Here is a 57,671-nt window from a genome sequence, read left to right on the forward strand (position 1 = left end):
GTAGGCCGAGGTGAGGCCGCCGGAGCCGTCGCCGGTGACGGTGGCCTGCTGCAGCCGGTTGCGGTTGTAGTCGAACCTGGTGGTCACCCCGTCGACGCTCTGCTCGACGACGTTGGCGTTCGCATCATGGACGTAGGTTTCGCTGCCGGCACCCAGACCGGTCTTGCCGAGTGTGGTGATGCGGTCNGCGGGGTCGTAGGTGTAGGTGCTGGTGGTGTCCGCCAGCGCGCCGGTGTCGGCGTTCATGCGGCTGAAGACGTCCTCGGCTTTGTTGCCGTTGGGGTCCCAGTCGTAGGTGTGGGAGGCGACCAGGGTGGTGTCGTTGGTTTCCCGGCTGGTCTTCAGGGCGCCGTTGGCGTAGTAGTCGTGGTCGAGCTGGTTGCCGTTGGCTTTGGTCTCGACGTCGACCATGCCGCGGGGGGTGTAGGTGTAACGGCCCTGTCTCACTTTCGGTGGTGACGGAGAGTGATGCTAACCGAGGAGGATGCGGTGGCGGAGGAGGGTGAAGCCTGCTCGGCCGTGCATCTGGCGTGCGATCCGTTTGGTCTTGGTGTTGACGCCCTCGGTGGGGCCGTTGCTGTAGGGGAGTGTGAGCGCGGCGATCACGGCGCCACGGTCCCGCTCCAGGCCCCGGGTGAAGGCGTGCAGATGGGGCAGATCGACTGCGCGGACGTGGACGATCCAGCGCGCAAGCCCGTCGATATTTGCTGCGCAAGGCGTCAGGAGTTGGGCGAAGTCCCTGATGCAGGCGGTCAGGTGGGTCATTTCGGGGCATGCGGCGGTGAGCCGGTCCAGAAGATCGCGATGCTCGGGCTTGAGGTTGTCGGGCCTGGTGAGGAGCATCCGAGCGAGCCTGCGCGGGGAGATGTGGCTGCGGTCGGCGTCCGCGCGGCCTTGGTTGATGTATTTGTGCAGGAGGTTCAGGCAGCCCGTGAAGCCGAGGGCCTTGATCTCCTCGAAGAGGTGCTTCACGGGGACGGAGGGGTCCTCGGCCCGGCGTTTACGCAGGTGTTCACGGTAGGGGTCGACGAGGCTGGCGCGGTACTTCGGGACGCGGAGCATGCGCTCGGGCCGATCGGCGCGGGCGTAGCGTTTGACCGTGTTCAAGGCCAGTTGCAGGCGGCGGGCGCATTCGAGGAGGCCGACACCCTGGTCGAGGAGGCCGTGGACCTGGTGCCAGCGTTCCAGGGTGGTCTGGGCGCGAGGTCCGTCGTAGATCGGCGCGTCCAGCACGGTGGCCCAGCAGGCGCTGTGCGCCTTGACCTCGCTCAGCGCGGCTTCGCACAGGTTGTGCCACAAATGCCACCGGTCCGCGACCTGCACCGCGTCGGGCAAGGCGCGCCGGATCGCCTCGGCGTAGGTCGCCGAGCCGTCACGGCACACGACCTCGATGCCCGGATGTTCGCGCAGCCACACTTCCAGAGTGTCGGCGGTGCGGTCGGGCAGCACGTCGATCCGCTCGTGGGTCTCGGCGTCGGTGATCACGGTGGCATAGCGGTGGCGCCGGCGCAGAGCGAAGTCGTCGACGCCGATCACCCGGGGTACCCGGCCGGTGGGCAGCGGGATCCGCAACAGGGTGCGCAGTGCCGTGTGACGAGACAGGCTCACCGCGAGTATCGCCAGCAACCGTGTCCCCGCCCGGCCCGCTAACTCCTTGACCACGGCCTTGACTTGCCTGGTCAGACGGACGGTTCGCCGCTGATATCGGTCCAGCACTCCGGGCACCTGCTCGCGAAAGGTGTGGCGGCAGCCGCGCGTGGGACACACCATGCGCCGCACCCGCACACAGACCACCACCCGTCGTTCATCGACCGGCACGTCGGCCACCGTCCGCCAGTGATAGCCGTGCACGCGTTCCGACGAGGCCCCGCACACCGGGCAGACCGCAGTGTCCCGCGGAGTTCGTGCCCGCACCGTGATCCGCTCGCCTTCGTCGACCACATCCTCGATGACCAGCGGGGACAGGCCCGAGAACACCGTCTGCGCGAACTCGTTGACATCCTTCACTCGGGAGTCAACGACGCTCACGACGCTCCGTCACCACCGAAAGTGAGACAGGGCCGGATTCGTGATACTCCCGATGAATTCACCCGGAGGAAGCGAGGAAATGTACAGCGTCTCCGGGCTGCTTCGTGGAACTCTCTTGATTACCGTTCACAGCACGTCGACATTGGCGCCGGTGAGCCGGTTCCGGCAGTCGAGCACGTACGGCGCGTGGGCAAGGATCGTTTCGTAGTCGAAGGCCGTGTGGTCTGTCAGCAGCACGACGGCGTCGGATGCGGTGAGCTCCGCCGCGGTTGCTGTGATCCGGATGAGGCGGTTGTCGGGGCAGGTTTCCGCTCCGACGTGGGGGGCTGCTCCGCGTACTTCAGCGCCGAGGTCGAGCAGCAGTTCGGCGACGCGGGCGGAGGGTGACTCGCGGGCGTCGGAGGTGTTGGCCTTGTATGCCAGGCCGAGCAGCAGGATGCGGGATCCGCTGACCGTGATGCGGCGCGTGTTGAAAGCCTCGATGAGCCGTCGGACCACGTAGTCGGGCATGTGGGCGTTGATGTCGTTGGCGAGGTCCACGAACCGGAAGGGGACGCCGGCTGTGCGCTCCACTTTCCAGGAGAGGAATGAGGGGTCGATCGGCAGGCAGTGGCCGCCGACGCCGGGGCCGGGGGTGAACCGCATGAAGCCGAACGGCTTGGAGGCGGCGGCGTCGATCGCCTCCCAGGTGCTCACGCCGAGCGGCCTGGCGAGCATCGCCATCTCGTTGACCAGCGCGATGTTGACGTGCCGGAAGGTGTTCTCGATCAGCTTGGCGAGTTCCGCCACTTTGGTTCCCGAGACGGGGACCGTCGTCTTCACCAGGGTGTTGTAGAAGTCCCTGATCACGTCAAGCGAGGGGGTGTCGATGCCGGAGACCACCTTGGGTGTCTTCTCGAAGGGCCATGCCGTGTTTCCCGGGTCGATGCGCTCGGGGCTGAAGCCGGCGTGGAAGTCGGTGCCGGCGGTCAGCCCGGATGTCTTCTCCAACAGGGGCAGGACGACTTCCTCGGTGGTGCCGGGGTAGGTCGTGGACTCCAGGACCACGGTCGCGCCGGGGCGCAGGTGCTCGCCGAGTGTGCGGGTACAGGATTCGACGCATGCCAGGTCGGGTACCCCGGCCCGCAGCGGGGTGGGCACGGTGATGACTGCGATGTCGTACGGGGGCAGGGCGGCGGCATCGGTGGTCGCGGAGTAGGCCGCGCAGTCCAGCACCGCGCGCAGTCGCGCGGAGGGGACGTCTTCCACGTAGGAGCTGCCGGTGGCGAGCTGTCGGACGCGGTGCGGGTTCACGTCGTAGCCGACTACGCGGTGGCCGGTCTCTGCGGCGCGTACGGCCAGAGGCAGCCCCACGTAGCCCTGGCCGGCAACGACAACGTGCATGTCTGCCCCTCCTCGATCGTGGTGCTTGAATGGACCGTCGTTCTGGCTGAGCAAGGAGTAGCGCTGTGCCCCTGGTGTCCGTCGTGATGCCCGTGTACAACTCGGCAGCCACTCTCGGCGCGGCCGTCCGGTCGGTGCTCACGCAGACGCACAGCGACCTGGAGCTGCTGGTCACCGACGACAAGTCCTCTGATGGCTCCATGGACCTGCTCATGGAGTTCGCCCGGCAGGACGAGCGTGTCCTGCCCGAGTCGGCACCCGAACGGGGCGGTGCCGGCCGGGCACGCAACCTGGCCATCGAGCGGGCCCGGGGCGACTACGTCGCCTTCCTCGACAGCGACGATATGTGGCTGCCGGAGAAGACCGAGCGGCAGATCGCATTCGCCGCGGCCGGTCCGGCGCCCCTGACGTTCACCTCGTACTTCAAGATGGACGCCGACTACGACGGCGAGAGCACCGACTTCGTCCCCAACGGGCGCGTGGTCCGCGCGCGGGAGCACGTGGACTACCGCGCGATGCTGGTGAAGGACCACATCGGTGCCCTGACTGCGATGTACGACCGCACCGTTCTGGGCACCAGGCTGATGCCCGAGATGCGCAAGAGGCAGGACTACGCCCTGTGGCTGTCGATCATGCGGGACGGTGCTGACGCCCGGGGCCTTCCCGAGCCCCTTGCCGTGTACCGGGCCCACCAGGCGGGATCGCTGTCCTCCAACAAGCTGTCGCTCGTCCCGTACAACTGGGAGCTGTACCGCGAGCACGAGGGACTGTCGGTGCCGCGGGCGACGCGGGCGCTGGCCGGCGCGGTGTGGCAGTCCCTGCGCAACTCGCGGATCTAGCACCCGCCGACGGCCCCGGCCAGACACCCGCACGCACAACCTACGAGACAGCCGGAGCCATAGCGCCCGCACCGCGCAGGAACAACTGGAGCAGCAGGCGGCGGTTCCCGGGGCTGACACGGTGCTGGCCGTCACCGAGCGGTTCGCGGCCGTGGACCCAGCGGTGCTGGTCGATGATCAGGATGTCGCCGCGCCGGAGCGTGTAGGAGAGCTGGCCGGCCACCATCTGGTCCGCGAGGTCCCTTGCCGCCCGGGCGTGCTCCTGGTCGAGACTGGACTCGACGAGCATCTTGGCGGTGAACCGTACGAACCCCCGGTCCTCGGGGTCCCGGTCCAGGACGGGGAACGGGGCGTACTCCTCACCGACATCGGCCAGGTCGAAGAAGCCTCCGTACCGGTATGCCACGTCGGCCAGCAGGGCGCGGCTTTCGGGCGTCAAGCGCGATACGGCCTCACGTGCGTCGGACAGGATGCTCGCGCCGGCCCCGAGCGGGTCGGGTTGCACGCACACCAGCGTGGTGTAGTCCGGCGGTAAGGTCGCGTTGACCAGGTCCATGTGGAACGCGTTGTAGCCCGTGCCGGTGGACAGACCGGGCTTGGCGCTGAGATTGGTCCCGATCTCCTTCCACAGCGGCCATCGCCGGAAAGGCTGAAAGGGGACCGCCACCTCGGCAAGGATCGCCGTGGCCAAACGGCGGAACACTTCCCCGACACCCAATACCTGGGCGATGTGCCCCAGCCGGACCACGGCGTACCCGCCCTTCTCTCCGAAGAGCACGGAGAGAAGATGGTCCCGGAATTCGTTGAACCGCGGAGCGGAGTCCAGGGCGGTCCGGTACTGCTCGATGGTGGGGCCCGCCAGGAAGGAGCCGTCCACGCCCCAGGCGGGAAGAGTCCTTCCCACCGTGGCCAGAGCGTCTTGGAGTTCGTGCGTCGGGTCGATGACGTTGTGCCTGCCAGCGTTCACGGTGTCGTGCATGGGATATCCCTTCTGCGGATCACTCTGGTCGGGGCTGGGAGCCCTGCCTCGCCTTTGCGCACGTCGGCAACGGCAAGAAAGCGGGGGTGGTGCGGTGGGTGCACGTGGGCCTGGTCCCGGGCCGGGCTACGGGAGTTGGCGCCGGCCCGGGCCCGATCGCCCTCGCCCCGCGGCGCACCCGGACGGAACGAGGGGAGACTGCTCAGTCGCCTGAGGCGATCCCGACGGTGAGGAGGACGAGGGCGCCGACGAGGATGGCGATGTAGACCAGCTCGGAGATGCGGCCGTTCATGAGTCTCCTGCGGGAACGTCGAGGTCGGCCCAGATCCGCTTGCCCCAGGGCAGCATGTCGACGCCCCATGCCGTGGAGACCGCGGCGACCGCGGCCAGGCCCCGCCCCGACTCGTCGTCCACACCAGCGTTGATGAGCGTCGGCGGGGTTCGGGAGAAGTCGACGACCGCCACCCGGACCCGGCGGGGGGCGGTCCGGGAGACCCGGACGATCACCGCTGCCAGGCGCGCGTGCCGCACCGCGTTCGTCACCAACTCACTGGTCACCAGGCACCCTGTGGCCTCGCCGGCTTCCAGCGACCACACGCGCAGCGAGGCGGAGACCAGGCGCCGGGCCTGGGCCACCGACGCCTCCGTGCGCGGCAGAGTCTCGCGGTAAGCCGGCAGAGCCGTGGCGGACGCCTTCGTCATCGTGCTCGCACCGTCTCTCCGCCAATGCCTGCGGCTCCACATCCACGGGCCGCGGGGGCGGACGGGCACGGCACTGCCCCGTGAGCGCGCCGGTGCGAGCTTCAGTGCTGATCCGTCGGGCGTGGGCCGGTCACGTGGCTCAGCCATGGCAGGAGCCCTTCTCCCAAGGCACGCGCGGTGGGGCGACGGCAACGAGCGATTCGTACGAGGCCGGAGAGTCAAGGACACTGGGCCGGGGCGTCGGCGCCACCCGCCGCGTGGAACCGTCATTGGACCTGCCCGCGGGCCACGGCGCCCACGAGGGGCCGCCGTCCTTCGGGCGTGTCGTGACCTGACACTCCTGGAGCGTGAGACCGTCAACAGGGTTGGACATGGGGGATGGCTCCTGTGGTCGTCAGGCGGAGGGCGGGGCGGGGTGGCTGGTCGGCGGCTGGCCCGGGCGGCGCAGTTCTTCCCAGGAGCCTGCTTTGTTGGCCAGGTGGACGAGCAACCGGGCGGTGACGAGCGCCCTGTAGGTGGTGCGTCGGGGATGGAGGCCCGGCGGCAGGTCATCGGCCAGTCCGAACGTGTCGGCGAGCGTGTCTAGGCGGAACCCCCTGTGTTCCGGGGCGAAGCGCCTGGCCAGCGGCATCGTGCTCAGCACCGCGGAAGGAATCCAGCCGGTGAGCTTGCGCTGCAGCAGGTTGCGGTCCATCAGGGCGTTGTGACCGACGAACACGCAAGCGTCCAGCGCGGTGCGGATCGCGTTCTCGACGCGGGCGAATGGCGGTGCATCGACCGTATGGCGATTGCTGATGCCGTGTATGCGCGTCGCCGTGCTGGTGATGGGCAGGTCGGGGCAGAGGAGCCAGGTCTTCGGCTCACCGATCACACCCGCAACGATGGGCACCACCGCGACCTCGACCGCATCGGGCGGGGTCTGGCCGTTGCGTGCGATGTCGACCACGGCGTAGGTGCGATCCGCCCAGTCATTCTGCGGGCGCAGATTGCTGTCGCACGTCATCGTCAGCACTCCTTGTCGGCTGGAGCGGCGGAGCATTCGCCGCGCAGGCTGCGTTCGTTCAGGCCCCGGCCGGGCGGACGCCGATTCCTCAGCGACGTCGATGACGTCGTAGCTCGTCGTCATACGGCTACCTCTCACGTACAGAGGTTCGTAGGCCGGGCGGTCATGGCCGCATAGCGCACGGGTGGAGCCCGCCGCCCTCCATGTGGCGCGCCATCGCGAGTCCTGCACGGGAACCGTCGTGCAGGCCACCGGGGTCTCTCCCGCGTCCTCCGGACGGACGGTTGGGGTCTAGCGGCCCTGGGGGCGTCTCGCCTGGCGGGTATCGCGGCCATCGTTGAGGCGCCGTGCAAGCGCCGTAGCCTCGTCGACCGGCAACCGACGCGCCGGGCGGGAGATGCCAGCAGAGCGCCGGGAGGCGATGCAGCCGGAGGCACGGTCCATCACGTAGTACCCGTCACCGTCCGGCTCGCAGCGCACCACGTAGTCCCCCTCGGACTGGGCGTAGGCGATCCAGCGCATGAGGAGGGCATCGCACGTCGTGGCCAGCGCCGACACATACTGCCATCGCAAGATGTCCGGTGCATCGAAACTGGGCGCCCCAGCCAGCAGTTTCGCCGCAGCTCGGACGATGACACATCGGCGTGCGTCGTCAGGGCCGAGGGGTTCCGCCAGGAGCAGACCGACGTGGCCACGCAGCTTGTCCACCACCTCGTCCAACGTCCTGCTTCCGGGCGGGTAAAGCCGCAGGCGTACAGACTCGATGGTGTCGGCGATGACCGCGACGTCTAGGGGATGGCCAGTCGAAACAGCCTGTGAGTCGGCTGCGGTCGCTGCTGCGTCAGGCGAGGAGGTCGGCATGAGGGCTCCGCTGGGGTACGGGCTGGGGCCTCTCACCTTCGTGGCTTGATGTCGCATGAAACAGGACAGAGCCGCCTTGGGTTGCTTCACCGCAACCGGGCACTTCTCTCCGCTGGCGGTGAACCAACCCCTACTGTGACGGGTATCACCAGCGGAAGACGATGCCCATGTCTTTACAGCCGAACGAGGCCCTGAGCCGTGCCATCAAGGATTCCGGCTATACACAGAGCGGGTTGGCCGACGCCGTCAACGACGCGCATGAGGTGCTCTACGGGAGGCATGGCGGGTGCAGCGACCGCCACATCCGACGGCTGCTCAGAGGCGAAGTCACCTGGCCACAAGACCCAACGCGGCTCTCCCTACAGGCAGTTCTCGGGCTGACTGCCACCGAACTCGGTTTCCGGCCTCCCCATGTGGCCACGCGCAGGGTTACCGTTCGAAGAGCAGACCTCCACCAGGATCAGGACTCATCCGTGTACCGCCGAAAGTTCGTCCTCAACGTCGGCACGCTCATCGCGCTCCCGGCCCTGCCCGCATCGGGCCGCATCGGCGTGGGCGACGTGGAGCGCATCCACGGTGCGGAGGCGCGTCTCGTCCAGCTCGACGGTGAGCATGGAGGCGCCAGGCTTGTCAGCATCGCCAGCCGATACGTCGGACACCTCGAACACGCCATCCGGCACTGCACTTACGGCAGTCGCGTGCAAACCGCTCTCTACCGCGCCGTCGGCGAGATCAGCGCGGAGACAGGCTGGCTCGCCTACGACTCCCAGAAGCATCAAGAAGCACGGGAACACTGGCGCACGGCGTTGCAGTACGCCCGTCTGGGCAGGGCCACGGAACTGGAGGCTCGGATCTGGTCCAACATGGCGCGGCAGGCGGTAGACCTCGGTCACGGTGCCGAGGCCGTAGCCATCGCTCGCGCCGCGCTGGATACCACCCGCGGCCGACGCGATCCGCGACTGTCCGCGCTCCTGCACTCCAGAGTCGCCCTCGGGCATGCCGCCACGGGCCAGCCCGGACGTTGCGCGCAGTCCCTGCACCGCGCGGAACAGGAGTTGGACCGCGCCTCAGACGAGCCCCCAGCGTGGCTCGCATTCTGCGGGCCAGACGAAATCGTGGCACAGACCGCCATGTGCTTTTCCAGTCTTGGTGACCACGCACGCGCGGCCCAGGCCGCGTACGACGCTGTCGCCCGCACCTCGACGAACGAGTACCGCCGCAACTCCTTCGCCACCCGCGTCAGCCTCGCACGAAGCACCTTCGCAGCAGGCGATGCCGACGAAGCACTAGCCGCCGGCCATAGTGCGCTGGACCTGCTGCCCGGGGTGCACAGCCAACGCTGGGCCCAGGAACTGGACAGGTTCCAAAGCGATGTCCGAAGGCACCGTCCCGCCGGGTCCACTGACTTCGTCGAACGTTACAGGGTGGTGGTCTCATGACGGGCGGCGCACTCACCATCCGCTCTTATGGCCACGACGACGCCGCCGAGTTGCGGACGTTACTGCTTGATGTGCACGACGACTGCTACGCCGATCAGATGGATGACCTCTTTCACACCCGGGCTCGTTTCGAGTGGTTCGTCGACCACTGGTCGTCGAACCCGGGCTGGTCCTGTGTGATCGGGTACGACGCCACTGATCCCGTTGGCTTCGCGTACGGCGCTCCACTCGCGCCGCAATCGGAGTGGTGGCGCGGTCATCTCGACCCCGAGCCCGAGCACCAAACCACGTTCGGCCTGTCCGAGCTGATGGTGCGGCCCAAGTGGCGCAAGACCGGTACCTCCGGGCATCTGCACGACGCTCTCCTGAAGGACCGCACAGAGCACCTCGTGGTGCTCAGCGTGGACCGCGAGCACAGGAAGGTGCAATCCCTCTACGAATCCTGGGGATACGAAAAGGTAGGCCAAGATAAGCCGTTCGATGATTCGCCCACCTTCGCAGTCATGCTCCGACGTTTGCGCTGGAAGGCGACGTAACTGCGCGACCCGACCCGGCCCCTGCGACTTCGGCCATTGAGACGAACACCAGAGGGGCAAAGTGGACTCGATGGTGATCTGTGCGCACGGCGACCGGGGCTCATAACCGTTCACATGTTCTGGGTCCCCTGCCGAGGGCTCATAGGGAAACGGGATAGCCGACCGGCCCCGCCCAGCGGCCCACGCGGGCGGCGACGGTGCCGTCCACACACGCCGACCCCGGGGGTGCGTTCCCCCGATTGCTCGGCCGACGCGGGCGCACACACCGTCCGCCCGCACCCCCTGCGTTGTCCCGCCGGTCCGCGCTCTCCAGCCAATATCCAGCCAGCGTGCGGAGAACGACAGATGACGACAGGTGACGAGCCGTCAGGCCATCCAGCCAAAATCCAGCCACCGTACGCGGACGGGGGCGACCCGAAACCGGGGTACACCCGGCTGACCTGGTGGTTTGCTAATTCACCCGAGTCGCGGTATCGCGGGGCTAAACATTGAAGCGGAACACCAGGCACGCAATTTTGACTTGCGGAAACACCGGAGGGCAGGACTGGATCCAGCCAGGATCCAGCCGCCGGAAATGGCGGGGCTATCCCCTGTTCACGCTGGATCCACGGACCGGGCGAAGATCCACCCTGCGCACCCGTGCCCGCCCGCGGGGATCGGCGGACATGGCCTTGGCAGATGTGTTCCTACCAGGGGCTTCACGTCTACCCAGAGCCGGGGCGCGCCCAGCCCGGTCCATGCGAGTAGGCCGCCTCGAAGGGAGTCGGATGAGGCGACGTCGTCAGCGGTGGGCACGGCACAGCAGGGCCCGCCGCGGCCGAGGATAGCTCGCAAGGGCCTTCTGCACGCGGTTCTGCTCCGCCGTGACAAGCCGGTCAGGACGAGCTGTAGGCCCCGCGGCCGATCGCCAGCAGGTTGCCGACGACCCGCCCACCGCGCCCGGCCAAGTCCCCTGCGCACTCGCCGGCCGCTGCGGAGCCGTCGCCCCAGGAAGCCGCGGTTTGCGGCGGGCCGCCGACAGCGTAAGCCGGAAGGCGTGCACCCCGGCCCTCGGGCAACTCGTCCAGGGCCTCCGGCAACAGCGCAGCAGGGGAGGTCACAGCCTGTACCCCGCCTCAGTTGGGTCGAGCATGCGCACCTGCCAGCGGCCCCAGTGCGCGCGCCGTTTCGTCTGCCTGGCCGTCTCCTTGGCTGCTTCGGTCGCGGCCTCCAAGTGGGCGGCCCAGCCCTCCGGCCCATCCGGCCGCCCGCCGTTGGCGAGCGCGGCCAGCAACGGGGGCAGCAGCAACTCCTCGTGCTCCCAGAGAGCCTTCTTTCGGCAGACCAGAGCGGGAGTCGGGCGACGCACGATGCGCGCGAGACCCGCGGCGTCCAGCAGGTTGCATGAGGCCAGCACCAGTACGCTGGCGTCGACAACGCCCGTCAGGTTCGCTGTCGGGATGTCGAGCAAGTCTGTCCACTCCCCCCACTCCCCGCGTACCTCCGAGTAGTGCGCGCTGTGCCCGATGACCACCACGATGTCGGCGCGGACCGCCAGCGCGGCCCGCGCCTCCGCGATGCTCCGGGCCGGCTTGGGGACGTCTATGCAAAGGCCCGGCACCCCCGCGGCCTGTTCCTTAACCATCATGGCGATGCTGGGGTGCTTACGGTCCTGATGATCCCCGTTGCGGCACGAGGTGACCAGCCGCGCACACAGCCCCGGCGCGTAGCCGCTGGCCATCGCCCGCTGGCGCCCCCGGGCACCGGCGGCGGCTGAGTCCCCGCGCCGACCGATGCGGTCGACCACCGAAGAGCCCTCCGGCTCCCGACCCTGCTTCCTCACAGGTACCTCCTCGTCGAGCTTCCCGGCACAGCCTCCCAGCCGTCACCGACAGGCCGTCAGCAGACGGCCACAGTGGACGACGCGCCCGCCTCGCCGAGCGGTCACGAGCGGAGGCGGGAGCCGGACGAGGGAAGTGTCCCGTTTGAGTCGACACCCTGAGTCTCAAGCTGAGCAGGGGCCGGAGTGTGGCCGAGGCTGCGGTCGTTGACCTTCGTGGAGCCTCAGGTTGGCGGAGGGGTAGGGCCCTGGTGCCGGGGAGTGGGCCGGTCGCGCTCGTACTTTTTCGCGGCTCGGACCATCAGGAAGAGGAGTACGAAGAACACGGCGAGGCAGGAGAGCACGATGATCTTGACCGTGTCGGGGACGTATCTGCCGGAGCCGGGGCCGCTGCCGCGGGCGAGCAGGTTGAGGGCATCTTGGGTGCGGGCCACGGCGGGAGTGTAGGGCCTGGGATGGTTCACGGGAGTGTGGTGGGGGCGTTCGTCAGCCGGGGTTGGTGTCGTCCAGGGCGAAGGGCGAGGGGGAGTGTGCGATGGCGTCAGGCATGAGGGTGGGGGCGATGCCTTCGAGGTCGGGGTGGGTGGCGGCGACGTTGCGGGGGAGTTTGGGGAGGGTGACGCGGTCGAGGCCGCAGCCGAGGCGGGAGAGGAGGAGAGGGCCGTGGTCGGGGGTGGAGTGGGGGCTTCGTGGGTGCATACGGGGAGGTATTCGTCCAGGGCGCCAGACGACGGGGCGGGGGAAGGGTGCGGGCTGGGTGGTGGCGGAGGCGGCGTTGTTTTTGGCTGGTAGTTGCCAGGTGGGGCCATCTTGGTTGTCGCGTGCGATGTGGTTGATCCACAGGGTGATGGATTGGCCGCCCTGCCTCCACCTACGCGCGGTCATCTTCCTCCTGACCGACGTGCTCGTGAGCAGCAGGCGGATGGTTCAGGCTTCGCGGTACCAGTCTTCGCCGTCGGCTTCCAGGGATCTGACCAGGAAGTCTTCGAGCCTTTCCGCGATCTGGGTGCGCTCGTCCGTCTCGTGGTCCCAGACGTAGATCGCTCCGCTGCCGGAGTCCGGGCGGACGGCGAACTGGTCTCCGCCGCCGTTCTCGCCGAAGAACAGGAGGTCGTCGAACGGCTGGTACAGCTCGGCGAAGGACGGGTTCTGCCGGAACTCCACGTTCGTCCGGATGATCGTGGCCGTGGGCCAGACGAGTTCGGTGCCGTACTCGTCGCTGACTCCGTTGGATTCCAGCAGGAAGCTGCGCAGGTCGGCGGGCAGGGGTTGGTTGACGGTGCGCTCGACGCCAGCGACGTCGTCTTCGCCTGCCGGCGCGTTCAGCTCCGCGTCGTCGCTTCGGGATTCGACCAACTCGCGCCACATGTCGTGCGACCCTGCCTTTCACCTGATGCGCGGCGTGAACCAGCTGCCCACCATATCGTCGACCTGGGTGGCGTGATCCAGCACCTGCTGGCGGGTGGGGTTGGGGTTCGCGTTGTAGAAGGTGTTCCAGGACTTGCGTATCTCGCTGAGGTGCACCGCGTTGTTGATGGCTCCCTTCGGGATCCCGCGCAGGTTCTCCAGGGAGTGGATCTCGTCCGCGGTGAAGAGGCCAGGGTACTTCTTCAGCGCCTGCTGCTCGATGGCGTGATGCACCACCACCTTCCCCTTCAGGTGGGGGAAGGCGTTGAAGAATGTCTTCTTGTAGCTGTGCGAGGCGGCGGTGCCGACCGAGGCGGGGCGGCGGACGGGGATGGTCGTTCCCAGGTCGGGCTGCTTGAGCCCGCAGCGGAACAGGCCGAGCGGGTCGCTCCAGGTGTGCGGGTTGTCGACGTAGGTGGCCGGGTTGGGCGCCGGGGAAAGGCCGAGTGGGTCGGGGCTGAGGTAGCGGGCCAGCTCGGGGTCGTAGTAGCGCTGGAAGTTGTAGTGGAGCCCGGTTTCCGGGTCGTAGTACTGGCCCGGGAAGCGCAGCGGGGTGTTCGCGGTGCTGGTGGCGGACCACGCGGTGCCGCCCCACAGCGTGCGGCGGGTGTGCCAGGCGATCGCGCCTTGCTCGTCGATGAGTTCGGTGGGGGTGCCTACGAGGTCGGTGACGATGGCGAAGAAGCGGGAATCGATCACCTCCTGCGAGGTGTCATCCGTGATGCGCTCCGCCTGCGTGATCGGATGCTGCCCGTCGTATTCCCAGGTGAGCGTGACGGGGTGGGTCAGGTCCTGGCTGACGGAGGTCTGCTCGATGAGGGTGGTGTCATCCCAGACGAAGCGCGTCTCCTCGACGACGCGTCCGTCTTCGGCGGCCAGGCGCTGCTTGGCGATGCGGCGCCCGAGCGGGTCGTAGCGGTAGCGCCAGCGGGTGCCGTCCGGGGTCGTGACGGCGGCGAGGCGGTCCTCGCCGTCCCACTCGTAGCGCCACACGTCGGGCTTGCGCGACAGCCTCTTCTTGATGCGCGTGGTGATCCGCCCGGCGCCGTCGTACTCGTAGCGCGTGCCGCCGGCGGAGATGTGCGTGCCGGAGTAGTGACGCGGGCCCTGGGCCTCGCGGCCCGGATGCTGCTCGGGCCATGCGGCCGCGGACTGGTTGCCGGCCGGGTCGTAGGCGTAGGTCTCCTGCCAGCCGGGGGCGCGGACTTCGGTGACGCGCTCGGCGGCGTCCAGGTGGAAGCTGGTGCGTCCGTGTGCCTGGTCGTCGACCGCGGTGAGCGCGCCGCCGGGCCGGTAGTGGTAGTCGCGTGCCCGCACGGTATGCCCGCGGGCGATGACGTGCTGGCTGGTCAGCCTGCTGACCGGGTCCCAGTCGTGCTCCACGGCCAGCGCGCCGCCGAAGGCGCGGGACAGCACCTGACCGGCCGGATCGTATGTGAGGGCGAGGTCGGGACCCGTGCCGGGGGTCAGCGCGACCAGGTTGCCGGCCGGGTCGTAGGCATAGCGGGTGACCTCGCCGGAAGGGGTGCGGCGGCTGGTCCTGCGGCCGGCCGCGTCGTGGGTATAGCTGGTGACGCGCCCGTCGGTCGCCTCCTTGACCACGCGGCCGCAGCCGTCGTATGCGCGGATGACCTCGCAGTCCGGGCCGGCGGCATACAGGAGTTCACCGGCCGGGCCGTGGGTGAAGGTGCTCGCCACGCCGTCGACGCGTTTCTCGGTCAGCCGGCCCATCGGGTCCCGGGAGAATTCGATGGTCTGGCCGAGGGCGTTCGTGCGCTGCACCATCGCTCCGGCCGCGTTGTAGCGGTAGGCGGTGCGTCGTCCGTCGAAGTCCGTCTCCTCGATCAGGCGCCCGGCCGGATCGTAGCGGTAGGACCAGCTCTGACCGAGGGCGTTGGTCACCCTCGTCGGGCGCAGTTGGTCGTCGTAGTCGAAGGTGCACTCGGCGCCGTCCGGGGTGGTCTTGGCCACCGGCACGTCGAAGGGGCCGTAGGCGAAGCGCGTGATGCCGCCGGCGGGATCGGTGTGCTGGAGGCAGTTGCCCTCCGCGTCGTAGACCCAGGTCTCCGCCGCGCCGTCCGCGCTGACCCGGCGTAGCAGGTGGCCCTCGGTGGACCACCACATCCGAATCGTTGCGCCCCGGGCGTCGGTCAGGGCGCAGACCCGGCCGAACGCGTCGTAGTGGTAGCGGCTGGTGTTGCCCAGCGGGTCTGTCAGCGCCGTCAGCCGGCCGGCGGGATCGCAGCGGGCCTGCGTGGTGACGCCTTCCGGATCGGTGACGGCCGCGAGGCAGCCGTTCGAGTCGTAGGCATACCGTGTCGCCGCGCCCATCGGGTCGAACGTGGCCCGGCAGTTGCCGCGCTCGTCGTACTCCCACGCCCAGACCTGGCCGTCGGGCAGTTCCGTACGGATGGGCAGCCCGAGCTCGTCGTAGGCGAGATGAATCTCCACACCGTCGGGCTGGACGCCCCGTACCGGCTGGCCCGCGGCGTTGTTGTCGTAGCGGGTGGTGTGGCCCAGGGCGTCGGTCTTCGCCACGAGGTGGTGATCGGTGTCGTACTCTGTGCGGGTGGTGTGGCCGAGCGGGTCGATCTCGGCGATGATCTGGCAGCTGTCGTTGACGACGAAGCGGGTGGCGGCGCCCTCGGCGGTGGTCAGGGTGGTGACGGTGCAGCCCGGCCAGTCCGGGTCGCTGCCGTCGTAGTCGATCGTCACGGCCAGGTGGCCGGCCTCGCCGCCCTCGGCGATGCACCGGTCGCGCTCGTCGTAGGTGAAGTCGTACCGGCGCTCGTTCCGGTCCGTCCAGGACGTGACGCGCAGCCGCTGGTCATAGGCGAGTCTGAAGGGCAGTCCCGAGGAGTTGACGTCCTCGACCAGGTTGCCGTCCGGGTCGTAGCCGAAGCGTTTGATCACCACGTCGGTGCCGTCGTCGGCGGCGCCGGCGAGGGCGAGGCTGGTGATGCGGTCGTCGTCGGCGGTCAGCTTCAGGTGGTAGCCGCCGGAGTGGCGGATGTCGGTGGGCATACCGGCCTCGTCGTGGGTGAAGTCGACGGCGTGGCCGTTGCGGTCGGCGATCTGCTCGATCAGGGCCAGGCCGTCGGCGTCGGGCGGCGAGAAGCGGCGGGTGTGGCCGGTGACGGGGTCGGCGACCGTGTAGCCGCCGGTCACCAGCCGGGCCAGGGGCCACCGTGGCCCCTGGTCGGGCAGGACGGAGGCGTCAGGGCCCTGGGGGTGGGGGTACGACAGCAGCCGGCCGTCCTCGGTGACGAACACCACGCCCGCTTCGTCGACCTCGAGGCGCTGGTCGACGGTAGAGGACCAGGTGGGGCCGAACCACCAGCCGCACCGGTAGGTCGAGCCCAGCCGGCGGGTGAACGCCAGCGGCAGCAGGCCAGGCAGCTCGACGTCCGTCTGGTCGAGGAACATCTGTCCGGTGGCCAGGTCGACGGGGTCCGTCAGCTTGGCGACGACGTTCTTGAACCGGTTGAGGGCGCCCTGCGCGGCGTCGTCGAGCATGCCGCGGCCGCGTTTGGCCAGGCCGAGGAGCCCGGCCTTCATGGCCTTCAGGCCCTTCATCGCCTTCAGCCCGCCCTTGAGGCCCTTGGTCAGGCCCTTCAGGGTGGTCAGGCCCTTCATGCCGGGGATGCAGTCCAGCGCGGCGAACGCCACGTCCCACAGGGACGCTTCGCCGTTCATGTATTTGACGAGGGTGTCGGCGAGGACGACGAGGGCGGCGGCCAGCACCACCCATGTCAGGGGTCCGCCGATGATGAGGACGACGATACCGAGGACCGCGACGATCACCTTGCAGACGTTGACGATGGTGTCCCAGTTGTCCTTGACCCAGTCGACCGCCTTCTCCCACCACTTCCGGTTCTGGATCCCGGCGTCGGAGGCCTCCTCCAGCATGTCCTTCGCGTCGGAGGCGGCGTCCTCACGCATCTTCTTCGCGTCGGCCGCCAGCTTCTTCGCCGCTTCGAGGCCGGACTCGGCGTTGTCGACGGCCGTCTGGGCGCTGGACTGGGCGGACTGGGCGTCGGTCGCGTTACGGGCGGCGGCCCGTACCTCCGACTCGTCGGGCTTCTCCTTGCCCTCCTTCTCGTCGTACTCCTCGGTCTTCCTCGTCGCCCGGTCGACCCAGGAGTTCGCCGACTCCAGCCGGCCCGTCGCGGACGACAACTCGTTACGGGCCTCGCGGCCCCTGGCTAACGCCCTGTCGGCCAGGGACTGCGCGCGCTCCAGCTTCGGCCAGTACGCGGCGAGCGCGTCCCCCGCGAGGTCGTACGACCGCTGCAGCTTCTTCAGGTTCTTCGGGACTTCCTCAAACTCGTCCTGGAACGCCTTCGCCGTCTTCCCCGCCCACCGCAGCAGCGCGTCCTCGCCCGCCATGCCCTTGATCTGCCGCAGCGCATCGGCCACGTCGTCGGCGAAGTCATGTAACTCCCGGGCGAGCTGCTTCACCCGGTCCGGATCACCCGGCACCGGATCCTCGTCCAAGTCCAGTACGTGCCAGTCCGTCGGACGATTCCCCAACGCTCCCCCACCCCCTGGACCCACGGAGCCCCCATCGGCGTTCGCACAACGCTACTGACAAACAGGCGTGCGGTTAAGAAGGCCGGAGGATTGGGCTGGATACAGCGGGTCCATGGCCCCTCACACTGGATCCCCAGGGCCAGCGGGGCCGCTCGGCGACCGTCACCCGCAAGGGCCGACTGACCGTCGAGATCGTCTACCTGATCACCAGCGCGGACGCCCGCACCGCGCGTCATGGCGGGCTTGCGCAACACCGCGATCACACTGCTGCGCTTGCACGGACACCGCAACATCGCCACTGCCCTACGGCATCACGCACGCGACGCCGACCGCCCCATCAACCTGCTCTTGGCAGCATGATCAACAACTTTGCCGGAGCCCTGACTGCGGAGCCGATCAGCTCCGCTCTCCGTGTGCGGCGGTGCCCAGGCGATCACGCATAGGCAAGGCCCGGGTGAACCCCGAGCGGAGGGGTTGCTGATCTTGCGTGCAGCAGTCCCTTGCCTACCGTCTCCTCTTCGTCAGGGAAGCCAGATCCCTGCTCCCCAGTCGTCCAGCCGCTGCCGCCGGGTTTCGAAAGTGGGTAGCGCCCGGCTGACGGTTTGCCAGAACTCAGGGGAGTGGTTGGCGTGGTGGAGGTGGGCGAGTTCGTGGACGAGGACGTAGTCGGCCAGGGCTGCGGGCAGCTGCATCACCGCCCAGTGGATGTTGATGGTGCCGCTGGTGGAGCACGAGCCCCACCGGTAGCCGAGCGTACGAACAGCGAGATCTGTCATGGGCGTGTTCATCCGCTCGGCCCAGGGTCTCGCACGGGCGGGCAGCCATTGCTGCCCGCGCTCCGCATACCAGGCGATCAGCTCTTCAGCGGCGCAGTGAAGCCGGTCCGCGCGCATTCGCAATCGGCCGTCCACCAGCGCTACCGGGCGAGCGGCCTGTACGACGGTCTTGAGACGGTAGCTCCGGCCGAGGTAGAAGAAGCCTTCGCCGTCGAGGAAACGCCGGTGTGGGCGTTCGGCAGCGTCGGTTCGCCGCTCGCTCACTTTACTGTGGAGCCAGGTCAGGCGGGAGCGCAGAAGCTTCTCCAAGGCGGCTCGGTCGACGTCGGGCGGCACAGCCGCCACGATGGTGGCGTCACGTTCTACGGTGACCCGGACGCTTCTTCGTCCAGGCTCCGGTACCAACTCGATGGCCAGGTCGCCGATCTGCAACGGCTCAGCTGGGGCGTCAGGCATGTCGGCGGTTCAGGTCTCGGTGATGGTGGTGCACGATGTCGCGTAGCGCGCCGGCCAGGTTGTCGGCGGCGGGGCCGGTGTGGGTGTTCAGGACGAGCAGCATCCAGATGTCTCGCTGGAAGTCGTGCTGGGCCGCGGAGTTCGTCCAAAAGGCGTGCTTGATGCTGTGGCGCTGGGCGAGCTCTACCGTCTGGTGGGCGAGGGAGACGAAGTCTGCGCGAACTTCGTCGCTGACGACCCCGTCAGTGAGGACGGTGGTCAGTTGCTGGTAGAGGGCCCGTTCCAGACGGGTGAGGCTGCGGACATCCTCCGGCAGGCCGGAGTCCGTTCCATCCCGCGGGCCCGTCATCTCCTGGGCAAGCGCATCGAAGGCCTTCAACTGCGCGTCCCAGTCTGTCGCGTACTTCTTGAGTATGCCTTCTAGCCGCTCGCGCAGCTTCTCGTAGGCGACCGGGTTCTCGCCGAAGTGCAGTTCGATGTGGTTGCGGATGGCGTGCTTCATCATCGATGCCTTGGCTCTGGCACCAGGCAGCTGTTCCACCTTCGTGCGGAAGTCGTCCGAAGTGAGGCGGGTCGGTTCAATCATCCGTTCCACGCCGAGCGCCTTGACGTGTTCGTCGATAAGCTCGACGACTTTGCTCCCGTACGCGGCGGGGTCGAAGGAGTCCGTGTCCTCGCCGAAACGCTGCTTTGCGAGCTTGGCGACGAAGAGGAACAAGCGGGCGGCGGGCTGGTAGCGGCGGGCTTCCTCGCGCGGCATGATCAGGTTGAGGGTGGCGAGGAAGTCCCTTAGCAGCCGCCTGAATTCGATGCGCCGCGAGTCGTCGTCCAGCGAGGTCACCAGTTGATGCACCGCGGCCGTGTCGTCGGGGTCGATTAGATGCTTGGTCAGGTGGAAGTGGTGGCGCAGGGCGGCGCACTGCCGCTCCAGCTTGTTCTCCTCTTCCTTGAAATCGATCCTCGGCATGCCTTCGCGCTCGTCGGCGGCATATGCGGCCATCGCCTCCAGCAGCGCTGTGGAGACACCTGCGTAGTCCACGACGTATCCGGCGGTCTTGGCCTCGGCGGTGCGGTTCACTCGGGCTACGGCCTGGAGTAGTTCGGCCTCTCGCATCCTGCGGTCCAGGTACATGACCTGCTCCAGGCGTGCGTCGAACCCGGTCAGGAGCATGGTCCGTACGACCAGGAAGGCCACCGGCCTGGACGCCGGCGTCAGATCCGCAGGCTTGGGAAACGGGCTTCGGAATGACTTGATGGCCTTCTTCTGAGCGCCCTCGTCGGTCCACTGACGCCAGGATTTGTCGTCCTCCAGGTCAGCGGAGACAACCGGCACGAAGTCGATCGCCCTCAGCAGGTTCAACTGGGCATGGGCGGCGACCAGGACCCGCTGGCGTGCGGTGCGTTCCTCCTCGGGCTTGTGCTGCCACTTCGCCAGCGCCTGCGGGGAGATCTTCTCGACCTCGGCCACCAGCTCTTTCCTGGCAGTGAGCAGCGCCTCCCGGTAGCGCACGGCGATGAGCCGGGAGTGGGCCACGACCTGTGCCTTGAAGCCTTCCTTCATCGCGCCCTCGACGTAGTGTCGCAGCATGTGCCTGGCCTTGCGCTGGATCATGTCGTCCGCACTCAGCACGGCAGCGGATGTCGCGTACTTCTGCTGCAGCTCGTCGTACTGCTCGTCGGTGAGCTCTGGGAACTCGTCCTCAAGCTTCTCGTCGAGGCTGTCACCTTCGGCCACCGCACCCTTTGCGATGTGACCTTCGTAGAAGATCGGGACGATCGCTCCGTCGTTCTCGGCGTCCTCGATGCGATACTTGTCGATGAACTCGCCGAAGGTCGTGGTGGTCAGCTTCTTGCGGTTCATGATGATCGGGGTGCCGGTGAAGCCGATCCGGGCCGAGTTGGGCAGTGACTCCATGAGGTTCTGGTGTAGACCTGAGCCGTGCGAGCGGTGGGCCTCGTCCACCAGGATGAGGATGCCTTCGTCGCTGTTGACCAGTCCCCAGCCCGGCATCCGGTCGTGGGCGAGCGAATCGGCCTTCTGCTGGCGAGCCTTGTCGGTGTCCAGCTGCTTCTGGATCATCACGAAGACGAGCCCGGCCCCCTGACGCCCGAGCACCGTTGGCACATCGGCAGCACGCGTGATCACGTCGGGCTTCTCACCTGTGAGGGCGGCCGTCTCCGCGAGCTGCTCCTGCAACTGCTTGCGGTCGGTCACCATGACCACCTTGATGTGTTCCAGGCCCGGCGTCGAGCGGAGCTTGCGCACCAGGAACACCATCGTCAGTGACTTGCCCGAACCCTGGGTGTGCCAGACGATGCCGCCGCGTTTGTCCTCCCGGCCATGCGCGGCCTTCGTCTCGCCACGCAGCAGCCGGGCGACCGCCTTGTGGACCGCACGGTACTGCTGGTACCGGGGGGCGATCTTCACTCGGGCGGTCCGCCCTTCCGCGATCTCCACGTCCTGGAAGACGACGAAATTCTTCACAATGTCGAGGAGACGAGCAGGATGCAGCACCCCGGCCGCGAGAACCTTCTGCGCGCCGAAAAGGACGTCGTCCGGGTTGTAGCTGCGACCGGCGACCTCCTTCGCCTTGAGGGGGTAGGGGTCGCGCCACAACATGTAATCCTGCAGACGCGCCGTGAACGTGCCCAGCAGCGCCCGGTCCCCCGTACTGGCCACCGTCAACTGCACGGTCCGGAAGAGCAGTTCACTCCCGCACGGTGCGCCACGGCCGCTTGTCTGATTCGCGTAACGGCGCAGCTGCTGAACAGCCCGCTTTATCTCCCCGCCGACCGCGGCGAGCTTCTTGCACTCGATTACCACCAGCGGAATACCGTTCACAAACAGCACCAAGTCGGCGACCATCACCTCGCCCTGACTACCGGGAATAGCCATACGAAATTGGGAGATCGCCAGGAAATCGTTGTTCTCCGGCGTCTCCCAGTCAATGAACCTGACAGTCTGCCGCCGGCCCCTGTCCCAGTCCGCGAACCCCGGCACGTCTACGCCGTTCAACAGCGCGTGCGTCGCGGCCTCATTGGCTGCCACCAGCCCACCACCCGCGCTCGCGGCACCCCGAGTGAGGGCGGAGATGGCCTGCGCCGCCCTCACGTCATCCACCCACGGACTCCCGTCCGGCCGCCGGTTCACCCTGCGCAACCTGCGCCGAAGGATCTCGTCCAGCACCGCGCCGTCAAAGGTACTCCTACGGACGACGGACTCCCCTCCCGGCTGCAACTCCGCGTCCGCCGTGCCCCGAACGTGCCGCCACCCCATACTGGGATGCGTAAGCTGATCGATCAGCGGCTTCTCGACGTAACGGAACTCAGGGCCGGACTCGGACATGTTGAGCTACTCCTTCGGATGCGACGACAGACGGCCCTCACCGATCACTTAGCTGCGACTACGCGGCGCTGCTCGCGTCTCCTCCCGCTCTCCCGCGCCCCTACGAAAAGATCGTTAAGGAGCGCCCGCTTCAGCGCTTCGAGCTTCACGATATCTCGTTCTGCAATATCCAGCTGCTCGCGCCACTGAGTGATTGAATTAACTACCTGCTTCTGATCGTGAAGATTAATCAACGGAATGGGGGCCTTTTTTACCTGAGTCGAGTTGATGCTCGCCAGATTCGTTGTCTGTTTCGCAACGCTCAGGAAGTAGCTCTTGCCACGTGGAGATGCGATATATGCAGATAGGAAATCCGGGAGCATGATCTCTGCGACGCAACGCACCTTGAACACGTGGTTCTGATGGAGACATTGTTCAATGCGCCCATCCCAGACGCCGCCGCGACCCAACTTGTCGAGGTCACCACCTTCGGTGAGCAACACATCGCCTTGCTTGAGCGCGTATCGTTCGACATCTGTCGCTCTGACCGAGACAGTCTTCACATCGGAAGTGTCAATGTAGCCGTCCTGTACATTGGCAACTCGCAGATAGGGCAGGTCGATCGCATCGTCCCCATTCTCGTCATTTCCCAGCGTGACGCCAGCGGAAATTGCGGCAACCTTCTCCAAGGTGACCCACGCAACGTCCCGCGACTCGGAGACTCTTCGCATCAGTGCAGCAGATTCGGCGGCAGCTACAACCGCGAGCTTCTGCTTCTGAGCAGACACGGACGAGATCTGCCCATCTACTTCGTCGAGAATCTCAGCGATCCGCTGCTGTTCCGCTAGCGGCGGGAGTTTAACCGTCAGATTGAAAAAGTCTTCCACTCCAACATTCAAGAGCCCGTGATTGCGTACACCCTCCTTAGCGATCCATTGAATGTCTTCATCGAGCGTGCCAGCATTGAAGTAGTGCTGAAGGAATGACGGTTGGATTACTGTAGCATCTGGACGAAAGCAGATGTAAAGCGGTGAGACCACGCCAGCGTCATAACGCTCGAGGCTTCGCACCACACCTACGGGCCAACCATCTGAGTAACTCTTGTTGTAGGCAAAGTCACCTTTGGCCAGCAGGTAGTACTGCGAAAGATCCGCACTGGCTACCCTGCGATTGAAGAACTCTTCCTGACTAACGAGTCCGTGTGCGGCAGAGATGGTGAGCACATTGGCATTGCCCACGATGTTTCGCATCGTGACCCTTGCTGCGACGTCACCGAGCCTAACCGAAGACCAATTGGCGCGCGGCACGTTTGCATCCATGTCACGCATACCCCAGCTCCTCCAGGTACCCCCGCAGCCGTTTGGCAGAGGCCTCCCGCTCCCGTTCGAGGTCTTCCAGCGTCACGGCATACTTTTCGCCCCAGTTCCGGAATGCGACGATGAGGCCGCGCCTGTCTGACGCGACGAAGCGATCCATGCGCGCCCGCAGGTCGGCCTTTAGGAAGCCGAGCACGATGGCCTGCGCCTGGGCGTCGGTAAGCTTGGCCGCCGCTGACTTCAACTCCACGACGAAGGCCGCCTTCAGCTCGGCCAAGCGCTTCTTTGCCTCGGTCTGCTGCTTCTTGAGCACGCGGAGTTCCTTGGGAGGCAGAACGTTCGAGAGGTCTCGTTCCTCTTCGTCGTCCTCATCGGCGCCCTTGGTCTTCTTCGGCGGAGAGCCTGCCTTGACCTTGGCGTCCAGGTCGGCGGCGAGGGCTTCGGCTGTCTCCAGTCGCTCGACGTAGGCGGGGATGAGTTCAGGTACCAGGCGGTGTTCGCGTGCCTTGCGCTGGCCCGCCCGCATGCGTGCCTTCGTCTTGGCGTCCGCGTCGGCCGGTGGCTCCGCGAAGGCGGAGTCGATGCTGGCGACCCAGCGGTCCACCACACCCTTGAAGCCGGTTAGTGCCAGGCTGCGCAGGTCGTTGCGGGTGTCGAACCACCATGCGGCAATGGTGCCGGACAGCTGATAGTGGTCCAGCAGGTTCACCGACTGGAGGCCATGGGTGAAGGTGGTGAGGAGTTCCTGGCGGGTGGACCACAGTTGCTGGTGGTCGGGGAGTTCGTCCAGACGGGCGCGGTGCTCCTGCCACCATCTGTCGAACGCATCCCGGAGATCCGCTTCTTTGCCGGCTGTCAGGTCTGGGATACGGGCAGCGGTGGCTTCGTAGCCCTCGTCGAGGAAGCTGTAATAGTCCTCCTCGCGCTCGTTGAAGAGCTGCTTGCCCGGGTCGATTCCGAAGGCGTCGAACTGCGCTTGCCGGGCGTCGACTTCTGCCTTCGGGATGCCGCCGTGGAGGTGTGCGCGCACGTCCTGCGGCTCGGGGGGCGGGGTGTTGTCGACGTAGCGGCGGATGTTGAGGTTGTAGTCGTTGTCCGCAAGCTCCTGGTAAGGGACGACGCGGGCGAAGCCGTCGATGTTTTTCCAGCCCTTGTACGCGGAGATGATCTTCTCCGCATGCTGGGCTTCCAGGAGGTTCTGGGTACGGCCAGCGGTCATCTCCCGGTCGGCGTTGATGAACAGGACACCGTCACGGCGTCCTGTGAGGGCTCCGTCGCGGCCGCGCAGGACGAGGATGCAGGCCGGGATGCCGGTGCCGTAGAAGACGTTGGGCCCGATGCCAATGACGGCTTCCAGCCGGCCTTCCTCGATCATCTGCTGGCGAATGTCCTTCTCCACACCGCCGCGGAACAACACGCCATGGGGCATGACGGAGGCCGCGATGCCGTCCGGCTCCAGCACGGCGAGGCAGTGCTGGATGAACATAAGGTCGGCCTTCTTGCCGGACTCCGGACACCAGCCGTACGTCATCCGCTCCGGGTACTCCATCCCCTCCTTGCGGTAGTTCTGCGCGAAGGGCGGGTTAGTGAGGATCCGGTCAAAGCGCTGGAGTTCGCCGTCCTGAGTGTGCAGCGGCTTGGCGAGGGTGTCGCCGTGGTGGATCACGCCGTCGGCCACGCCGTGCAGCAGCAGGTTCATGCGCGCCATGGCCCAGGCGCTGCCGTTGTCCTCCTGGCCGTAGACCGACAGATGCGCGGCGTCGCCGCCGTGTTCCTGCACGTACTCCTTGCTGAGGATCAGCATGCCGCCGGATCCGCAGCACGGGTCGTAAACGGACTGGCCTTCCTGCGGTTTGACGAGGCGGACCATCATGCGGATCACGGAGCGCGGGGTATAGAACTGGCCGCCCTTCTTGCCCCCCTCGTCGGCGAACTCGCCGATGAGGTACTCGTACGCATACCCGAGCAGATCCGGGAACTCGAAGTCGTCGTTGCTGAGCCGGTACTGGTTGAAGTGATCGATCAGCGCCTGGAGTACCGGCTTGCTGAGTTTGGTGTTGCCGCTGGCGGGACGCTTGAAGTCGATGTACTCCAAAACCCCGTCGAGGGCCTGGTGATTGTGGCTCTCCAGCTGCGCGAGGGCGACGTTCAGTGCCTCGGCCGGATCCTTGCGCGAATCCCGCATGACCGTCAACCAGCGGGCGGCATCCGGGACGAAGAACTCGCGTGACGCGTACGCGCTGGGACTCGCCGCTAGCTGCTCCGCGCGCTGTACGTCCATGCCAGCCTCGACGAACTTCTCTATGGCCTTAGTCCGTGCCACATCGAACTGGTCGGAGGCGCGCTTGAGGAACAGCAGCCCGAAGATGTAGTCCTGGTACTGGGCGGCGTCCATCTTGCCGCGCAGGATGTCCGCCGCGGCATACAGGTGCCGTTCAAGCTGCGGCAAAGTCAGCTGGGCCACTCGCGCCTCATTCCTTTTCGTGATGCACATCGCGCACGCAGTTTGTACGCCGCCGCCCCACCATAGGGGCGGGCTATGACATTCGCTTCATTCGCCGCCTTCTGCCCGGCCTGCGCCCGGCCGCGGCTTCCACCGGCCCTGGTGCACGCTGCCCCGGGGCGTCGCCGCCCAGTATCTGGCTAAGCAGAGCAGGCCTGAGCGCTTCAAGCCGGTTCAGGAGCTGGCGTTGGAGACTCATCTGCAGGTCGACTTCCCCGAGCGCCCGAGCAATGAGGTGCTGCTCCTCCGGCGCGGGGAGCGCCACCGGAAGGTCCGCGAGCACGTCCACGGTGATCGTGGCCACCGTGCCCTGGTGCGTACGGGCCAGCATCTGATCCACCACTGGTGGATGAGCGAGATAGGCCGCCAGGTAAGGTGGATACACGGCATGCGTATCGGGCCGCAGCCTCATACACGAAGAGTGGTAGATCCAACCACGCTCGCCCTCACCTGCCAGCGCGATCCTGCCCACCGCGCCCTGCCGCACTACCACCAGATCACCAGGAACCAATCGGTACCGTGCCAGCCCTGCATCCACGCGCGGCAGCGACCGCACGCCGGACACATCCACCCGCTGCTCCACCGTTATATCGGCCGGCGAGAGCACCGGCGTCCCCTCAGCACCTTCAGCAAGATCGACGAACAGATCGCTCGACGGACTGGCGGTGATCCGGCACAGGTCGCCCAGCCGGTAGTCCGCACTCATACCGCACCACCGCCGACCCGCAGACAGCGCCCGGGCATCCGCGCCAGCAGCAGGGGAGTGGCCGTATCCGCCTTCGCCACCCACTGGGCCGCGGACTGCGACACGTAACCCAGCGACGTGATCACCGAAGCCCGGTCAGCGGCCAGGTCCCGCCCGAAGACGGGCTCCTGATGCGCCACCTTGTTACGCAGCTTCCGAAGATGATCAAGCCGGAAGTGCAGCGGCTGACGCACCCCCCGGTAGCCGGGGAAACCTGCGGCCATCGGGCGCCACAGCTGAGTCTCATAATCCGCACCTCGACCCAGCAGCATGACCCAAAAGCCCAGCGTAAGCTCCCGCTGAACACCCGCCGCCGTCCACGGCACCACATCATCGCGCAGCCGCCCCTCCGCTTCCTCGATCTTCCGCAGGGTTCCGTACGTAAGCCGAATTCTGGGCGCGCGCCACCAGTCCTCGCGCCCATAGTGAACGGCAAGGCGCCCCGCCATCGTGCGGCGCAGCGCGTTCTCCAGATGCCGAAGGATCTCGTACAGCGCCTTGGACACCTGCGTCTCCCACTCGAACCAGCCCAGCGCCTGGCGGCACTCCGACGAGCACAGTGACCCCGCCGGAGCGTACCGCTCAGCGTCCAGCGCCTTGATCAGATGCACTTCGTCAGTGGTAGCGCAGGTCATTGACGGATCCCCCCATCGGGCCGGCATTGCACAACGGCAAACAGGACGTTATGGTGGCTGACGTAAGCCCCGGTGTGTGCCTCTGCTAGCAAGCGCCCCGGGGCATAGCTCTGCCCTCACGCCTGCAACAGGAGGCTCGGGCACCATTTCGCCCTCACCAGCCATGAGGACCTTATCACACTCGGCGTACATGACAGAACATAGTCGGGTATTGAAATACACGACGCTTCCCCGAGCCGCTTCACCGGGGTACTTCAGCAGCACAATCCCGTGGAGCGCCACGACGAGATCGCCCCCCGAGGCCCGCCAACTCGGCCCCGTCCACTGACCTCGCCGTTTCGGTTGCGGCGATGAGGCGTCGTTGAGGGGTAGCGGTCGGGTGGCCGACGCGATTTCGGTGTTCGGACATGGCGGAGGCCCGGCGCGGTGGTCGGGTTCTCCGGGGTCCTTCGGGTCGTGGGCGGTCAGGGTTTGCCGGTCAGTCGGCGGGACGGGGCAGTGCGGCGAGGCGGTGGAAGGCCGTGGCCAGTTCGTTTCTCCAGGGCCAGGTCGCCGGTATCCGCAAGCGCAGGCGTCGGCCGCCGCGGGTGAGGCGGGCGGCGACGTGCAGCAGCCGATAGCGGAGCTTCTTCGGCTCGGCAGTGGCCAGCTCCCCGTCCAGCAGCAGGACGCGCGTCCAGGCCAGCAGATCGATCGCCGCGAGGCTGCGTTCGAGCCAGACGGCGTTGACGGCGAAGTCGCGGGAGGGGAAGCGGCCGAAGCCTGTGGTCTTGCCGCACCGGATGTGGTCTTCGACGGTGGCATGCCCGCGGTGGCGGACCTCCAGGAACTGTGCGGATCCGCCGCCGGAGTATGGGGTGTCGGTGAGGAACACCTGGTGGCGCAGGCCCTCGTCCTGGTCGAACAGGGACAGCTGGGCTCCGGGGTGCGGCCGCTCCCGGCGCACGATGATGCGGGTGCCGTCGGGGTAGCCGCCCAGATCGACCATGCCGGTCAGCTCGGCGACCTCGGAGCCGTCACGCAGCGTCCCGTCCTGGTCCAGGGCTCGATGCCAGAGGTGGTCGGGCATGGCCCGGACAGCTCGGCGGACCGGCTCGGTGAGGGCGTATCCGACCGAGAAGAAGGTACGGATTCCTCGTTTCCGCAGGTCGCGGACGTGGGCGAGGAAGGCTTTCGCGGATCCGGCGCTGTCGGCGCGGATGAGGATGTCGGTGCCGTGCCGGTGAGCGTCGGGGATCTGCGCGAGCGCCTGGTCGAGCACCGTGATGTGATCGGCGGCAGTGTTGGCGCCGGCGTTCCCGGGCCGCAGCCGCCCCGAGAGGGCCTCGCCGGTGTTCGCGAGGAAACACAGCAGCGGGTGGAAGCCGAAGCCGCCCTTATAGGTGGGTGCGGCCTGCTCTTTCCCGGAGTGGCAGGTGACCAGCGTGGCGTCGAGGTCCAAAACAGGCCGGGAAGTTCTCGTCCGCCGGCCCGGGCAGCAGGTATGCCCTCGCCGGTCTCGGCGGCCTGCATCCAGGCGACTTCCCGGGCCGTGGCGCGGGCCGCCCGCAGCGAAGCGAGTGCAGCCTCGTCGGTGTCGGCGAGCAACCGCCAAGCCGTGGGCGTGGAGGCGACCGGGCCGAACACCCCTGCCTGGTCCCGCAGCACAGCCAGATCCGCGATCGCCTCACCGCCGTCGGCGAGCATCACCGCCAGGTCGGTGGCGACCCGGCCCGGATCATGCCCGGTCCCGCGCGGCCGAAGCGGCCTGAGAGCGGCGGAGTACGCGGCGGTCAGCCCGGTGGCATCAGCGAGATCCGCCAGCAACCGTGCCCCGGCATGCCCGACCACCCCCGAACCATCGGCACTGACATGGACCTTGGGACGCAACCCGATAGCCTGCACGTAGAAAGTGCCCTCCGCCTGGACCGACAGAACCCCTCTGCAAGGTTCATCATCCCAGGTCAGGAAGGCACTTTCGCGTTTCCTCCCCAAAGCCAGCCCGTACCCAAGTGAAACGGCGAGGCTGACACCCCGTCACACGATCCAGCACCCATCCAGCACCCATCCAGTAAGGATCCAGATGACGAGACGTCACACGATCTAGTGCCGTGACCGGGAAGGTTCGCCGGGGTGGTGTTCGAGCCGGGTACCACTCGGCCGGTTGGATGTGACGACACATCCGCTCGGACGCGTGGAGGCGTGGTGGCAGAGCCGGTCAAGGTCCGCAGACTGACCGATCAAGAGGGAAAGCGGCTGCAGCAGATCGTGCGCCGGGGCAGCACCAGCACGGTGCGGTACCGGCGCGCGATGATGATCCTGGCCTCCGCCGGCGGGAACCGTGTGCCGGTGATTGCTCAGCTTGTCCAGGCGGACGAGGACACCGTCCGCGATGTGATCCACCGGTTCAACGAGATCGGGCTGGCCTGCTTGGACCCTCAGTGGGCGGGAGGCCGTCCCCGCCTGCTCAGCCCTGACGACGAGGACTTCGTCATCCAGACGGCCACCACCCGCCCGACCAAGCTCGGCCAGCCCTTCACCCGCTGGTCCATCCGCAAACTCGCCGCCTACCTGCGCCGCGTCCACGGCCGGGTGATCCGCATCGGCCGCGAAGCCCTGCGGTGCCTGCTCGCCCGCCGCGGGATCACCTTTCAGCGCACCAAGACGTGGAAGGAGTCCCCCGACCCCGACCGCGACGCCAAGCTGGATCGGATCGAGTACGTCATCGAGTACTTCCCCGACCGCACCTTCGCCTTCGACGAGTTCGGCCCGCTGGGCATCCGCCCCGTCGGCGGGTCCTGCTGGGCCGAGCGGGGCCGTCCCGACCGGCTGCCGGCGACCTATCACCGCACTCATGGGGTCACCTACTTTCACGGCTGCTACTCGATCGGCGACGACACTCTCTGGGGCGTCAACCGTCGCCGCAAAGGCGCGGCCAACACCCTGGCGGCGCTGAAGTCGATCCGGGCCGCGCGCCCGGACGGCGCCCCGATCTACGTGGTCCTCGACAATCTCTCCGCGCACAAGGGAGCGAAGATCCGCGCCTGGGCGAAGAAGAACCGGGTCGAGCTGTGCTTCACCCCGGCCAACGCCTCCTGGGCCAACCCGATCGAGGCGCACTTCGGCCCGCTGCGGCAGTTCACCATCGCCAACTCCGAGCACCCCAACCACACCGTGCAGACCCGAGCCCTGCACCGCTACCTGCGGTGGCGCAACGTCAATGCCCGCCACCCCGACGTCCTGGCCGCTCAACGCCGCGAACGCGCCCGCATCCGCAGCGAGAAAGGCATCCGCTGGGGCGGACGCGCACTGGCTGCCGCGGCCTGACCACCGCGCCAGACGCCACGGTCACAGCTCAGCGTTCTGCCGCGGACCTTCCCATCAAGCGGGCGGAACCCCGCAGGCAGGGACCTCAAAGACAAGTTCGAGACCGTCCTCCTCATCCCACTGCTCGCCGACCTCAACGAAGCCGAAGCCCGAGATCGTGGCCAGGGATGCCACGTTGTCGGGACTGATCGTCGCCCGCACGGTCGTGACCGCGGTTTCCGCTGCTGCCCGGCGAAGCAACTCGATCAGCGTGGATCGGGCATATCCCTGGCGACGGAAGTCAGGAGCGACGCAATAGCCGATCTCGACCATGCCGGCCTCATCGGGCGGTCCGTGGAACCCGGCATGTCCGACGACGAGACCCCTGTCGCCGACGACCGCTTGCCGCACCATCCACCGCGCACGGCCGGGATCGGAGGCCATCTGGTCGAGCCGGAACTGCCACAGCCACCGTGCTTGATCGGTCACGAAGTACTCGGTCAGCGAAACCCCGGCCATCCTGCTTGCTCCCGACAGGTCTCCATCGAGCAGAGCGGACATCACCCCGCCGGACAGCTCGACAAAACGGACGCGTTTCAGGCTCCGCTTGAACGGTCTCTGGTGATCAGCATCATGTGTCACCTGCGGATGCTCGCTGACTAACCGAAGGGTGTCCAACGATTTCGGCCTGGTCCGGCAAGCGACCCGCGGCATCACCCATCACCGCAAGCCCACCCCGGTGAACGTTCCCGGTCACGGCACTAGAACGGAAACCTGCAGGGGGTACGCCAACGGGGCCGCACCGAAACGGCACGACCTCGCCTGACCTGCAGTTTTGCTAGATCCGTGAATCGATGCTAACGCAACGGTTAAATGCTGAAGCGGAGCACGCGACGCCAGTTTTGGCCTGCGGAACGCCGGAGAGGATCCTGCGGCCGGAAATGGCGGGTCCATTCCCCCTGTTCATGCTGGATCGACGGGCTCGGTGAGGGCCTGCCCTGCGCCCTTGTGTTCGGCCGTGGGGGTGCCCGGCCGGAGGGCGTTGTGCATGATCGTGCGGCAGCGGTCCCAGGAGGCGGGGATGAGGTGGCCGTAGATGTCGACGGTGGTTTTGATGGATGTGTGGCCGAGCCAGCGGGATACTTCGTGGATCGGGATGCCGTGGGCCAGGGCGGTGGAGGCGAAGAAGTGCCGCAGGCCGTGGGGGGTGTACTTCGGGGTGCCGTCCGGTTTGACGATGCCCGCTTGGGTGAGTGCCTTGCGGAAGTGGTGGCCGTAGGTGACGGCGGTGGGCATGGTGCGCTTGCCGCGCTCGCGTGGGGCGAAGAGGGTCTCGATGCCGTCTGCGGTCCTGGTGCTCCATTGCTGTAGGTGGGTGTCGATCTCGTCGGCGAGGAAGGCGGGGGTGGGGATGTCGCGGTACTCGCCCTCGGCGCGGTGCTTGAGCGGGATGAACCGGGTGACGCAGTCCTCGCGGTGGGCCTTGGAGCTGACCTGGCGGCGGATGCGGAGGAAGCCGTCGCGGTGGCAGTCCGGGGAGAACGCGAGGGTTTCGCTGATCCGCAGCCCGGCGCCGGACTGGAGGTAGATCGTGAGCCGGTACTGGGGCGAGATCTGCTTGGCGATGAGGTCCACCTCGTAGAGGGTGGGGATCTCGTCCTCGTCGACGGCGTGGGATCCGGTGCGCGGGAGCTTGATGCCGTCGGTGGGGTCGTCGGAGCGCCGTTTCTCCCTGATCGCGGTCTTGAAGATGCTGGTGACCATCTTCATGCGGTCGCAGATGGTGCTCGGGGCGAGTTTCTTGCTGATGGCGGCGACGAAGGTCTCGACGTCCTTGGCCTGGATGCTGATGAGGGTCTTGTCGCCCAGGGCGGGGAGGAGGTGGATGCGCAGGAAGCTCTCGTAGTTGCGCCAGGTGCCCTCAGCGATGACCTGGCGGGCGAGCCAGTCGGGGGCGTACTCGTGCAAGGGGATGTCGCCGCGTTTGGGGTCGAGGTAGTAGCCCTCGTACTTGTCGCGTTCCAGGCGTTGGGCGAAGGCTTCGGCCTGGGTCTTCTTCTCGAAGCTGGGCTGGCGTTCGGAGCGTGAGCCGCCCGGCTCGCGGTAGCGGACGGTCCACGGGTGCCCGCAGCGGTCTCGTGTGCAGGGGTAGTTGCTGTTGCGTTTGTCGCTCTTGCAGCGCTGGTAGACGGTGGCCACCGGTCCTGCGTCCTCCTCGCGTGGCTGGCGCGGGTTCGCGTCAGCCGTAGTGCTTGTCGAGATAGCGCGTGACGTCGCGTGCGCGGAATCGCAGGAGGCGTCCGACCTTCTGAGGCGGGATGCCCCACAGCCGGTACTTGTTCCTGACGCTGGCCTGACTGACCCTGAGCCACGCCGCGACCTCCCCCACGGTCAGCAGCCGGTCACCACTGTCCGGTGCGGAACGCCCGCGATCCGTGGTGGTGCGGGGGCGTCCGCCTCTTCCTTTCCGGGGGTTGACGGTGGGCGGGATGGGGTTCGGCGGGGTGCCGGCTGCCGGGCCCGGGGTGGACCATGGACGCTCCGCCTCGCCCACCGTGTCAAGCCCGCGGCCCTGCACCTCCTCGCCGGGTGGCTGGGGCGGGGTCATCGTCCTCGCTCCGCTCGCAGGCATCGGCGCTGAGCAGGGGCATGTGCGGGGTGCTGTGGGGTTGCGGTCCGGCCGGGGTGGTGTCGGGGGCGGGTGAAGACCAGGACGTCCTCGTGCTGGATGACGGCCAGGGGAATGCCGCGGCGGCGGGCGTCTTGGACGTTCTTCATCTGGAAGAACGAGGGGCGGGTGATCAGGCGGCTGTCGCGGATGCCGGCGAGGAGGGCGACGCAGCGCTCGGTGGGGATGAGTCCGGCGGCTTGGCCGGCGGCGAGGACTGCGGAGGGCAGGTCGATGAGTTCGCCGCGTTCGCGCCAGGGGCGGGTGGTGACGACGACGGTGCCGCCGGGGCGTAGGAGGTGGCGGCACTGGGTGAGGATGGTGGTGAAGGCTTGAAGGAGCCGGTCGGTGGAGACGTGGGCGAGGTTGGAGGGGTCGTGGCTGTAGCGGTTGTCCTTTTTGACCACGCCGCGTTCGCCGGTCTCGCGGGTGGAGCGGACTTGGCCGTGCACGGAGTGTCCGTAGGGCGGTGAGGTGACGACGAGGTCGATCTCGCCGTGGTGCTCGGCGTAGATGAGCTGGGTGAGTCGGCGGGCGTCGCCGCAGCGTACGTCGCCGGAGCCTGTGCCGCCTGTGCGGGTGGCGTGGGCGATGTTGCGGCGGGCGAGGCTGGCCCACGTGGGTTCGTACTCGACGCCGAGGGCGTGCCTGCCGAGGTGGACAGCTTCGACGAGGGTGGTGCCGATGCCGCACATCGGGTCCAGGACCAGGTTGCCGGGTCGGGTGTAGGTGGCGATCGCGTGGGCGGCGATGTGCGGGAGCATCTTGGCGGGGTGGGCGGACGAGCCGGGCACGTAGCGGTTCCTGCGCTGCTGTGGGGCGGAGGTGGGTGCGGTGTTCCACACCGAGAGAGGGAAAGGCACGAGCGTTCTCCTTGGCTGGTCTAGGTGTGGCGGATCGCGGACAGGGCGATCAGGTCGCAGTGCGCGACGCCGGGTGAGGTGTCGGCGGGCAGGGCGGGTGCCAGGTGGTCGCCGGCGGGGTGGGCGTAGGCGATCACGATGTGCTGGAGGTAGCGGAATCCGGCGGTGCGGGCGGATGCGATCAGGGTGCCGAGCGGGTCGGTGAGGCGACCGGCGTCCCGACGCTGGCGGGTGGCCAGCAGCAGAAGACCGTCCGTGGGCAGGAGCCGGTGGGCGCGGTGGAAGAAGCCGGTCCAGCCGTCCCCGGCCGTGCCGGGAGTCTCGGCTGCCGGATTCCCGGTGCGGGCGGTGGGGAGGGTGTCGGGGTGGAGTTCGGCCAGGAGGTTGGGCGGATTCTTTGCGCTGTCCTCGTCGTCGGCGGGGGTGGTGAAGGGTGTGGTGGGGATCCGGGCGTCCATGCCGGGTGCCGTGTCCCGGATCGCGATCTTGAGCAGGGGTGCGGGCTGGTGGGCGGGGCGGTCGACGTAGTCGGTGCGGATCTTGTCGATTGCCCAGGCGGGCAGTACGGCGCCGGGGATCGGGCGGGCTGGGTCGTCCGGGCCGGGGAGCCAGATGGTCGTCGGCAGCGGCGAAGAGGTACGGGAGCGGGGGGTGGTGGGGTTCGGCATGCGATGGGCGGCGCCCGGGGCGGTGGGGTCCGGCCGTGCTCGCGCTGACGTGAGTAATAGAGACTCACCGGTTGATCTTTGCCACAGCACTCACGGCTGTTCGATCTCCCCGGCAGCGGCTTCTGTATGCGCCGGCTTCTCGCGGATCTTCCTGCCGTGGACCGTTGTTGGTACACGTCGTTGCGGGTGCGAGCCAGTCGTGTGCCATGTGCGAGCCACCGTCGATCCACTGAGGCGAGCCACCCAGCGGGAGAGCAGAGGAGCGTCGAAGAAGTTTCGTGTTCGATTCTCCTTGCTCCGTCTGAGGCGTCATTCCTGACCATGAGGAGGGGACCAGGGCGGGGCGGTCGCACATGCCGGACCACTCGGTCAGCGGTGGCACGGCATCTGCGTGCGGGTGGGCCGGCAGTGGCACGGAGGGCTGGGAGGTGTGGCGGCGGAAGTTGTCCACGTCGTCACAGGAGACTCGCCATGCACCACCGCCCTCAAGCTCACCGGCCCGCGCCCCGCTCGCACGGCAGGCTTCGTTCCCCGCTCGGGGATCTGGAGCAGTCATTCCTCGCCCTCGCCCAGGGAATCGAGCCGCTCACCTTCCCCGCGCACCTGGTGTGCGACGAACCCGACTGTGCGGCGTGGACGGTCGACCGGGTCCGTACGCACCTGGCCCACCCCGCCACCCGAGCCGAGTTGCGCGAGCAGACGTGGCGTGAGGTGGTCCGTCGTGCCCGCGATCTGGGGGAGCCGTGGGGTGTGGTCGCGGTGGCCATGACCGTTCCGGTGCTGCGCCGGATGCTCGCCCGGCTCGCCCGCCCCGCCCACCTGGAGCGCGCTGAGGTCGAGCAGGAGGCCCTGGCCGCCGTCGCCGCTGCCCTGCGCACAGTGGACCCGGGCGCGGAGCGGCTGGACAGGGAGCTGTTCAGCGCGGCCGACCGGGCTGCGCACCGCATGGTGTACGCCGCACATCGCCGCGCGAGCCGCGAGGCCGGCCCGCCGGCAGTCCACCTGGACCACCTGTGCGCCGTGCCGCAGTGGGACCGGGGTGAGGCGGTGGATGAGTTCACCGTGCTCGCCCACGCCGTTACGGCCCGGGTGGTCGGCGTGGCCGAGGCGCGGCTGATCGCCCGTACCCGCCTGGGCGGTGAGCCCATGAGCCGCCTTGCGGCCGAGCGGGGGGTGAGTGTGCGTCAGCTCTACCGGCACCGCAGCGCGGCCGAGCAGCACCTGGCCGCGCATCTGCGGGGTCGGCTACGGGACCTGTAAAGGCGTCCGGACGGGGGATCTTCGGTGGCGGGATGTCAATTCCCGCCACCGGCGTCTCTATTCACGGTGAACAGCGGCCCGCTCCGGCTCCGGGCCGGGCCGCGCGTTCTGGTCCGGGGCGGCGGCCGACGTCCCGGACCGGAGCGTCGCCATGGTGCGGGGTGAGTACGGCCGTCTCGTGCTGACACCCGAGAACCCTTCCCGCCGCATCCCTGTGAGGAGGCCGGCGCCCGGGCTAAGGGCCCAGCTCACCCCGCACCTGCTTCCCCCTACTCGCCCCGGCCACGGGGTGTCCCCGTTTTGCCGTGTGCCTGATGGAGGTGTGCTGCCATGCCCGCGAGTCGACGGCGGTCCCGGTCTGTGCCGCTGGGCCGTTGGTTCTTCCGCTCGGGGTTCGTCGCGGTTGTCACCGCGGTGGCGCTGCTGGCCCCGCCGCCGCGCGTGTGGGCGGTGGCGGACATCCCGACCGTCATCAACAACCTGCGGAACTGGATCGTCGGCATCCTCGCCGGCCTGGCCACCCTCTTCCTCACCTTCGGCGGACTGCGCTACCTGATGGCCGGCGGCGACCCCGGCGAGGTCGAGGCCGCCAAACGCGCGTTGAAGGCCGCAGGCATCGGCTACGGCCTGGCCATCCTCGCTCCGGTGATCGTCACCGTGTTGCAGGGCATCGTCGGGGTGGGCGGGGGCGGGCAGTGACCGGCGCCCGATATCGGGGCCGCGTACTGCCGGTGATGTTCCTGGCGGCCCTGGTGCTGGTCCCGCCCGTCCACTCAAGCTACGCGCACGCCGTAGATACGGCCGCCCTGGCTCCCGCCGCGCCCGATCCGCCTCAGCCCGAACCGCAGCGAGCGCCCTCTGCGGAACCCGAGTCCGGGACGAGACCGGATCCGGCGCCCGGCCCGACCCCCGCCCCGGGCCGGCCTGATGCCGAGCCGGAGGCGCCGTCCTCTCCCGAGCCGACGCCGAGCCAGACGCCGCAGGCATGCGAGTTGGACGGCGATCGAAGCGACTGCAACAACGCAGGCACCATGCTCGCCTTCCTCGACGTTCCCGGAATGATCGTGGACGCGATCACCTCGTTCCTGGGCATGCTGGTCGAGCAGATCATGAGGCCCGTCCGCGAACTGCTCGCCGACACTCTGCTGGCGACGCCCGATGTCACCAAGCACGCGGACATCAAGCGGCTGTGGACGGCGACGCTGGGCATCACGGCCGGGATCTACGTACTGTTCGTGACCGCGGGCGGCATCACGGTCATGGGATACGAGACGGTCCAGACCCGCTACGCCCTGCGGCAGATCGTGCCGCGGCTGCTGCTGGGGATGGTCGCGGCGGCGACATCGCTGACGGTGATGGGCAAGGCGATCAGCCTGTCCAACGCCCTGGCCCACGCGATCATGGCCACCGACATGTCGGACGCCGGGCAGGGCATGGTCGAACAGGTGCTGCCGTTCTCCCTGTTCGGCGCCGCGGGGGTGAAGCTGTATCTGCTGATCCTGGCGATCGTGATGATCGCGCTGGTGTTCGCGGTGTTGATCGGGTACCTGGTACGGGTCGCGGTGATGGCGCTGCTGGCGGTGGCCGCACCCTTGATGCTGGCGTGCCACGCCCACCCCCTGACCGACCCGGTCGCCCGCCTGTGGTGGCGTGCCCTGAGCGGTTGCGTGGTCATTCACCTCGCGCAGTCGATGACGTTCGTCCTGGCCCTGAAGCTGTTCTTCGCTCCCGGCGCCAAGACCCTGGGCATCCCGAAATCCGACCAGCTCGGCACGACCCTCGCCGCAGTAGCCCTGTTCTGGGTGCTGTTCAAGATCCCCGGATGGACGCTGCATGTGGCGCTGCGCAGCTCCCCGCTCAGCCACGCGCACGCACCGACCGGGCTACGGATCCTCAAGCACCTGGCGATGTACCGGCTCATGGGCCACTACCTGCCCGGCGCGAGCCCGCTCCGCCGACGCGGCGGAGGGCGCGGGCGTGGCGGGGGCGCAGCCGGGCTCGGCGTGGGCCGCGCCGGACCCGGCGGGGGCGGCGGAGGCTGGCCGAGAGGGGGCAGGGGCGGACCCGGCGGCGCTGGCGGCGGCCCTGGCAGCGGTGGCCGTCCCGGTGGGGGCGGGCGCGGGCCCGGTGGCGGCAGCGGCGGACCCTCCGGTGGCAGTGGTGGCAGGCCCGGCGGCGGTGGCCGGCCGGGCGGGGGTCGCGGTGGATCCGGCGGCGGCCCTGGCCAGCCCGGTGGGGGCAGGAACGGGCCTGGTGGTGGCAGGAGCGGGTCCGGGGGTGGCGCTGGCCCGCCCGCAGGCGGTCGACCGCCTGCGGGTCCCGGTCGAGGTGGTGCCCAAGGCGGGGCCGGGGCTGCGCCCGCCGGCGGCCGTGCGGCTCTCGCCCGCCCCGGTGGCCGGCCAGGGACAGCACTTCATCCCGCACCGCGTGCCACGGCCAGGCAGGGCAGATACCGCGCCGTCACCGCCGCCGCACATCAAGCCCGCATGGGCGCCGATGCTCCTGGCGCCGGTGAGCGACCAGGCCACGCTCCCCCACGCCGCACACGTAGGGCGACTCCCGTCCCGCCTACATCGAGAAGTCCGAGCGCCGTGCCCCACCCTGCCCAGGGCCGCCGGACCGGGCAACTGACCCTTCCTGTACTCGCCCGACGCGTCCCAGTGCGCCCACCGCGCCCCATGCAGTTGCGGCTGCCCCTCGAACCGCCCCGGAGGTAAGTCCCCCATGAACCCGCCCGACGAGCCAACAGATACCTCGTACGCCGTCCGTATTCCGGCCGACATCTCACGCCCCGACCGCCTCCTTGGGCCCTTCACAGCCCGGCAGACCGCCGCCCTCGCCCTTGCCGGGATGGTGCTGTACGGCGGCTGGTGGGCCACCCGCGCCTTGATGACGCCGCTGACGTACGTGGTCCTGGTCATCCCGGTCGCCGGGGCGGCAGCCGCTCTCGCCCTCGGCCGACGGGACGGTATCGGCCTGGACCGCTTCCTGCTCGCCGCGCTTGCCCACGCCCGCACCCGGGGGCGCCGTGTGCACGCGCCCGAAGGAGTGCCGCCGCTGCCGACCGCCGTCCCCAGCCGCTGGGCCACCGCCGCGGGTCCGCCTCCGGCCGCGGTGCGCATGCCGTATGACGGCATCAGCACAAACGGAGTGCTCGACCTCGGCGGTGAGGGAAAGGCAGCCCTGGCGACGTGCTCCACCGTCAACTTCGAACTCCGCTCGGCGGCCGAGCAGCAGGGCCTGACCGCGGCGTTCGCCCGCTGGCTCAACTCCCTGACCGGCCCCACCCAACTGCTGGTGCGCTGCCACCGCATCGACCTCGCCCCGCTCGCCACCGGCCTCCAGCACCAGGCCGCCGCGCTGCCGCACCCCGAGCTGGAGCGGGCCGCCCGCGCGCACGCCGACTTCCTCGCCGACCTCGCCACAGGCGGCAACCTCCTCGGCCGGCAGATCGTGCTGATCTCCCGAGAAGAAACAGCCGGGCCCGGCGGGCGGCGCAACACCGGTGGCGAGGGGCGGGTGCTCCAGCGCACGGCGGAAGCAGCCCGCGCCCTGGCCGCCGCTGAGGTCACCGTCACCCCGCTGAACAGCGAGCAAAGCGCCGAACTGGTCAGCGCCGCCTGCAACCCCGACACCCCCACCACGCCCGAGGACGGACCGGAAGGTGACCACGCATGACCCGGATCCGCATCGCCCGCCGACGCCCGAAGAGCAACGTACCGGTCGTCGACGCCGCCCGTCTGCTGGAGGTGAACGGCCCCGAGGCCATCGAGGTACACGCCCGCGCCCTCGCTATCGGCGAGCACCTGGCCACCACCTTGGTGGTCAGCGGCTACCCGGCCGAGGTCACCCCCGGCTGGCTCGCCCCGCTGCTGAACTTCCCCGGCCACCTCGACATCGCCCTGCACATCGAACCGGTCCCCAACCCCGTGGCAGCGGCCGGGCTGAAGAAGCAGCGCGCCCGGCTGGAGTCCGGCCGCCGCACCGGCTTCGACAAAGGCCACCTGGACGACCCGGAAGTAGAAGCCGCCGCAGCGGACGCCGCCGACCTCGCCTACCGCATCGCCCGCGGCGAGGGAAAACTCTTCCACGTCGCCCTGTACCTGACCGTGCACGCCCCGGACGAGGACAGCCTGGCCGAGCAGGCCGCCGCCGTCCGCGCGGTCGCCGAGTCACTGCTGATGACGGTGGTCCCGACTACGTATCGGGCTCTGCCGGGCTGGCTGGCCACCCTCCCGCTCGGCATCGACACCCTGAAGATCCGCCGCACCTTTGACACCGCCGCGCTCGCCGCCTGCTTCCCCTTCACCAGCCCCGACCTGCCGATCACCACAGGCGACAACGGCACGACCGGCGGGGTCCTGTACGGGTTGAACGCGGTTTCCGGCGCTCCGGTGATGTGGGACCGCTTCGCGCAGGACAACTACAACTCCATCACCCTGGCCCGCTCCGGGGCCGGCAAATCCTATTTGACCAAACTGGAGCTGCTGCGCCTGCTGTTCACCGGCGTCACGGCCTCGGTCATCGACCCCGAGGACGAGTACGTCCGCCTCGCCGAAACCGTCGGCGGGAACGTCATCGCGCTGGGCGCCGACGGCGTACGCCTCAACCCCTTCGACCTCCCGGCCGCCACGGACAGCGGCGAGGACGTCCTGACCCGGCGCGTGCTGTTCCTGCACACCTTCCTCGCCGTCCTGCTCGGCAACGACCCGACCGCGGCGGAAAAAGCCGTGCTGGACCGGTCCGTTCTCGCCACCTACACCCATGCCGGGATCACCGCAGACCCCCGCACCTGGCAACGCACCCCGCCCACCCTCGCCGACCTCACCACGACCCTGGCCGAAGACGGCAGCGAGACGGCAGCCGATCTCGCCGACCGGCTGATCCCCTTCACCACCGGCTCCCACGCACGGCTGTTCAACGGCCCGAGCAGCACCTCCACCACCGGGCATCTGGTCGTGTTCGCCCTGCGTCAGCTCCCCGACGAGGTCAAGGCACCGGCCATGCTCCTCGCGCTCGACGCGATCTGGCGCCAGGTCACCGACCGCGCCCAACCGGGCCGTCACCTGGTCGTTGTGGACGAGGCGTGGCTGCTGATGCGCGACGGGGCCGGTGCACGCTTCCTGTTCCGCCTGGCCAAGGCAGCCCGCAAGCACTGGACGGGGCTTGCGATGGTCACCCAGGACGCCGACGACGTCCTGGCCTCCCCGCTGGGGCGGGCCATCGTCTCCAACGCGGCCACCCAGATCCTGCTCCGCCAAGCCCCGCAGGCCATCGACGTGATCAGCGAGAACTTCCACCTCTGCCACGGCGAACGGGAGTTCCTGCTCTCCGCGACCCGCGGCGAGGCCCTGCTGCTGACCGGCGACCGCCGCCACAAGGTCGCCCTCATCAGCGTCGCCGCACCCGGCGAACACGACGTGATCACCACAGACCCGAGCGAACTCGCCACCCCTGATCCAGCAGACGGAGAACTGGACCCCGACGACCTCTTCGGCGATGACGCGGACGGAGAAGCATGACGGACCTGCTGACGCACGCTGCCTCCCAGCCGAGCGGGCCACTGGTGGACTTCCTCACCAACCCGGGCGACCTGTGGACCACGATCAGCACCCAGGCCATCGGCTGGCTCGCCGCCCACGCACCCGTCCTCGCCCCGTGCAGCGCTGTCACCGTGGCCAGCGGCTACGCCCTCAACACCCGCCTGCGCCGATGGCGCGAGCAGCGCCACGCCCAAGGCGCACGCTGCGTGGAGATCCTCTCACCGCCCACCGTCGCGCCCCGGGGCGGCGAGGTCCTGTGGGCCCAGCTCTCCGGCCTTCTGCGCCCCTGGTGGCGCCGGATCACCACCGGCCAGCCGCACCTCGCCTTCGAATACACCTGGTCCCACACAGGGTTGTCCATCCGCCTGTGGCTGCCCGGCACCGTGCCCCTGGGCCTGGTACGCGGGGCCGTCGAGGCCGCCTGGCCCGGCGCCCACACCCGCATCACCCCACCCGCCCCACTCCTCGTCCCCGGCCACACCGTTACCGCTGGACGGCTGCGCCCGGCCCGCCCCGACGTCCTGCCGCTGCGCACCGACCACGCCGCCGACCCGCTGCGGGCGCTTCTCCAGGCCGCCGCCGGTATGGGCGAGGACGAGTCCGCGTGCGTGCAGCTCCTGGCCCGCCCCGCCACCGGCAGCGCACTGCGCCGGGCCCGCCGCCACGCCCGCAGACTCAAAGCCGGCCGCGCCCCCGCCCGCCTTCCCGCCCTGACCGCCCTGCTCTTCCACCGCGCCCAACCCGCCGCCACCGTCAAACAGGACCCCGAACACAGCGCCGCCGTACGCCAGTCGGCCACCAAGCTCACCGGCCCGCAGTGGCAGTGCACCCTCACTTACGCCGCCACCTGCTCCCCCGCCACGGAACGGTCCGACGACGTGGCGCGCGGCCGGGCCCACGCGCTGGCCTCCGCCTTCGGCCTGTACGCCGACCGCAACTACCTCGCCCGCACCCGTCTGCCCCGCCCCGAACCGCACCTGAGCAGCCGAAGCCTCCCGCGCTCCCGCGCCGCGCTGCTGTCGGTCCCCGAACTCGCCGCACTCGCCCACCTGCCCCTCGACCCGGACGCCCCCGGCGTCCGACGAGCCGGCGCCCGCTCCGTCCTGCCACCCCCGCAGGTCCCCGAACCCACACCCAGCAACCAGGTCAAGCCCCTCGGCCGCTCCGACACCGGCGCCCGCCGCGGTGTCGGCCTCGCCGTCACCGACGCCCGCCACCACCTCCACGTCATGGGCGCCACCGGATCCGGCAAATCCACCCTCATTGCCAACCTCGCCCTGGACGACGTACGCCACCACCGGGGCGTCATCGTCATCGACCCCAAAGGCGACCTCGTCACCGACCTCCTGGACCGGCTCCCCGACACCTGCGCCGACCGCCTCGTCCTCATCGACCCCGACGACCCGCACACCCCGCCCTGCCTGAACGTCCTCGACGGCACCGACACCGACGTCGTCGTCGACAACATCACCGGCATCTTCCGCCGCATCTTCACCGCCTTCTGGGGCCCGCGCACCGACGACGTCATGCGCGCCGCCTGCCTGACCCTCCTCAAACACCGCGACCGCACCCGCCAACTCGCCACCCTCGCCGACGTCCCCCGCCTCCTCGGAGAATCCGCCTACCGCCTGCGCATCATCCCCGCACTCAAGGACCCGGTGCTGCGCGGCTTCTGGGCCTGGTACGAATCCATGTCCGAACCCTCCCGCGCCGCCGTCATCGGCCCCGTCATGAACAAGCTCCGCGCCTTCCTGCTCCGCGACTTCGCCCGCCGCACCATCTCCGCCGGCCCCTCCACCTTCGACCTCGCCCAGATCCTCGACGGCGGCATCCTCCTGGCCCGCCTCCCCAAAGGAGCCCTCGGCGAGGAGACCGCCCGGCTGCTGGGCTCGTTCATCGTCGCCGGCACCTGGCAAGCCGCAGCAGCCCGCGCCCGCCTCCCCGAACACACCCGCATCGACGCCACCCTCAGCATCGACGAGGCACACAACTTCCTCACCCTGCCGTACCCGCTCGAAGACATGCTCGCCGAAGCCCGCGGCTACCGCCTGTCCATGCTCCTCGCCCACCAGCACCTCGCCCAACTCCCCCGCGACCTGCGCGAAGGCATCTCCGCCAACGCCCGCAACAAAATCTTCTTCAACGCCTCCCCCGAAGACGCCCACACCCTCGAACGCCACACCCTGCCCACCCTGGCCGCACACGACCTCGCCCACCTCGGCCCCTACCAGGCCGCCGCCCACCTGCTGACCGCCGGCGCAGAATCCCCGGCCTTCACCCTCACCACCCGACCCCTGCCACCCGCGGTACCCGGCCGCGCCAAAGACCTACGCACCGCAGCCGGCGGACGCACCGGACCCCGCCCAGCCACCCGCCCCTGACCACGCCCGCCCCCGGTGAAGAGACTCCCCGTGCCCGCACTCCCCCGCCCTGCCTCCGGCCCCGGCTCCCGCTACACCGCCCGCGCCGCCACCACCCGCCGACGCCCCACCCGGCACACCGACATCGCCGCCCTGACCCGCATCCTCACCGCCCGCGACCTGTGGCTGACCCTGATGCTCCACGAACACCGCGTCCTGACCACCCACCACATCGCCGCCCTCGCCTACACCTCCCTGCGCTCCGCCCAACGCCGCCTGCGCACCCTCCACCACCACCGCCTCCTCGACTCCTTCCGCCCCCTGACCCAGACCGGATCCGCCCCCGAGCACTACACCCTCGGCCCCGCCGGCGCCCACGTCCTCGCCGCCCACACCGGATGCGACCCCACCGACCTCGGCTGGCGCCCCACCCACACCGGCCGCATCGCTTACTCCCCCTCCCTGGGCCACGACCTCGGCGTCAACGAACTCCTCGTACACCTCGCCGCCCACCACCGCACCACCACCACAACCGCACTGCCGCTGTGGCTGTCCGAACGCTCCTGCGCCCGCCGCTGGGGCGACATCGTCCGCCCCGACGCCTACGCCCACTACCAAGACGGCAACCAGATCCTGCCGTTCTTCCTCGAATACGACACCAGCAGCCAGCCCCTGCACCGCGTCGAAGCCAAACTCGCCGGCTACGCCGCCTTCACCACCACCACAGGCGCCCGCCCGGCCCTGCTCATCCACACCCGCACCGCCTCCCGCGACCAAGCCCTACGCCGCCGCCTGGCCACCCCCGCACGCGAACTGAACCTGACCATCGCCACCGCATCCGCCGACTTCACCACCACCGAACCCTGGGGCCCCTGGTGGACCCCCCTCATGCCCGGAGACACCCGCCGCACCACCCTCACCCACCTCGCCACCCGCTGGCCCCAGCTCACCCCCGCCTGCGATCTGGAACCCACCGACGCCGACACCACCCTCACCCTCCCCGTCCCCCCACTCCCACCCACCACCGAGGCCAGCCCGTGACCTCACTGCTCGCCAAGACCACCGGAAGCATCGGCTGCGCGATCCTCGCCCTACCGCTACTGGCCGCAGCCGTCATCGCCGCCCTGTCGGGCGGCCTGTCATCCGGCGGCAGCATGGCGGCCCCACCAAGCAGGAAGGCACGGGCAGACATCCCCCGCGACCTGCTCGCCCTCTACCAGCGCGCCGCACTGGAATGCCCAGGTCTGCCCTGGACGGTCCTCGCCGCGATCGGCAAAGTCGAAACCGACCACGCACGACACCCCACCATGACCTCCCCCGCAGGCGCGGTCGGGCCGATGCAGTTTCTCCCCTCCACCTTCACGAGGTACGCCCATCCGGTGCCGCCGGGCGGGAAGAAGCCGCCGACCCCCTGGGACCCGGTCGACGCCGTCCACGCCGCCGCCCGACTGCTGTGCGCCAACGGCGCAAACAACGGCCAGAACCTACGGCGAGCCATCTGGCACTACAACCACTCCCACACCTACGTGAACCAGGTCCTCACCATCGCCGACAGGTACGAGTCCACCGCCCAGGCTCCAACCAAGCCCGCGGCCAGAGCGGTTGCGTTCGCCCGCGCCCACCTCGGCACCCCCTACGTGTGGGGCGGCAACGGCCCGGCCGAGGGCGGCTTCGACTGCTCCGGCCTGATCAAGGCCGCCTACGCCTCCGCCGGCATCACCCTGCCCCGCGTAGCCCAAGACCAGCACCGCCACGGCCCACGCCTACCGCGCAACGCCCCGCTCCTCCCAGGAGACCTGCTGTTCTACGGCCCACGTCCGAGCCGTATCACCCACGTCGCCCTCTACACCGGCGCTGGCCACGCCATCGACGCCCCCAGACCGGGAGCCGCCGTACGCGAGGGCCCAGCCGACACCCACAGCCCCACCTTCCAAGGCGCCACCCGCCCCACCGCCAACAAGAGCCACCGGTGAACAGGCCACCACCCGATGAGGCCGCCCGGACGCTCCGCGTCCTGACCGCAGTGCTATGCGCGGTCGGAGTGCTCGCGCTGGTTTTCACCGCGGTCAACGTCACCGGCTTCGCCACCAGCCGCGGCATCCCACTACCGATCGCCATCCTGCTCGACCCCATGATCAGCCTCGCCCTGGCCACCACCCTCTACGCCGACGCCCGCCTCGCCGGCTGGGGCCTCCCCCCACCAGCCTGGTCAACCACCATGCGCTGGGGCGCCAGCCTGTGCGCAGCACTGATGAACACCTGGACCTCCCTCTGGCCCGACGGACACATCGGCCTCCCCCACCACGCGGACCCAGCCGCGGTACTGCTCCACCTCACACCCCCGCTACTCCTGATCGCCCTGGCCGAGACCATCGCCGCCTACCGCCGCATGCTGACCGAGCTACACCACCGCACCCCACCCGCACCCGCCACCGCACCCGCACCTGACCCACCCCGCACCCACACGCACCCGCCCCCGCCGCCCCACGAACCCGCCGCAGCGGCAGCACCCTCCGCACCCGCAGCCGCCACCAACACCCAGGCGCACCCGGACCCGACCACCTCCCACCCCCAACCCCGGCACGTGCACCCCACAGACCCCGACCTGTTCGCACGCGCCTTGGCCCTGGACACCGCATGGCGCGCACGAACGGGCCAACCGGTCTCCATCCGCCAACTCCGCCGCCAACTGCACCTCGGACAGCAACGCGCCCGCACCTTGCGCACCCGCCTGGACAACGCGCACCCAGCAGGTGCACCCGCACCCGACACCGCACCCCCGACATCTCTGTGACCAGGAGCGATCCGGCGCTTGACGAACACCTAAGAGTCGAGCGTCCATAGTCGCGGGCCGACCGGAACCACCCGCGATGCGCACGCAACCGGCAGCCCCACGCGGCCACCCACACGGCCGCACCCCGGCCGGGGTCCACCCACCGAACCACCACGGGAGACCCCACCCATGACGAACCAAACAACCCCCCACCACGACCCAACCCCCGAACCAGACACCCAAGACACCCCGGACCTCACCGGTCCCGCCGCAGACGTATTCACCGCCCTGACCGGCAGAACCGACTGCACCGCCGCCGAACTGGCCCGCACCACCGGACTGGCCCGCTCCACCGCCACCAAAGCCCTGGCACACCTGGAACGACACGGCCTCGCCGTACGCACCCGGGGCCAGCTCGAAGGCGGTCGCCGCACCCCCGACCGCTGGCAGCCCGCCCCGGAACGAGCAGCCCGATCCGACACCACGGAACACAGCGAGCCCACCGCCGAGCCGGACCCCAACCCGACACCCGCCCAGGACAACTCGGAGCAGAACGAGGCTGACGCGCCCCGCACCGACACAGCACAACACGCCGACAACACGGCTGCTGCCGTCAGGGACGGCCACAACGCCAACTCCAGCAATCACCCCAGCTCGACCGCCGAGACGGACGGGGCACAACCTCACGTAGATGACGCTCCGGCGACTCAGCAGACACCCGACAGGCCATCTGCCAACCCTGGCCCGGACACACGGCACACGCCCGCACCCCGTACCGGTCGGCTGACACCCGGGGCCCTGCGCGAGCAAGTTCTCAGGTACCTGCAAGCGCACCCCACCGAGGCATTCACCGCCACGCAGATCAGCCGGGCGATCGACAGAAGCTCCGGGGCAATCGCAAATGCCCTGGTCACCCTGACCGCCAAGGGACTGGCTGAACGGGTTACCGACACCCCCCGCCGCTACCGGCTGACCGACCCCCCAGGCGCCGACGGCAACTGACACCGCCACCGGTCCGTGCCCACCGCACCCGCAGCGGGCACGGGCCTCAATCACACCTCGCCACGACTACGGCTGTGCGGGGATGACACAGTCCTCCTCCCCGGCCGGGGCGCGCCCCGTCGGCCAGGCCACGCCCTCGAACGTCAGCTTCTTCGAGCCGGGCTCCAGGCGGACGACGGACAGCGCCTTGTTGTACGGGTTCCCGGCGTTCGTCAGGCATATCCACCCGGATGCTCCGTGCACGCGCAGTTCGGAGTTGAGCTTACCGAGGTCCTTGACAATCCGGTCGGCCGTCGGAACCTCCTGCTCGCTGGTGTGGACCGCCCGTGCCAGTGCCCGGGACGCGGTCAGGACGACGTCGTGCGTGACGATGGTCCGTCCGTCTTCGAGCGCCACCTCGCCGATGTCCCCGGCCTCCGCGATGTCCTGCCGCAGGGTGTTCATCGCGTCCTCGGTCTCCCTGAGGTACAGCGGCGGCTGCGCCCCGTTGTTCCGGTCCGGCTCCCGCTGCCACTCCGCCAGCTCCGCGTGCCAGGCGTCGGGGTGCGCGGGGGCGGCGTAGCGGATGGTCACGGCCGGCTTGCCGGACCCTGGGTCGCCGCGCAGCTGCGCGCGCTCCGCGGGGTCGAGGCGCCGGTCGAGCGTCGTGGCGTCGCTGCCGGTGATGACGGTGTACGACGTCTTCTCGCGGCAGTAGGTGTTGGCCAGCTTCTTGACGAACAGCTCCAGATGGAAGGCCCGGCCGGCGAAGTAGACCACCCGAGCGTTGGAGCGGCAGATGTTCCCGGCGAAGTCCTCGAACTCGTTCGGGGTGACGCCCGGCTCCTCGATGCCGGGAGACTCGAAGCGCATGTCCTGGACGCCCGTGCCACTGCCGGCATCGTCCCTGGCTTCAGTGAAGGCGTCCCGCAACGAGCGGTTGTAGTTGTCGTCCGGCCGGTAGTCAGCGACGAGCGCGGTCTCCGATCCCGCCAGCTCCGGGTCGAACGCGAGCAGGGAGCGGGCCTGGTCCCCGGTCGTGGACACCACGCGGGCGAGGCCGGGGTAGGGGACCTTCTCCGCACCCTCCGGATTGGCGAAGTCGTCCGCCGTCACCACGCTGGCAACTGCAGGGAGCCCGAGGTCTCTGGTCACGTACCGCAGGGCTTCCTTGGTCTCCGTCAGACTGAGGTTGAACCCCGCGACGACCCGTAAGCGGGGCTCGTCGTCCTCAAGCTGCCGGACCGTGTGCTCCCAGTGCCCGTAGCCGTGACCCGGGTTCGCCAGCACCAGACGGATGGGAGGCTTCGGAGCGTCGGCCCCGTTCGCCCGGGCCTGCGCTAGGTACGCCCCCTGCACCTCGCTCAGGATCTGCCGCTGCACCGCCGGGTTCCCCGACTCCATGGGGATCAGCAGGGCGACGGTCGCATGCTTCTCGTCGGCGACGGCCCGGTTCTGTTCCTCTATGCGCGCGAAAACCTCCGCCATACCCTCGACCTCGGGCATGAACACACCGGTGCCGTCGGAGACGCCCACGCACTCTCCGCCGCGCACCTCGAGGCCCTCGCCACAGCTCTCCGCCCCGCGGGTGAGGAGGTAGACGAGGTAACCGGTCAAGAGGATTGCCAGCACTAGCGTCCCCACGGCCACCGGGCCGGGAACGCGGCGGGACCGCCGACCGGTCGGGTGTTCTTCCTCGGCGTCCAGCACGACCTGGACCAGGCGACTCGGCAGAGGCTGGTCGTCATCCTCCACCAGCTGCGCTATGGCCGTCTCCCGGTCGTCGTACCGCTGGACGATCGCCTCGGCCAGGTCGTCCGACGGTACGGCGGGCCGCGCTCCCCGGCGGGGTGTGGCGCCGCCGCGTTGCGAGGTGGTGGTGACCACGGGGTAGACGCGGAGCTTGCGGGACTTCCCGCCGTACGCCTTGAGAAACCTGTCCCTGATGATCCGCCGAGCGGGAACGGTGTCCACATCCGGCAGCAGGATGATGGGGCGACGCGCTCTATTGAGGCGGCGCAGCATACCGTAATGCGCGTCGATGTCGGCTAACAGTGCTTGGACGAGCAGCAGTTGCTTCTCTTCCGCAGCCGCATCCCGCAGGTCGGCGAGCTTCTCGCAGACCGCCTCGAAAGTACGGAGTCCGGTGAACCGCTTCCTGCGGTACCAGCGCATTGTTCTGTAGTAGGGGAACCTGAAGGCGTTGATTCCCTTCAGCACCAGCACGACCAACCCCAGGCGTGTGCCGGCGTCGTCGTCCGGCAGCAGGGCATTCACCCGGGAGCGCAGGTCGGGCAGTATGCGCTGCCGCTCCTCGGTGATCGCCCTCTTGATCTGCTCCTTCAGCTCTCCGATCTGCCGCGGATGGTTCAGACCGGGCGCGGGCCGCCAGTCGTAGAGTGCCGTGCGGGCGGCCGCGAAGCGCGGGAAGATGATGGGCAGGCCGCGAGCCACCCGGCCGCCGTAGCCGCACCCCTCGGCGACCGCCTGCAACTGCTCGACGACCTGCTGCTCCTCGTCCTGGTCCGGCAGCACGCCGCTCGGATTGTTGATCGGCACGATGCCGCGATGGTTCTCGACGAGAGAGCGGAGCCACTCCGTGACAGGGTCGGACGCGCCCTCGACCTGAATCATCAGCGGACCCTGCCCACGCTGGAAACGAACCCGCTTTCGAGCGAATCGCCTCCTGAAGGTCAATTGCGCCAGGACCGCGTCCAAGTGCTGGTTCACCCGCACTCCATGGGAGAGGACGACGAACAGACGAATAGCAGAGCACTATAGAGCGCCAAGTGGCGCCAGCGGACCGGGAATTGGCTATTCCGCCTCAGCCCGAGACCAGGTGGAGGATCGCGGTGCCGTCCGGCACCGCCGCCACCTGCGGCACCACCGCCCAGGACTCCTTGCCGGGCGGCCCGTCGTCGAGTGCGACGGGGACGGCCGGTGCGACCGGTCCTCTACGGCGCCCATCGAGACGACTGTGCTGCGTAGCCGTCCCAGGCGGAGGGATCGACGCCCGCCCCGCGGCGCCGGCGTCCACCGCCCACTCCTGGGCCCCGGGGTCGAAGGCGGCGGCGAAGTGGCCGGGCCACTCCCACTCCTTGTCGATGTCCGTGCGGTCCGGCCGTCGCGGCGCCGCTGGGCCCGGCCCGGATCGGGGATCCGGGCCGGGCCGTTGACACGCGCGCTCCCGGCCACCTTGACCTGCTCCGATGAAACCGCGCTCAGCAGCACCAGAACACCGAGGTGCTGGAGCGGATCACCGCGCGACGTGGAAAGCGGTGGTCATTCGGCTTCCTCTTGGGGGCGGTTGCGTGCACTGGTGAGGATCTTGGTCCAGGTGCTGTAGCTGCTCGGCGGCGGGTCAGATCGCTGTTGCAGGTCTTCGATCAGCTCGGCGTTGGTCGCGTCGGGGCGCTCGGCGAGGAGCTGGCGGGCAAGGGTCAGTCGGTGGTCGCCGGCGTATGGGTGGCGGGCGTTGCGGCTGCCGGGTCGGCGGCCTCGGCGGATGGGTCGGTCTGCGCGGTGGTCGCGGTAGGCCAGGGCGCGTCGGCGATGCCATTTCGGGCGTTTGCGTCCGCTGGGAAGGTTTTCCCACTCGTCGGGTTCGGGCCAGCCGGGTGGTGGCGTCTTGACGGCCTTGCTGACGGTGCTGGTGTCCGAGTGTCCGAGGATGCGCGAGAACTCTGCCGGGCCGATGAAGTCGTCCTCAGGGGCGTCGGCTCCAGGCGGTTCGACGTCAGGCTGCTTGATGTCGTAGATCTTCATCCGCTTGCGGTTCCAGTCGTCCCATTCCTGTCCGTTCCAGCGGATGCGGCCTGCGATGCGTGTTCCCGGGGGGTGTCCGTTGGTGTTGCGCTCGCGCCAGAGTCGTTCGAGGTAGCGGATGGTGTAGCCGGTCTTCTCGGCGAGTTCGGCTCGGGTGAGCATGCCCTCGGGGTGACGTCGCTTCCTGTGCCACGTTTCCCAAGCGTCCTCGTCCCAGTAGAAGGTGCCGTGGAGCCGTAGGGCGTCGGGGTGGTCGTTGGTGTCGCGCTGGGTCCACCAGCGTTCGAGGGTGCTGAGGGCGTAGCCGTGCCGCTGGTGGATGTCGCGGCGGGAGAGGACACGCCTGCCGTCGATGGTGATCACGCGCTGTCCTCGTATCCTGGTGGGGCTCCTTGTGAAGGGGAGCCCGACGCCCGGCGCGGTTGCCCGCTTGCGCCGGGCGTCACCCTTGCCCGCTGTCGCGGTGCAGTTCCTTGTCTCCACCACCTTATTGAGTCGCGTTGAGGGGGGCTCACAGTCGGGCGGGGTTGGTCTGGTGTGTCCTGGGTCGGCGGGTGGCGGGGAGCGTCTGGCAGGTGGAGTTCTTCGGTGTGTTCATCCGTGGGCTTCGAAGGGGCGGCCCGCCGCGGGTGTTGCGGCGGGCCGCCGGGTGCGGGGGCTATTCGCCGTGGCGGAGTTCGTACAGCTCGGCCTGCAGGCGCATGGTGTGCTGCTGGCGCTGTTCGAAGTCGGCGGCGAGTGCGGCGGCTGCGCTGGCGGTGATCAGTGCGTTGCCGCCCTTGGCGGCCAGGTCGCGCATGGTGTCGGCGTTGTCTCCCATCCGCTCGCTGTGGCGGCGGAGCACGTCGGCGAGCGTGTCGCTGTGGGTGTGCAGCCAGTTTGCGGCCTGCTTCATGGCCTGGGTGTCGGTGGACATGTGTTGCCCTACTTTCTTGGCTATGGAAGGGTTTGTCCTGGCTCGGCGGGCTCCGCCGCGTCGTGCAGGGAGCCTGGGGCGCCCGGGGCATACAGGCTTGTATGGCCGGCCCCGGGGCCCGGGTTTGTCGTGATGGGGTGGTGGCCGGGGCGGGGTTGCCCGCCCCGGCTTCGGGTCACAGGTACCGGCGGGCGTATGCGGCAAGTCGGCTGATGAGCCGTACGGCACCGTCCCGGTAGGTGGTCTCACCGTCGCTGTGCAGGGTGTCGAGGCGCTGGGCCTCTCGCAGGATGCTGTGCGTGACCGCCTCCCGGCACCGGATGGTGCGGACGGCTTTGGTGCGGCTGCCGTCGAGGGAACGGCGGGCGACGAGGATCCTCTCCTTCTTCAGGTTGCCCTGGTCGAGGTGGCCGAAGCGGTACACGTGCCCTCCGATCCGCCGGTCCCAGACCTCGTTGACGGCGTCGCATACGCGGTATTCACGCTCACCGATCACGAACCGGCCAGGCACGTCAGCGGGTACGGGTGCTGCCGTGCCGGCCTGGTTATCGACGGGGCGCCGCTGGCGCGGGATGCGGGGGATGACGGGCTCGTTCAGGTCGTCCATTCGGTGCTGCCTCCTTGCTGTTGAAGGGGTTCCTCGGGCCGTTTCGTCCGAGGTGTCCGGTCGGGGGTTGCCCTCCCCTTTCAGACACTTTTATTGAACCCTGTTTTTCGGGTGGTTCAAGCACTGTCCGCTGGCGTGGCGGGGTGTTACGGACTGGAGGTTGATCCAGCGTGCCGCTATCGCCGGGGACTTCCGATTCCCGGTGTCGTCGACACCGCCTCGGTGTGATTCTCAACGCCGGGCAACGGCGGTGGCTTTCCTGCCGGGGTCACGGAGGGTTCGGTGTGAAGTCGACGCCACGGGCGTTGTCTGTTGCCGCCTGGGGGTGGCCGGCGGCTGCCCCGTGTGACTGGCGGGCGTCTCATGTCGCCGAGTGGTCGGGCGGGGGGATTTCGACGAGGGTGTTCAGGGCTCGGGCCAGGCGCAGGGCGAGGCTGGCGCCGTGGTCGGGGCCGTCGGCGTAGCCGCGGCAGATGGCGGGGGCGGGGGTGCCGAGGGTGGAGTGGCAGGGGATGTGTCCTTCGCGGGCGCGGGCGTCGCGGGCCATCTGCGCGACACGTCCCGCTTGGAGGTCGGCTTGGTTGCCGGGGTGGAAGATGCAGGTGGTGCAGAGGCTGGCGCACAGGCGTACCTGCCCGGTGATCGGGTCGGCGACATCGGCGTAGCCGGGCTGGCGGTGGGCCGGGACGTCCGGTTTGGTGGCTGTCACAGAGGCTCTCCTGTTATCTCGGGTGTGTGGGGGTGTCAGGTCACCGGCGGTGTCGGTTCCCGCAGCCGCGGTGGCCGCAGCCGCACGGCTCGGTTGCTGCGGCGCTGTTGCACTGGCACGGGCAGGCCCCGTTACCGCCCCGGGCGGATGTCAGCCCGCCCGGGGAAGGCGGGCAGTTGTCGGGCAGCAGCGCACGGTGCAGGTCGGGTGTCGTGTTCCGGATGGCCGCGGTGAGCAGGCCGGCGCGGGCCTTACGTGGGAGCCGGTCGAGGCTTTGCAGGCAGGGCGCCGCGTTCGGGTCGCCCGGGGTGATGCGGATCTTGCAGCGAGCGAGCAGTTGTGCGGCGGCCTCTGCTACGGCCCAGGCGAGGGCGGTCGAGTCCAGGGGTTCGCGTTCCTCGGCCGGCACGTGGTCTGCCGCGCAGGTCAGCAGTTCGGCCAGGGGTGGTTCTTCCCCGTTGACGGAGGAGGTGAGGAGTGCGCGGGCGTGCTGGAGGATCTGGTGCACGACCGTCGGGTGCTGTGGCGTGTCGATACCGGGCATGGCGGGGGTCCTTTTCGATTCGTGTCGGTCAGGGGTTTGTTCCTGGTCGGTGTGATCAGTGGGGGGTGAGGCCCGTACGGGTCTGCAGGGTGAACGACGCCGGTCACATCCCGGTGCGCCGTGCTGCGGCCTCCAGCAGACGGAGTCGTTCGGGCAGTGGCAGCCGGTCCAGGTCACCCAGCCGCGCGGGCAGGTCTTCGTCGAAGGGACTGGCCGTGCTCTGCGGGGTGGCGAGGTTGAGCAGGCAGGCGGCTGCCTCATCGACGACATGGCCGAGGGAGGGAGGGCGACTGCCGAGTTGGTCGTGATCGCAGAGTTCGACGACAAGACGGGCAAGCAGGTCGTGAAGGTCCGGGGACTCGTAGGGGTGGGCGGCGAGACGTTCGTGGGCTTCGGCGAGCAGAGCGCGGACGGCGGCGGTGTGGGTGTTGGTGCGTTCAGCGGACGACGTCATGGTGCTGGGTTCCTTTGCTGGGCTGGTCGGTTCGATGTCCGGTAGACGGAGTGCCGCCCCGGGCCGGGGCGGCACCGGGTGTGTCAGGGGTTGGTCGCGGCCAGGGCGGTGGTGGCGGCTTTGCCGATCGCGGTGGCGGCTTGGGCGGGGTCGGCGAGTTCCAGGAGGGTGGTGCCGGGCAGGGGGCGGGGGTCGGGGTCGAAGGCGAGCCAGAGCACCGCGCACCCGGTCTTCCGCAGGGCGGTGATGCGTCCGGCCGCCCGGTCGGCCTCCGCGGTGCGGTAGTAGCCGTCGGAGGCGATCACGAGCAGGCGGCCCGCGCCGGGCTGGGTGAGACCTGTTCCCGCTTCCAGGGCGTCGATGGCCTCGCCGAGGCTGTGGCCCATCCCGCTGGCGTCGAAGTCGGTGACCCGGGCGGGGGAGCGGCCGGGTGTGGTGATGGCGGTGATCGATTCGTCGTAGGCGACGGTGGCGCTGTGGGAGTCGGGGTCGGTGAGGGCGGTGGCCTTGGCCACGATCCAGGCCGCCGAGGCGATCGGTGCGGCGGCGACGTCCATGGATCCGGAGACGTCGACCGCGATGCCCACCCGTAGCGGCGGGGTCACTCCTGCCCGGTGCACGGTGTGCACCCAGGGTGTCGCGGTGGGGATCGCGCCCGCGGCTTTCTGTGCGTCGCGGGCGAGGGCTTGGCGCATGTTCAGGCGTCCGGGCGGGGCGGCCGAGGCGGTTTGTGTGGTGGTGCGTTCGCGGTAGGCGGCGGCCCGCAGTGCGCGGGCGAGTTGCCCGGCTGCCGACTTCTCGGCGCGGGTGGGTGGGCGGGTGCCGGTCACCGGGGAGCGGCAGATTCGGGAGTTCGCCTTGCCGGGGGTGTAGGGGCGCCCGCCGGGGGCGAAGACCTTCTCGGCGGTCTGTGCTGCTTGCCGTGCGTGGGCGGCCCGGGCGGCTTTCGCGCGTGTCCGATCTGTTCGGGCGGCTGCGGCTTGTGCCTGTGCTGCGGCCTGGGCGGCGTCGTTCGCGGCTACGGCAGCAGTCGCCTTGCCGATGGCCTCGGCCAGTTCGCCCTGATGTCCGGCGGTGGGGTCGGGGGTGGGTTCGGGGGCGGTCGGGTCGGTGCCGAGGGCCTGGCACCAGGCGCGGGCGTGGTCCAGCATGGCCTGGCTGTCCTGGTCGGCGGTGGTGTGGGCGGCTGTCCAGATCGCAGTGAGGGTGTCGAGGAGGTCGGGGCCGAGGGTGCCGGTGACGAGGGTTTCCAGCGCGTCGGTTTCGTCCTCGTCGAGGATTCCGGCGTCCCGGCGGGCGAGGATCAGCGCGGCTGCCGCTGCTGCCTGCCACCGGTCGGTAGGGGTCTGGCTGGTGAAGCCGTCGAAGACCAGGGTGTGGACTGCGGCCCGCAGGAAGCGCCGGTCGCCGGGGCGGCGGGCAAGGTGGGCGTGCTCGGCGCGGGATTCCTCCAAGAGCTGGGCCGCCATGTCCAGGGCGGTGCCGCGCAGCGGGGGCGGGGTCGTCCAGCGGGTGTGGGCGGCGTGCGCGGCCTCGTGGGTGAAGGCGCCCCAGGCGACGGGGTAGTTCTCCTCGTCACCGACCCGGGTGGGATCGATGGCGGCGGGCGCCGTCGGGGCGAACAGCGCGGCATCGATCTCCAGTTGCGCCATGGTGGGGAAGAAGGCGGCGGGGGCGCCGGAGCGGGTCCCGTGCTCGCAAGTGACGATCACGTCCTCGCGTCCGGCGAGTTCCGGGAGGCGTTCGGTCAGAGCGGCGGCGATGCGCAGCCACTGCCCGGCCCGTGGTGCAGGCGGGGGTTCGAAGGCGGGGCCGCCGTCGTCCTCCCAGCGGACCAGGGCCTGTTCGGTTTCGGACACAGCGGGCGGGGTGTGCTGGACGTGGGCCTGGGCGTGGGTCGGCATGGCGCAACGGGTTCCCTTCACACATGGTCGGTCGTGGGCTGGGTGATCCCGGGCCCGGTGCTCGGCCGGGCCCGGCGGGGGTCAGAGCTGGCGGCCGAGGGCCAGGGCGGTGACCGGGCGGCCGAGGGCCTTGGTGACGATCTCGGCGACCGTGTCCCGGTCCTCCAGCGGGGCGACGCCGATCAGGTTGGCGAAGGCCGCCTCGGTGCCGAGGACGTCGGCGATCTTCTGAAAGGCGATCAGTTCCCGTAGCTGGGGCGCCCAGCCGACGTCCCCCGCCTGCCGGAGGGTTGCCAGGTTGCGGGCGATCCGCACCGCCGCCCGGTTGACCTTCAACGAGGCGGCCAGGTCGTAGTCGGAACCCACCTGGATCTGCACACTGAACCGGGAGGCCAAGGCTTCGGTCAGGACCGCACCGTGAACACCCGGGTTATGACCGGCGATCACATAGAACCCGTCGGCGGCCGTAATCGTTTCGCCCTTGTGCGCCTTGACCTGGATCTGCCTGCGCCCGTCCATCGCCGGATACAAGGCCGCCAGCACCTTCGGCGAGATGAGCGTGGCGTCGTCCAGCAACAGGGCACGGCCCTCGGTCATGGCATTCACCAACGGCCCGTAGACGAACTCGTAGCCGCCGTTGGCGTCCTGGGTGTACTCGCCGATCAGATCACCGACCGTGGTGTCACCGTCCCCTGCCACCGTGATCAGGTCCGGGAACGCCGCCTCGATCAACGACGTCTTCCCCGTCCCCGGCGGCCCGTACAGCAACACCGCCACCTGCGCCTGGCGCAGCCGCCGCAGCGCCTCCACGTCCGGCAGTTCCGCCAGCGCCCTCGGGTGGTATTTCTGCCCGTTCGGGCGGACGACCGGCACCGGCCGCCCGCCCGGCGGCGGGGACGCAGACGCCTGCTGGGAGGTCCGCCGCGGCACCTGAGTGGTCTGGCCCGAGGCGGGCCGAGGTGGCGGTGCGGTGTGCCGGGCGGCGGCAGCCGTCGCCGATGTCGCCTGGTACCTACGGGGCGTGGAACCGGCCTGGACCGCCTCGCCCCGGCTCACCAGCGTCTCGCATGCGTTGCCGACCGCGCC

General features: G+C 69.1%; 46 protein-coding genes and 1 pseudogene (1 of these 47 running past the window's edge). 14 read left to right on the forward strand and 33 right to left on the reverse strand.

Annotation, left to right across the window (positions count from 1 at the left end; all coding sequences use genetic code 11):
• Window positions 1-471: 471 nt before the first annotated feature.
• Both B124_RS25380 and B124_RS25385 read right to left on the reverse strand, forming a co-directional pair.
• Window positions 472-2,007 (reverse strand): ISL3 family transposase, encoded by a 1,536-nt coding sequence (locus B124_RS25380; RefSeq protein WP_496505330.1) that lies wholly within the window; start codon window positions 2,005-2,007, stop codon window positions 472-474.
• 147 nt (window positions 2,008-2,154) lie between these two features.
• Entirely contained in the window at window positions 2,155-3,411 is a 1,257-nt protein-coding gene (locus tag B124_RS25385; RefSeq protein ID WP_496505269.1) for a nucleotide sugar dehydrogenase, read from the reverse strand.
• A gap of 65 nt (window positions 3,412-3,476) precedes the next feature.
• Here B124_RS25385 and B124_RS25390 point away from each other — a divergent pair, with 65 nt between their 5' ends.
• Window positions 3,477-4,250, forward strand: a complete 774-nt coding sequence (locus B124_RS25390; protein WP_496505270.1) for a glycosyltransferase family 2 protein — start codon at window positions 3,477-3,479, stop codon at window positions 4,248-4,250.
• 40 nt (window positions 4,251-4,290) lie between these two features.
• Here B124_RS25390 and B124_RS25395 read toward each other — a convergent pair whose 3' ends face one another.
• The 4 genes from B124_RS25395 to B124_RS25410 form a co-directional block, all read right to left on the reverse strand.
• Window positions 4,291-5,229 (reverse strand): TauD/TfdA family dioxygenase, encoded by a 939-nt coding sequence (locus tag B124_RS25395; RefSeq protein ID WP_496505271.1) that lies wholly within the window; start codon window positions 5,227-5,229, stop codon window positions 4,291-4,293.
• A gap of 288 nt (window positions 5,230-5,517) precedes the next feature.
• Complete coding sequence (locus B124_RS25400) at window positions 5,518-5,931, reverse strand: ATP-binding protein (protein WP_496505272.1); 414 nt, start codon at window positions 5,929-5,931, stop codon at window positions 5,518-5,520.
• A 394-nt stretch (window positions 5,932-6,325) separates the two neighbouring features.
• Entirely contained in the window at window positions 6,326-7,057 is a 732-nt protein-coding gene (locus B124_RS25405; protein ID WP_496505273.1) for a 3'-5' exonuclease, read from the reverse strand.
• Window positions 7,058-7,225: 168 nt separating this feature from the next.
• Window positions 7,226-7,795, reverse strand: a complete 570-nt coding sequence (locus B124_RS25410) for a hypothetical protein (protein WP_496505274.1) — start codon at window positions 7,793-7,795, stop codon at window positions 7,226-7,228.
• A gap of 167 nt (window positions 7,796-7,962) precedes the next feature.
• Between B124_RS25410 and B124_RS25415 the strand changes: the two genes are divergently transcribed.
• Entirely contained in the window at window positions 7,963-9,234 is a 1,272-nt protein-coding gene (locus B124_RS25415; RefSeq protein ID WP_496505275.1) for an NsdA family TPR-like regulatory protein, read from the forward strand.
• Window positions 9,231-9,770: a GNAT family N-acetyltransferase gene (locus tag B124_RS25420; protein WP_496505276.1), complete on the forward strand. Its 540-nt coding sequence runs from the start codon at window positions 9,231-9,233 to the stop codon at window positions 9,768-9,770. The genes B124_RS25415 and B124_RS25420 overlap by 4 nt, the downstream gene beginning before the upstream one ends.
• Before the next feature lie 1,096 nt (window positions 9,771-10,866).
• On the opposite strand, the gene B124_RS25425 is transcribed toward B124_RS25420, so the two are convergent.
• From B124_RS25425 to B124_RS25480, 12 genes and pseudogenes are all read right to left on the reverse strand, one after another.
• Complete coding sequence (locus tag B124_RS25425; RefSeq protein ID WP_496505277.1) at window positions 10,867-11,592, reverse strand: hypothetical protein; 726 nt, start codon at window positions 11,590-11,592, stop codon at window positions 10,867-10,869.
• A gap of 221 nt (window positions 11,593-11,813) precedes the next feature.
• Window positions 11,814-12,023 carry a hypothetical protein gene (locus tag B124_RS25430; protein ID WP_496505278.1) on the reverse strand — a complete coding sequence of 70 codons (210 nt, stop codon included), beginning with the start codon at window positions 12,021-12,023 and terminating at the stop codon, window positions 11,814-11,816.
• Window positions 12,024-12,075: 52 nt separating this feature from the next.
• The gene (locus tag B124_RS25435; RefSeq protein ID WP_496505279.1) at window positions 12,076-12,288 is read right to left on the reverse strand and encodes a hypothetical protein; all 213 of its coding nucleotides are present in this window, start codon (window positions 12,286-12,288) and stop codon (window positions 12,076-12,078) included.
• A 228-nt stretch (window positions 12,289-12,516) separates the two neighbouring features.
• The gene (locus B124_RS25440) at window positions 12,517-12,957 is read right to left on the reverse strand and encodes an SMI1/KNR4 family protein (RefSeq protein ID WP_496505280.1); all 441 of its coding nucleotides are present in this window, start codon (window positions 12,955-12,957) and stop codon (window positions 12,517-12,519) included.
• 18 nt (window positions 12,958-12,975) lie between these two features.
• Window positions 12,976-17,529, reverse strand: coding sequence for an RHS repeat-associated core domain-containing protein (locus B124_RS25445; RefSeq protein ID WP_496505281.1), 4,554 nt, complete (start codon window positions 17,527-17,529; stop codon window positions 12,976-12,978).
• A gap of 521 nt (window positions 17,530-18,050) precedes the next feature.
• Window positions 18,051-18,737, reverse strand: coding sequence for a M48 family metallopeptidase (locus B124_RS25450; RefSeq protein WP_496505282.1), 687 nt, complete (start codon window positions 18,735-18,737; stop codon window positions 18,051-18,053).
• A 16-nt stretch (window positions 18,738-18,753) separates the two neighbouring features.
• Entirely contained in the window at window positions 18,754-22,107 is a 3,354-nt protein-coding gene (locus B124_RS25455; protein ID WP_496505283.1) for a type I restriction endonuclease subunit R, read from the reverse strand.
• 44 nt (window positions 22,108-22,151) lie between these two features.
• Window positions 22,152-23,414: a restriction endonuclease subunit S gene (locus B124_RS25460; protein ID WP_496505284.1), complete on the reverse strand. Its 1,263-nt coding sequence runs from the start codon at window positions 23,412-23,414 to the stop codon at window positions 22,152-22,154.
• A complete protein-coding gene (locus B124_RS25465; RefSeq protein WP_496505285.1) occupies window positions 23,407-25,866 on the reverse strand; it encodes a type I restriction-modification system subunit M in 2,460 nt (819 codons plus the stop codon). Before B124_RS25465 ends, B124_RS25460 begins: the two co-directional genes overlap by 8 nt.
• 73 nt (window positions 25,867-25,939) lie before the next feature.
• Window positions 25,940-26,611, reverse strand: a complete 672-nt coding sequence (locus B124_RS25470) for a restriction endonuclease subunit S (RefSeq protein WP_496505286.1) — start codon at window positions 26,609-26,611, stop codon at window positions 25,940-25,942.
• On the reverse strand, window positions 26,608-27,261 hold the full coding sequence (locus tag B124_RS25475) for a hypothetical protein (protein WP_496505287.1): 654 nt from the start codon (window positions 27,259-27,261) through the stop codon (window positions 26,608-26,610). The genes B124_RS25470 and B124_RS25475 overlap by 4 nt, the downstream gene beginning before the upstream one ends.
• Window positions 27,262-27,763: 502 nt before the next feature.
• Window positions 27,764-29,169 (reverse strand): annotated as a pseudogene (locus B124_RS25480) (IS1380 family transposase).
• A gap of 300 nt (window positions 29,170-29,469) precedes the next feature.
• Between B124_RS25480 and B124_RS25485 the strand changes: the two are divergent.
• The gene (locus B124_RS25485; RefSeq protein ID WP_496505288.1) at window positions 29,470-30,591 is read left to right on the forward strand and encodes an IS630 family transposase; all 1,122 of its coding nucleotides are present in this window, start codon (window positions 29,470-29,472) and stop codon (window positions 30,589-30,591) included.
• Between the two features lie 54 nt (window positions 30,592-30,645).
• On the opposite strand, the gene B124_RS25490 is transcribed toward B124_RS25485, so the two are convergent.
• The 5 genes from B124_RS25490 to B124_RS25510 form a co-directional block, all read right to left on the reverse strand.
• On the reverse strand, window positions 30,646-31,131 hold the full coding sequence (locus tag B124_RS25490) for a GNAT family N-acetyltransferase (protein ID WP_496505331.1): 486 nt from the start codon (window positions 31,129-31,131) through the stop codon (window positions 30,646-30,648).
• Between the two features lie 402 nt (window positions 31,132-31,533).
• Window positions 31,534-32,769, reverse strand: coding sequence for a tyrosine-type recombinase/integrase (locus tag B124_RS25495; RefSeq protein WP_496505289.1), 1,236 nt, complete (start codon window positions 32,767-32,769; stop codon window positions 31,534-31,536).
• 40 nt (window positions 32,770-32,809) lie between these two features.
• Window positions 32,810-33,178 carry a helix-turn-helix domain-containing protein gene (locus B124_RS25500; RefSeq protein ID WP_496505290.1) on the reverse strand — a complete coding sequence of 123 codons (369 nt, stop codon included), beginning with the start codon at window positions 33,176-33,178 and terminating at the stop codon, window positions 32,810-32,812.
• Window positions 33,175-34,101 (reverse strand): TRM11 family SAM-dependent methyltransferase, encoded by a 927-nt coding sequence (locus tag B124_RS25505; protein WP_496505291.1) that lies wholly within the window; start codon window positions 34,099-34,101, stop codon window positions 33,175-33,177. The genes B124_RS25500 and B124_RS25505 overlap by 4 nt, the downstream gene beginning before the upstream one ends.
• Window positions 34,102-34,121: 20 nt before the next feature.
• The gene (locus tag B124_RS25510) at window positions 34,122-34,769 is read right to left on the reverse strand and encodes a hypothetical protein (RefSeq protein ID WP_496505292.1); all 648 of its coding nucleotides are present in this window, start codon (window positions 34,767-34,769) and stop codon (window positions 34,122-34,124) included.
• 471 nt (window positions 34,770-35,240) lie between these two features.
• On the opposite strand from B124_RS25510, the gene B124_RS25515 reads away from it, so the two are divergent.
• From B124_RS25515 to B124_RS25560, 10 genes are all read left to right on the forward strand, one after another.
• Entirely contained in the window at window positions 35,241-36,029 is a 789-nt protein-coding gene (locus B124_RS25515; RefSeq protein ID WP_496505293.1) for a hypothetical protein, read from the forward strand.
• A gap of 330 nt (window positions 36,030-36,359) precedes the next feature.
• Window positions 36,360-36,728 carry a pilin gene (locus tag B124_RS25520; protein ID WP_496505294.1) on the forward strand — a complete coding sequence of 123 codons (369 nt, stop codon included), beginning with the start codon at window positions 36,360-36,362 and terminating at the stop codon, window positions 36,726-36,728.
• 293 nt (window positions 36,729-37,021) lie between these two features.
• Window positions 37,022-38,746: a TrbL/VirB6 family protein gene (locus B124_RS25525; RefSeq protein WP_496505295.1), complete on the forward strand. Its 1,725-nt coding sequence runs from the start codon at window positions 37,022-37,024 to the stop codon at window positions 38,744-38,746.
• Between the two features lie 7 nt (window positions 38,747-38,753).
• Window positions 38,754-39,707, forward strand: coding sequence for a PrgI family protein (locus tag B124_RS25530; RefSeq protein ID WP_496505296.1), 954 nt, complete (start codon window positions 38,754-38,756; stop codon window positions 39,705-39,707).
• The gene (locus tag B124_RS25535) at window positions 39,704-41,551 is read left to right on the forward strand and encodes a VirB4 family type IV secretion system protein (protein ID WP_496505297.1); all 1,848 of its coding nucleotides are present in this window, start codon (window positions 39,704-39,706) and stop codon (window positions 41,549-41,551) included. Before B124_RS25530 ends, B124_RS25535 begins: the two co-directional genes overlap by 4 nt.
• The gene (locus B124_RS25540; protein WP_496505298.1) at window positions 41,548-43,953 is read left to right on the forward strand and encodes a type IV secretory system conjugative DNA transfer family protein; all 2,406 of its coding nucleotides are present in this window, start codon (window positions 41,548-41,550) and stop codon (window positions 43,951-43,953) included. The genes B124_RS25535 and B124_RS25540 overlap by 4 nt, the downstream gene beginning before the upstream one ends.
• A 30-nt stretch (window positions 43,954-43,983) precedes the next feature.
• On the forward strand, window positions 43,984-44,973 hold the full coding sequence (locus B124_RS25545; protein WP_496505299.1) for a replication-relaxation family protein: 990 nt from the start codon (window positions 43,984-43,986) through the stop codon (window positions 44,971-44,973).
• A complete protein-coding gene (locus B124_RS25550) occupies window positions 44,970-45,905 on the forward strand; it encodes a C40 family peptidase (protein WP_496505300.1) in 936 nt (311 codons plus the stop codon). Before B124_RS25545 ends, B124_RS25550 begins: the two co-directional genes overlap by 4 nt.
• Before the next feature lie 68 nt (window positions 45,906-45,973).
• Window positions 45,974-46,726 carry a hypothetical protein gene (locus B124_RS25555; protein ID WP_496505301.1) on the forward strand — a complete coding sequence of 251 codons (753 nt, stop codon included), beginning with the start codon at window positions 45,974-45,976 and terminating at the stop codon, window positions 46,724-46,726.
• A 168-nt stretch (window positions 46,727-46,894) separates the two neighbouring features.
• The gene (locus tag B124_RS25560) at window positions 46,895-47,707 is read left to right on the forward strand and encodes a MarR family transcriptional regulator (RefSeq protein WP_496505302.1); all 813 of its coding nucleotides are present in this window, start codon (window positions 46,895-46,897) and stop codon (window positions 47,705-47,707) included.
• 66 nt (window positions 47,708-47,773) lie between these two features.
• Here B124_RS25560 and B124_RS25565 read toward each other — a convergent pair whose 3' ends face one another.
• The 10 genes from B124_RS25565 to B124_RS25610 all read right to left on the reverse strand — a co-directional run.
• Window positions 47,774-50,320, reverse strand: coding sequence for an ABC transporter substrate-binding protein (locus tag B124_RS25565; protein ID WP_496505303.1), 2,547 nt, complete (start codon window positions 50,318-50,320; stop codon window positions 47,774-47,776).
• 190 nt (window positions 50,321-50,510) lie between these two features.
• Window positions 50,511-50,723 (reverse strand): hypothetical protein, encoded by a 213-nt coding sequence (locus B124_RS25570; protein WP_496505304.1) that lies wholly within the window; start codon window positions 50,721-50,723, stop codon window positions 50,511-50,513.
• Window positions 50,724-50,968: 245 nt separating this feature from the next.
• Window positions 50,969-51,814, reverse strand: coding sequence for a hypothetical protein (locus B124_RS25575; protein ID WP_496505305.1), 846 nt, complete (start codon window positions 51,812-51,814; stop codon window positions 50,969-50,971).
• A gap of 295 nt (window positions 51,815-52,109) precedes the next feature.
• On the reverse strand, window positions 52,110-52,367 hold the full coding sequence (locus tag B124_RS25580; protein WP_496505306.1) for a hypothetical protein: 258 nt from the start codon (window positions 52,365-52,367) through the stop codon (window positions 52,110-52,112).
• Window positions 52,368-52,542: 175 nt separating this feature from the next.
• Window positions 52,543-52,974 carry a hypothetical protein gene (locus B124_RS25585; RefSeq protein WP_496505307.1) on the reverse strand — a complete coding sequence of 144 codons (432 nt, stop codon included), beginning with the start codon at window positions 52,972-52,974 and terminating at the stop codon, window positions 52,543-52,545.
• A 361-nt stretch (window positions 52,975-53,335) separates the two neighbouring features.
• Window positions 53,336-53,683, reverse strand: coding sequence for a hypothetical protein (locus B124_RS25590; protein WP_496505308.1), 348 nt, complete (start codon window positions 53,681-53,683; stop codon window positions 53,336-53,338).
• Window positions 53,684-53,723: 40 nt separating this feature from the next.
• Window positions 53,724-54,227: a hypothetical protein gene (locus tag B124_RS25595; protein ID WP_496505309.1), complete on the reverse strand. Its 504-nt coding sequence runs from the start codon at window positions 54,225-54,227 to the stop codon at window positions 53,724-53,726.
• 103 nt (window positions 54,228-54,330) lie between these two features.
• Window positions 54,331-54,681, reverse strand: coding sequence for a hypothetical protein (locus tag B124_RS25600; protein ID WP_496505310.1), 351 nt, complete (start codon window positions 54,679-54,681; stop codon window positions 54,331-54,333).
• A gap of 83 nt (window positions 54,682-54,764) precedes the next feature.
• Window positions 54,765-56,585, reverse strand: a complete 1,821-nt coding sequence (locus tag B124_RS25605; RefSeq protein WP_496505311.1) for a VWA domain-containing protein — start codon at window positions 56,583-56,585, stop codon at window positions 54,765-54,767.
• Window positions 56,586-56,666: 81 nt separating this feature from the next.
• Window positions 56,667-57,671: the 3' portion of an AAA family ATPase gene (locus B124_RS25610; protein ID WP_496505332.1), read on the reverse strand. It continues 78 nt past the right edge of the window; the window shows 1,005 of its 1,083 coding nt (coding positions 79-1,083); its start codon lies beyond the right edge, outside the window; its stop codon occupies window positions 56,667-56,669.

This window comes from Streptomyces sp. CNP082, assembly GCF_059570535.1.

Excerpts from the sequence above, each read along its gene's own strand:
- B124_RS25385 (WP_496505269.1), bottom strand. The coding sequence starts at position 3,411 with ATGCACGTTGTCGTTGCCGGCCAGGGCTACGTGGGGCTGCCTCTGGCC.
- B124_RS25395 (WP_496505271.1), bottom strand. The coding sequence starts at position 5,229 with ATGCACGACACCGTGAACGCTGGCAGGCACAACGTCATCGACCCGACG.
- B124_RS25400 (WP_496505272.1), bottom strand. The coding sequence starts at position 5,931 with ATGACGAAGGCGTCCGCCACGGCTCTGCCGGCTTACCGCGAGACTCTG.
- B124_RS25405 (WP_496505273.1), bottom strand. The coding sequence starts at position 7,057 with ATGACGACGAGCTACGACGTCATCGACGTCGCTGAGGAATCGGCGTCC.
- B124_RS25410 (WP_496505274.1), bottom strand. The coding sequence starts at position 7,795 with ATGCCGACCTCCTCGCCTGACGCAGCAGCGACCGCAGCCGACTCACAG.
- B124_RS25415 (WP_496505275.1), top strand. The coding sequence starts at position 7,963 with ATGTCTTTACAGCCGAACGAGGCCCTGAGCCGTGCCATCAAGGATTCC.
- B124_RS25420 (WP_496505276.1), top strand. The coding sequence starts at position 9,231 with ATGACGGGCGGCGCACTCACCATCCGCTCTTATGGCCACGACGACGCC.
- B124_RS25435 (WP_496505279.1), bottom strand. The coding sequence starts at position 12,288 with ATGCACCCACGAAGCCCCCACTCCACCCCCGACCACGGCCCTCTCCTC.
- B124_RS25440 (WP_496505280.1), bottom strand. The coding sequence starts at position 12,957 with ATGTGGCGCGAGTTGGTCGAATCCCGAAGCGACGACGCGGAGCTGAAC.
- B124_RS25455 (WP_496505283.1), bottom strand. The coding sequence starts at position 22,107 with ATGTCCGAGTCCGGCCCTGAGTTCCGTTACGTCGAGAAGCCGCTGATC.
- B124_RS25460 (WP_496505284.1), bottom strand. The coding sequence starts at position 23,414 with ATGCGTGACATGGATGCAAACGTGCCGCGCGCCAATTGGTCTTCGGTT.
- B124_RS25470 (WP_496505286.1), bottom strand. The coding sequence starts at position 26,611 with ATGAGTGCGGACTACCGGCTGGGCGACCTGTGCCGGATCACCGCCAGT.
- B124_RS25490 (WP_496505331.1), bottom strand. The coding sequence starts at position 31,131 with ATGTCCGCTCTGCTCGATGGAGACCTGTCGGGAGCAAGCAGGATGGCC.
- B124_RS25500 (WP_496505290.1), bottom strand. The coding sequence starts at position 33,178 with ATGACCCCGCCCCAGCCACCCGGCGAGGAGGTGCAGGGCCGCGGGCTT.
- B124_RS25510 (WP_496505292.1), bottom strand. The coding sequence starts at position 34,769 with ATGCCGAACCCCACCACCCCCCGCTCCCGTACCTCTTCGCCGCTGCCG.
- B124_RS25515 (WP_496505293.1), top strand. The coding sequence starts at position 35,241 with ATGCACCACCGCCCTCAAGCTCACCGGCCCGCGCCCCGCTCGCACGGC.
- B124_RS25520 (WP_496505294.1), top strand. The coding sequence starts at position 36,360 with ATGCCCGCGAGTCGACGGCGGTCCCGGTCTGTGCCGCTGGGCCGTTGG.
- B124_RS25530 (WP_496505296.1), top strand. The coding sequence starts at position 38,754 with ATGAACCCGCCCGACGAGCCAACAGATACCTCGTACGCCGTCCGTATT.
- B124_RS25535 (WP_496505297.1), top strand. The coding sequence starts at position 39,704 with ATGACCCGGATCCGCATCGCCCGCCGACGCCCGAAGAGCAACGTACCG.
- B124_RS25540 (WP_496505298.1), top strand. The coding sequence starts at position 41,548 with ATGACGGACCTGCTGACGCACGCTGCCTCCCAGCCGAGCGGGCCACTG.
- B124_RS25560 (WP_496505302.1), top strand. The coding sequence starts at position 46,895 with ATGACGAACCAAACAACCCCCCACCACGACCCAACCCCCGAACCAGAC.
- B124_RS25565 (WP_496505303.1), bottom strand. The coding sequence starts at position 50,320 with ATGATTCAGGTCGAGGGCGCGTCCGACCCTGTCACGGAGTGGCTCCGC.
- B124_RS25580 (WP_496505306.1), bottom strand. The coding sequence starts at position 52,367 with ATGTCCACCGACACCCAGGCCATGAAGCAGGCCGCAAACTGGCTGCAC.
- B124_RS25585 (WP_496505307.1), bottom strand. The coding sequence starts at position 52,974 with ATGGACGACCTGAACGAGCCCGTCATCCCCCGCATCCCGCGCCAGCGG.
- B124_RS25595 (WP_496505309.1), bottom strand. The coding sequence starts at position 54,227 with ATGCCCGGTATCGACACGCCACAGCACCCGACGGTCGTGCACCAGATC.
- B124_RS25600 (WP_496505310.1), bottom strand. The coding sequence starts at position 54,681 with ATGACGTCGTCCGCTGAACGCACCAACACCCACACCGCCGCCGTCCGC.
- B124_RS25605 (WP_496505311.1), bottom strand. The coding sequence starts at position 56,585 with ATGCCGACCCACGCCCAGGCCCACGTCCAGCACACCCCGCCCGCTGTG.